The 55,175-nt window shown below is 64.6% G+C and carries 60 protein-coding genes, 2 tRNA genes and 3 pseudogenes (1 of these 65 running past the window's edge); 24 read left to right on the plus strand and 41 right to left on the minus strand.

All coding sequences use genetic code 11. The annotated features are described in order from the left end of the window. Window positions 1-407 precede the first annotated feature (407 nt). Window positions 408-1,346 carry a DnaJ C-terminal domain-containing protein gene (locus G020_RS0109405; RefSeq protein WP_024329422.1) on the plus strand — a complete coding sequence of 313 codons (939 nt, stop codon included), beginning with the start codon at window positions 408-410 and terminating at the stop codon, window positions 1,344-1,346. Between the two features lie 26 nt (window positions 1,347-1,372). Here G020_RS0109405 and G020_RS0109410 read toward each other — a convergent pair whose 3' ends face one another. After that, window positions 1,373-1,807, minus strand: a complete 435-nt coding sequence (locus tag G020_RS0109410) for a molybdenum cofactor biosynthesis protein MoaE (protein WP_024329423.1) — start codon at window positions 1,805-1,807, stop codon at window positions 1,373-1,375. A gap of 2 nt (window positions 1,808-1,809) precedes the next feature. Further along, entirely contained in the window at window positions 1,810-2,043 is a 234-nt protein-coding gene (moaD, locus tag G020_RS0109415) for a molybdopterin converting factor subunit 1 (protein ID WP_024329424.1), read from the minus strand. A gap of 44 nt (window positions 2,044-2,087) precedes the next feature. On the opposite strand from moaD, the gene moaC reads away from it, so the two are divergent. The 5 genes from moaC (at window position 2,088) to G020_RS0109440 (ending at window position 6,440) form a co-directional block, all read left to right on the plus strand. Continuing rightward, entirely contained in the window at window positions 2,088-2,582 is a 495-nt protein-coding gene (gene moaC / locus G020_RS0109420; RefSeq protein WP_018947156.1) for a cyclic pyranopterin monophosphate synthase MoaC, read from the plus strand. Beyond that, window positions 2,579-4,858, plus strand: coding sequence for an AsmA family protein (locus G020_RS0109425; protein ID WP_024329425.1), 2,280 nt, complete (start codon window positions 2,579-2,581; stop codon window positions 4,856-4,858). Before moaC ends, G020_RS0109425 begins: the two co-directional genes overlap by 4 nt. 98 nt (window positions 4,859-4,956) lie before the next feature. Beyond that, the gene (mutY, locus tag G020_RS0109430) at window positions 4,957-6,012 is read left to right on the plus strand and encodes an A/G-specific adenine glycosylase (RefSeq protein WP_024329426.1); all 1,056 of its coding nucleotides are present in this window, start codon (window positions 4,957-4,959) and stop codon (window positions 6,010-6,012) included. Then, window positions 5,996-6,271, plus strand: coding sequence for an oxidative damage protection protein (locus G020_RS0109435; RefSeq protein ID WP_018947159.1), 276 nt, complete (start codon window positions 5,996-5,998; stop codon window positions 6,269-6,271). The genes mutY and G020_RS0109435 overlap by 17 nt, the downstream gene beginning before the upstream one ends. Window positions 6,272-6,364: 93 nt before the next feature. Continuing rightward, window positions 6,365-6,440, plus strand: a tRNA-Phe gene (locus G020_RS0109440). A gap of 74 nt (window positions 6,441-6,514) precedes the next feature. Here the strand turns inward: G020_RS0109440 and G020_RS0109445 are convergent. From G020_RS0109445 to G020_RS0109470, 6 genes are all read right to left on the minus strand, one after another. Further along, window positions 6,515-6,778, minus strand: coding sequence for a Txe/YoeB family addiction module toxin (locus G020_RS0109445; protein WP_018947160.1), 264 nt, complete (start codon window positions 6,776-6,778; stop codon window positions 6,515-6,517). Then, entirely contained in the window at window positions 6,771-7,031 is a 261-nt protein-coding gene (locus G020_RS0109450; protein ID WP_018868998.1) for a type II toxin-antitoxin system Phd/YefM family antitoxin, read from the minus strand. Before G020_RS0109450 ends, G020_RS0109445 begins: the two co-directional genes overlap by 8 nt. A gap of 217 nt (window positions 7,032-7,248) precedes the next feature. Beyond that, a complete protein-coding gene (locus G020_RS0109455; protein WP_024329427.1) occupies window positions 7,249-8,724 on the minus strand; it encodes an ATP-binding protein in 1,476 nt (491 codons plus the stop codon). Next, window positions 8,721-10,040 carry a KGGVGR-motif variant AAA ATPase gene (locus G020_RS14795; RefSeq protein WP_024329428.1) on the minus strand — a complete coding sequence of 440 codons (1,320 nt, stop codon included), beginning with the start codon at window positions 10,038-10,040 and terminating at the stop codon, window positions 8,721-8,723. Before G020_RS14795 ends, G020_RS0109455 begins: the two co-directional genes overlap by 4 nt. A 3-nt stretch (window positions 10,041-10,043) precedes the next feature. Then, window positions 10,044-10,427, minus strand: a complete 384-nt coding sequence (locus tag G020_RS14800; RefSeq protein ID WP_024329429.1) for a hypothetical protein — start codon at window positions 10,425-10,427, stop codon at window positions 10,044-10,046. A 131-nt stretch (window positions 10,428-10,558) separates the two neighbouring features. Continuing rightward, window positions 10,559-11,191, minus strand: a complete 633-nt coding sequence (locus tag G020_RS0109470; protein WP_024329430.1) for a DUF429 domain-containing protein — start codon at window positions 11,189-11,191, stop codon at window positions 10,559-10,561. Window positions 11,192-11,263: 72 nt separating this feature from the next. On the opposite strand from G020_RS0109470, the gene def reads away from it, so the two are divergent. Continuing rightward, window positions 11,264-11,800, plus strand: a complete 537-nt coding sequence (def, locus tag G020_RS0109475; RefSeq protein ID WP_029681275.1) for a peptide deformylase — start codon at window positions 11,264-11,266, stop codon at window positions 11,798-11,800. Between the two features lie 60 nt (window positions 11,801-11,860). On the opposite strand, the gene G020_RS0109480 is transcribed toward def, so the two are convergent. Continuing rightward, the gene (locus G020_RS0109480; RefSeq protein WP_019570592.1) at window positions 11,861-12,058 is read right to left on the minus strand and encodes a DUF2283 domain-containing protein; all 198 of its coding nucleotides are present in this window, start codon (window positions 12,056-12,058) and stop codon (window positions 11,861-11,863) included. Continuing rightward, complete coding sequence (locus tag G020_RS0109485; protein ID WP_019570591.1) at window positions 12,055-12,291, minus strand: hypothetical protein; 237 nt, start codon at window positions 12,289-12,291, stop codon at window positions 12,055-12,057. The genes G020_RS0109480 and G020_RS0109485 overlap by 4 nt, the downstream gene beginning before the upstream one ends. An 84-nt stretch (window positions 12,292-12,375) precedes the next feature. Here G020_RS0109485 and G020_RS15280 point away from each other — a divergent pair. Continuing rightward, window positions 12,376-12,465: pseudogene (locus G020_RS15280) on the plus strand (peptide deformylase); the annotation flags it as partial. Window positions 12,466-12,489: 24 nt separating this feature from the next. On the opposite strand, the gene G020_RS0109490 reads toward G020_RS15280, so the two are convergent. From G020_RS0109490 to G020_RS15300, 13 genes and pseudogenes are all read right to left on the minus strand, one after another. Continuing rightward, complete coding sequence (locus G020_RS0109490) at window positions 12,490-12,810, minus strand: hypothetical protein (protein WP_024329432.1); 321 nt, start codon at window positions 12,808-12,810, stop codon at window positions 12,490-12,492. Between the two features lie 174 nt (window positions 12,811-12,984). Next, entirely contained in the window at window positions 12,985-14,790 is a 1,806-nt protein-coding gene (locus tag G020_RS0109495; RefSeq protein ID WP_024329433.1) for a DEAD/DEAH box helicase, read from the minus strand. 52 nt (window positions 14,791-14,842) lie between these two features. Further along, window positions 14,843-15,376 carry an HNH endonuclease gene (locus G020_RS14990; RefSeq protein WP_369774079.1) on the minus strand — a complete coding sequence of 178 codons (534 nt, stop codon included), beginning with the start codon at window positions 15,374-15,376 and terminating at the stop codon, window positions 14,843-14,845. A 3-nt stretch (window positions 15,377-15,379) separates the two neighbouring features. After that, window positions 15,380-15,522, minus strand: a pseudogene (locus tag G020_RS15520) (IS5/IS1182 family transposase); the annotation flags it as partial. A gap of 166 nt (window positions 15,523-15,688) precedes the next feature. Then, on the minus strand, window positions 15,689-15,976 hold the full coding sequence (locus G020_RS15285) for a hypothetical protein (protein ID WP_156002738.1): 288 nt from the start codon (window positions 15,974-15,976) through the stop codon (window positions 15,689-15,691). Window positions 15,977-16,388: 412 nt separating this feature from the next. After that, window positions 16,389-16,769 (minus strand): Ltp family lipoprotein, encoded by a 381-nt coding sequence (locus G020_RS15000; RefSeq protein ID WP_081647411.1) that lies wholly within the window; start codon window positions 16,767-16,769, stop codon window positions 16,389-16,391. 111 nt (window positions 16,770-16,880) lie between these two features. Continuing rightward, entirely contained in the window at window positions 16,881-17,462 is a 582-nt protein-coding gene (locus G020_RS0109505; RefSeq protein WP_029681276.1) for a hypothetical protein, read from the minus strand. 45 nt (window positions 17,463-17,507) lie between these two features. Continuing rightward, window positions 17,508-18,065: a hypothetical protein gene (locus G020_RS15290; RefSeq protein ID WP_156002741.1), complete on the minus strand. Its 558-nt coding sequence runs from the start codon at window positions 18,063-18,065 to the stop codon at window positions 17,508-17,510. A gap of 86 nt (window positions 18,066-18,151) precedes the next feature. Then, window positions 18,152-18,739: an SLATT domain-containing protein gene (locus G020_RS15295; protein WP_196800312.1), complete on the minus strand. Its 588-nt coding sequence runs from the start codon at window positions 18,737-18,739 to the stop codon at window positions 18,152-18,154. 95 nt (window positions 18,740-18,834) lie between these two features. Beyond that, entirely contained in the window at window positions 18,835-19,635 is an 801-nt protein-coding gene (locus G020_RS14805) for an arsenite methyltransferase (RefSeq protein ID WP_051130338.1), read from the minus strand. An 81-nt stretch (window positions 19,636-19,716) separates the two neighbouring features. Continuing rightward, window positions 19,717-20,262 (minus strand): RNA polymerase sigma factor SigZ, encoded by a 546-nt coding sequence (sigZ, locus tag G020_RS14810; RefSeq protein WP_051130339.1) that lies wholly within the window; start codon window positions 20,260-20,262, stop codon window positions 19,717-19,719. Between the two features lie 79 nt (window positions 20,263-20,341). Then, on the minus strand, window positions 20,342-21,067 hold the full coding sequence (locus G020_RS14815) for an abortive infection family protein (protein ID WP_196800313.1): 726 nt from the start codon (window positions 21,065-21,067) through the stop codon (window positions 20,342-20,344). Between the two features lie 214 nt (window positions 21,068-21,281). Continuing rightward, window positions 21,282-22,025: a DUF4238 domain-containing protein gene (locus G020_RS15300; RefSeq protein WP_156002747.1), complete on the minus strand. Its 744-nt coding sequence runs from the start codon at window positions 22,023-22,025 to the stop codon at window positions 21,282-21,284. 477 nt (window positions 22,026-22,502) lie between these two features. Between G020_RS15300 and G020_RS0109520 the strand changes: the two genes are divergently transcribed. From G020_RS0109520 to G020_RS0109550, 7 genes and pseudogenes are all read left to right on the plus strand, one after another. After that, window positions 22,503-22,916: a (deoxy)nucleoside triphosphate pyrophosphohydrolase gene (locus G020_RS0109520; protein WP_024329436.1), complete on the plus strand. Its 414-nt coding sequence runs from the start codon at window positions 22,503-22,505 to the stop codon at window positions 22,914-22,916. Further along, window positions 22,913-23,297 (plus strand): annotated as a pseudogene (locus G020_RS0109525) (DUF3427 domain-containing protein); the annotation flags it as partial. The gene G020_RS0109520 and the pseudogene G020_RS0109525, both read left to right, overlap by 4 nt. Window positions 23,298-23,344: 47 nt before the next feature. Continuing rightward, window positions 23,345-25,969 carry a Z1 domain-containing protein gene (locus G020_RS0109530; RefSeq protein WP_024329438.1) on the plus strand — a complete coding sequence of 875 codons (2,625 nt, stop codon included), beginning with the start codon at window positions 23,345-23,347 and terminating at the stop codon, window positions 25,967-25,969. Continuing rightward, entirely contained in the window at window positions 25,959-26,978 is a 1,020-nt protein-coding gene (locus G020_RS0109535) for a PD-(D/E)XK motif protein (RefSeq protein WP_024329439.1), read from the plus strand. Before G020_RS0109530 ends, G020_RS0109535 begins: the two co-directional genes overlap by 11 nt. Continuing rightward, window positions 26,968-28,830 carry a hypothetical protein gene (locus tag G020_RS0109540; protein WP_024329440.1) on the plus strand — a complete coding sequence of 621 codons (1,863 nt, stop codon included), beginning with the start codon at window positions 26,968-26,970 and terminating at the stop codon, window positions 28,828-28,830. The genes G020_RS0109535 and G020_RS0109540 overlap by 11 nt, the downstream gene beginning before the upstream one ends. 91 nt (window positions 28,831-28,921) lie before the next feature. Then, the gene (locus G020_RS0109545) at window positions 28,922-29,722 is read left to right on the plus strand and encodes a hypothetical protein (protein ID WP_231363058.1); all 801 of its coding nucleotides are present in this window, start codon (window positions 28,922-28,924) and stop codon (window positions 29,720-29,722) included. Beyond that, on the plus strand, window positions 29,712-30,476 hold the full coding sequence (locus G020_RS0109550) for a hypothetical protein (RefSeq protein WP_024329442.1): 765 nt from the start codon (window positions 29,712-29,714) through the stop codon (window positions 30,474-30,476). The genes G020_RS0109545 and G020_RS0109550 overlap by 11 nt, the downstream gene beginning before the upstream one ends. On the opposite strand, the gene G020_RS0109555 is transcribed toward G020_RS0109550, so the two are convergent. Continuing rightward, the gene (locus G020_RS0109555) at window positions 30,473-32,059 is read right to left on the minus strand and encodes a DNA cytosine methyltransferase (protein WP_024329443.1); all 1,587 of its coding nucleotides are present in this window, start codon (window positions 32,057-32,059) and stop codon (window positions 30,473-30,475) included. The two genes, G020_RS0109550 and G020_RS0109555, sit on opposite strands and share 4 nt — an antisense overlap. A 62-nt stretch (window positions 32,060-32,121) precedes the next feature. On the opposite strand from G020_RS0109555, the gene G020_RS0109560 reads away from it, so the two are divergent. Then, window positions 32,122-32,583 (plus strand): very short patch repair endonuclease, encoded by a 462-nt coding sequence (locus G020_RS0109560; RefSeq protein WP_024329444.1) that lies wholly within the window; start codon window positions 32,122-32,124, stop codon window positions 32,581-32,583. 152 nt (window positions 32,584-32,735) lie between these two features. Here the strand turns inward: G020_RS0109560 and G020_RS0109565 are convergent, their stop codons facing one another. From G020_RS0109565 to G020_RS0109625, 13 genes are all read right to left on the minus strand, one after another. Beyond that, on the minus strand, window positions 32,736-33,080 hold the full coding sequence (locus G020_RS0109565; protein WP_024329445.1) for a nucleotidyltransferase family protein: 345 nt from the start codon (window positions 33,078-33,080) through the stop codon (window positions 32,736-32,738). A gap of 215 nt (window positions 33,081-33,295) precedes the next feature. Further along, window positions 33,296-34,195, minus strand: coding sequence for a nucleotidyl transferase AbiEii/AbiGii toxin family protein (locus tag G020_RS0109570; protein WP_024329446.1), 900 nt, complete (start codon window positions 34,193-34,195; stop codon window positions 33,296-33,298). After that, on the minus strand, window positions 34,158-35,171 hold the full coding sequence (locus G020_RS0109575; RefSeq protein WP_018947171.1) for a type IV toxin-antitoxin system AbiEi family antitoxin: 1,014 nt from the start codon (window positions 35,169-35,171) through the stop codon (window positions 34,158-34,160). Before G020_RS0109575 ends, G020_RS0109570 begins: the two co-directional genes overlap by 38 nt. A gap of 80 nt (window positions 35,172-35,251) precedes the next feature. After that, the gene (purU, locus tag G020_RS0109580; RefSeq protein ID WP_024329447.1) at window positions 35,252-36,118 is read right to left on the minus strand and encodes a formyltetrahydrofolate deformylase; all 867 of its coding nucleotides are present in this window, start codon (window positions 36,116-36,118) and stop codon (window positions 35,252-35,254) included. A 77-nt stretch (window positions 36,119-36,195) separates the two neighbouring features. Continuing rightward, window positions 36,196-36,618: a DUF86 domain-containing protein gene (locus G020_RS0109585; RefSeq protein WP_024329448.1), complete on the minus strand. Its 423-nt coding sequence runs from the start codon at window positions 36,616-36,618 to the stop codon at window positions 36,196-36,198. Beyond that, on the minus strand, window positions 36,608-36,994 hold the full coding sequence (locus G020_RS0109590; protein WP_024329449.1) for a nucleotidyltransferase family protein: 387 nt from the start codon (window positions 36,992-36,994) through the stop codon (window positions 36,608-36,610). Before G020_RS0109590 ends, G020_RS0109585 begins: the two co-directional genes overlap by 11 nt. A 150-nt stretch (window positions 36,995-37,144) precedes the next feature. Beyond that, window positions 37,145-38,092 (minus strand): 4-hydroxy-3-methylbut-2-enyl diphosphate reductase, encoded by a 948-nt coding sequence (gene ispH / locus G020_RS0109595; RefSeq protein ID WP_024329450.1) that lies wholly within the window; start codon window positions 38,090-38,092, stop codon window positions 37,145-37,147. A gap of 19 nt (window positions 38,093-38,111) precedes the next feature. After that, a complete protein-coding gene (locus G020_RS0109600; RefSeq protein ID WP_018868985.1) occupies window positions 38,112-38,549 on the minus strand; it encodes a peptidylprolyl isomerase in 438 nt (145 codons plus the stop codon). Window positions 38,550-38,583: 34 nt separating this feature from the next. Further along, the gene (gene lspA / locus G020_RS0109605; RefSeq protein WP_018947177.1) at window positions 38,584-39,081 is read right to left on the minus strand and encodes a signal peptidase II; all 498 of its coding nucleotides are present in this window, start codon (window positions 39,079-39,081) and stop codon (window positions 38,584-38,586) included. Further along, the gene (gene ileS, locus G020_RS0109610; RefSeq protein WP_018947178.1) at window positions 39,078-41,921 is read right to left on the minus strand and encodes an isoleucine--tRNA ligase; all 2,844 of its coding nucleotides are present in this window, start codon (window positions 41,919-41,921) and stop codon (window positions 39,078-39,080) included. The genes lspA and ileS overlap by 4 nt, the downstream gene beginning before the upstream one ends. A 69-nt stretch (window positions 41,922-41,990) precedes the next feature. Beyond that, window positions 41,991-42,980 (minus strand): bifunctional riboflavin kinase/FAD synthetase, encoded by a 990-nt coding sequence (ribF, locus tag G020_RS0109615; RefSeq protein ID WP_018947179.1) that lies wholly within the window; start codon window positions 42,978-42,980, stop codon window positions 41,991-41,993. Window positions 42,981-43,031: 51 nt separating this feature from the next. After that, window positions 43,032-44,591, minus strand: a complete 1,560-nt coding sequence (murJ, locus tag G020_RS0109620) for a murein biosynthesis integral membrane protein MurJ (RefSeq protein ID WP_024329451.1) — start codon at window positions 44,589-44,591, stop codon at window positions 43,032-43,034. A gap of 118 nt (window positions 44,592-44,709) precedes the next feature. Then, window positions 44,710-45,240 (minus strand): DsrE family protein, encoded by a 531-nt coding sequence (locus G020_RS0109625; RefSeq protein WP_024329452.1) that lies wholly within the window; start codon window positions 45,238-45,240, stop codon window positions 44,710-44,712. Window positions 45,241-45,434: 194 nt separating this feature from the next. On the opposite strand from G020_RS0109625, the gene rpsT reads away from it, so the two are divergent. Continuing rightward, entirely contained in the window at window positions 45,435-45,701 is a 267-nt protein-coding gene (rpsT, locus tag G020_RS0109630) for a 30S ribosomal protein S20 (protein WP_024329453.1), read from the plus strand. A 103-nt stretch (window positions 45,702-45,804) separates the two neighbouring features. Here the strand turns inward: rpsT and proB are convergent, their stop codons facing one another. From proB to rplU, 4 genes are all read right to left on the minus strand, one after another. Beyond that, a complete protein-coding gene (proB, locus tag G020_RS0109635; protein WP_024329454.1) occupies window positions 45,805-46,923 on the minus strand; it encodes a glutamate 5-kinase in 1,119 nt (372 codons plus the stop codon). Then, a complete protein-coding gene (gene cgtA, locus G020_RS0109640) occupies window positions 46,920-47,969 on the minus strand; it encodes an Obg family GTPase CgtA (RefSeq protein ID WP_024329455.1) in 1,050 nt (349 codons plus the stop codon). Before cgtA ends, proB begins: the two co-directional genes overlap by 4 nt. 80 nt (window positions 47,970-48,049) lie before the next feature. Beyond that, window positions 48,050-48,310 (minus strand): 50S ribosomal protein L27, encoded by a 261-nt coding sequence (gene rpmA, locus G020_RS0109645; RefSeq protein ID WP_018947184.1) that lies wholly within the window; start codon window positions 48,308-48,310, stop codon window positions 48,050-48,052. 34 nt (window positions 48,311-48,344) lie between these two features. Then, window positions 48,345-48,656, minus strand: coding sequence for a 50S ribosomal protein L21 (rplU, locus tag G020_RS0109650; protein WP_018936343.1), 312 nt, complete (start codon window positions 48,654-48,656; stop codon window positions 48,345-48,347). Between the two features lie 232 nt (window positions 48,657-48,888). Here rplU and ispB point away from each other — a divergent pair, with 232 nt between their 5' ends. The 7 genes from ispB to recG all read left to right on the plus strand — a co-directional run. Further along, window positions 48,889-49,857, plus strand: a complete 969-nt coding sequence (gene ispB / locus G020_RS0109655; protein ID WP_024329456.1) for an octaprenyl diphosphate synthase — start codon at window positions 48,889-48,891, stop codon at window positions 49,855-49,857. Between the two features lie 367 nt (window positions 49,858-50,224). Then, window positions 50,225-50,301, plus strand: a tRNA-Pro gene (locus G020_RS0109660). Between the two features lie 67 nt (window positions 50,302-50,368). Next, on the plus strand, window positions 50,369-51,019 hold the full coding sequence (gene gmk / locus G020_RS0109665) for a guanylate kinase (protein ID WP_018947186.1): 651 nt from the start codon (window positions 50,369-50,371) through the stop codon (window positions 51,017-51,019). Between the two features lie 34 nt (window positions 51,020-51,053). After that, window positions 51,054-51,329, plus strand: coding sequence for a DNA-directed RNA polymerase subunit omega (gene rpoZ, locus G020_RS0109670; protein ID WP_018947187.1), 276 nt, complete (start codon window positions 51,054-51,056; stop codon window positions 51,327-51,329). A 9-nt stretch (window positions 51,330-51,338) separates the two neighbouring features. After that, entirely contained in the window at window positions 51,339-53,522 is a 2,184-nt protein-coding gene (gene spoT / locus G020_RS0109675) for a bifunctional GTP diphosphokinase/guanosine-3',5'-bis pyrophosphate 3'-pyrophosphohydrolase (protein ID WP_024329457.1), read from the plus strand. 39 nt (window positions 53,523-53,561) lie between these two features. Next, window positions 53,562-53,951: a RidA family protein gene (locus G020_RS0109680; RefSeq protein WP_024329458.1), complete on the plus strand. Its 390-nt coding sequence runs from the start codon at window positions 53,562-53,564 to the stop codon at window positions 53,949-53,951. Between the two features lie 25 nt (window positions 53,952-53,976). Further along, a protein-coding gene (gene recG / locus G020_RS0109685) for an ATP-dependent DNA helicase RecG (protein WP_024329459.1) crosses the window boundary here: on the plus strand, window positions 53,977-55,175 show its 5' portion. The gene runs 865 nt beyond the window's last position; 1,199 of the gene's 2,064 nt are visible here — the first part of the coding sequence; its start codon is at window positions 53,977-53,979; its stop codon lies off the right edge, out of view.

Here is a 55,175-nt window from a genome sequence, read left to right on the forward strand (position 1 = left end):
AGGGAAACACTGATCAATGTACACGCTCGCGCTCGAGTCGCTTTTGCGTGCGAACAAGGCGCGGCGACCGCCGTGCAGTCATTCTGCACAAGGGAGCCGCAACGCCGTGCGCGCACAAAAGCGGCCGAGCCCCTACGGGGTTGGGCCCCGGGTTCCCCGATCCGGCGTTGCGCCGCTTGCGGGTAGAACCACTACCCGCAAGCGGCGCGCCTTGTCTCGGAAAACCCGGGGCACCAACGCGAGCGTGTACATTGATCAGTGTTTCCCTGGCAGAACCCGCGCGAACGCGGGTCCGTACAACGGTGGCACCCGAATCCCGGGTATGATGGCCCGGGATTCGGGTGGTACCCGAACGCATACACACCGGCTTCGCCGGCAGCCGAAAGGGTTCCGACTCGAGGCAGGAGATGGAATACAAGGACTACTACAAGATCCTGGGCGTGGACCGTAACGCCAGCCAGGACGACATCAAGAAGGCCTATCGCAAGCTGGCGCGCAAGTACCACCCCGACGTCAGTGACGACCCGGAGGCCGAGACGCGCATCAAGGAGGTCAACGAGGCCTACGAGGCCCTCGGGGACCCGGAAAAGCGCAAGGCCTACGACCAGCTGGGCGCCAACTGGCGCCAGGGGCAGGACTTCCGTCCGCCGCCGGGCTGGGACGGCTGGACCGGTGCGGGTGCCGGCGCGGGTGCCGGCGGCCGCGCACGGGGCGCCGGACCGGGTGCCGGCGGGGCCGATTTCGGCGGCTTCTCCGACTTCTTCGAGTCGATCTTTGGCGGCGGCGGCATGGGTGGCGGCGGTCGCCGGCGCGGCTTCGACGTGCGTGGTGCCGACCGCGAAGGCGCGGTGGAAGTGACCCTCGAACAGGCCATGCACGGCGCCGAGCTGTCGGTGACCGACCCGCGCGGACGCCCGCAGCGCGTGCGCATCCCCGCCGGCGCCAAAGACGGCTCGCGGGTCCGGGTACGCGGCCAGGGCGACCCGGGCGTGGGCAACGGCGCCCCGGGCGACCTGCTGCTGGAGATCCGCATCAAGCCGGACCCCAACTACCGGGTGGAAGGGCGCGACCTGTACCGCGATATCCCGATCACCCCGTGGGAGGCCGCGCTGGGCGCCACGATCGAGGCACCCACCCCGCACGGGGCGGTCAACCTGAAAGTGCCGAAGGGCTCGCAGTCGGGCAAGCAGGTGCGGCTCAAGGGCAAGGGACTGCCCGGCAAGACCCCTGGCGATCTGTACCTGCGGCTGATGATCCACGTGCCCCCGGAGGACGAAGCCGGCGACTGGTACGAAAAGATGGCGGAGTCATCCAGCTTCAACCCGCGCGAGCTGCTGGCCGGCTGATCCCGCTCGCGCGCGACGCGCGGGATTCAGCCGGGCGTGTTGCGCTCCACCCAGCGGCTGCTGCCGTCGGCCAGGCGCTCGCGTTTCCAGAACGGGGCCTCGTGCTTGAGCCGCTCCAGGATGTCGCTGCAGGCATCGCGGGCGGCCGCACGATGGGCCGACCAGGTCGCCACCAGCACCAGCGCATCGCCCGGCCGCACCTCGCCCACGCGGTGCGCAACATGCACGCCCAGCAGGGGCCAGCGCTGCTGCGCGGCCTCCACGATGCGCTCCAGCTCCTGCTCGGTCATGCCCGGATAATGCTCCAGGAACAGCCCGGTCACGGCATCGTCCTCGTTGAAATCGCGCATGCGGCCGACGAACACGCTGGCCGCCCCGCGGGCCTCGGCGGGGATGTCCTGCTCCGCCGCGCGCAGCGCGTCCCAGGGGTCGAAGTCCTCGTGATGGATCATCACCGTCATGCTCAGCCTCCGGTGACCGGCGGAAAGAAGGCCACCTCGTCGCCGTCGCGCACCGGGGTGTCCGGGCCCGCCCGGGACTGGTTGACCGCCGTCATCAGGCGCTGCGGCGGGGGTTCACCGTGCAGGTTTTCCCACAGACCGGCCACCGTGCACCCTTCGGCGGGCAGCTCGGCCTGCTCGCCATCGCGGCCCAGTTCCTCGCGCAGCCGCGCGAAATACAGCACTTTTACCGTCATACGGCCCCTACACGTGTGTCGCTCAAACAAGCATTATAGCCAGCATGAACAATTTCACTCATTTTGACTCTCAGGGCCACGCGCACATGGTGGATGTCGGCGACAAGGCCGTCTCCCACCGCGTGGCCATCGCCGAGGGCCGCATCCGCATGCAGCCGGAAACCCTGCAAAAGGTCCGCGAAGGCAATCATTCCAAAGGGGATGTTCTGGGCATTGCCCGCATCGCCGGTATCATGGGTGCCAAGAGAACGGGTGACCTGATCCCGCTGTGCCATCCCATCGGACTCAGCCGCGTGGCGGTCGAATTCGATCTGGAAGATGACGCGGTCGTGGCCCGGGCCACCTGCGAGGTGCATGCAGTCACCGGCGTGGAGATGGAGGCCCTGACCGCCGTCTCCACCGCCCTTCTGACCATCTACGATATGTGCAAGGCCGTGGACCGGGGCATGGTGCTGGAAACGGTCCGGCTTCTGGAAAAACACGGCGGTCGCAGCGGCAGCTGGAAGGCCCCCGACCCGCAAGGAGATTCCCGAACATGAAATGGATCAAGCGCCTGTTTGGCCTGATCGGCATCCTGATCCTCGTGGTGATCGTCGTCGCCGCGTATCTGCTGGTGACGTTCGACGCCAACGATTACAAGGAGCGCATCGAGGCCCAGGTGCACGAACAGACCGGGCGCGATCTGGAACTGGCCGGCGATGTCAGCCTGACGCTGTTCCCCACCCTCGGCCTGCGCCTGGAAGACGTGCGCTTCGGCAACGCCGAGGGCTTCGGCGACGAACCCTTCGCCGAGCTCGACGTGGTGGACGTGGCCGTCGCGGTCATGCCGCTGCTGCGCCGCGAGCTGGAAGTGCAACGGGTTGAAGGCGACGGCGTGCGCCTGAACCTGGCGCGCGACGAGGACGGCCGCAACAACTGGGACGACCTCGCTGCGCGCGCCGACGAAGCCCGCGACGAGGCCGTGACCGGCGACGAGGACGAAGAACGGACCGCCACCGAATCGCGCCTGGCCATGGAGCGGATCGATATCGCCGGCATCAGCCTGACCAACGCCCGCGTGGTGTGGGACGACCGCGAGACCGGGATGCGTGCCGTGCTGGACCCGTTCAGCCTGCAGGTGGGCCGCTTCCAGCCCGGCGTGGAGACCCGGCTGGAAATGTCCGCCGCGCTGGAGGCCGAGGGCGGCGCGCTGGAGCAGCCGCTCAGCACCACCATGGACCTGACCGGACTGGTCAACCTCGACCTGCTGAACAATCGCTATGCAGTGCGTCGCCTGGACCTGAACCTCGATGTGGAAGGCGGCCCGGTGCCGCAGCCGATGGCCGTCCTCTTCCGCAGCGACGTGGCGCTGGAGGTGGACGAAGACGACACCCGCCTGCGCATGGAGCGCCTGACGGTGGAGGCCTCCAGGGTAACCCTCACCGGGTTTGCCGAACTGGGCAACCTGCAGGGCGACCAGCCACAGATGCGTGGCGAACTGCGCTCCAACACCTTCAACCTGCGCTCGGTCATGGACGACCTGGGGCTGGAAGCCCCGGCCACCGCGGATCCGGATGCCCTGCAGCGGGTCGCATTCGACCTTTCCGCGGCCGGTACGCCGGGCAACCTGGAACTGTCGCCGTTCCTGTTCACCCTCGACGACACGACCCTCAGCGGTGACGCCACGCTGGACACCACCGGCGAGCGCCCGCATTTCGGTTTCGACCTGCGCGGCAACGAGCTCAACGTCGACCGCTACCTCCCGCCGGAGGTCGAAGAGGCGCGCACCGGCGAAGCCAACGGCGCCCCCGACGAGGAAGAAGCCGAGGAGCTGCGTATCGAACTGCCGATGGAAGCCCTGCGTTCCGTCGACGTGGACGGCAGCCTGGCCCTCGATGGTCGCCTGATCCTGATGGGCCTGGAGCTGCGCGACATCGCACTGGACATCCGGGCGCGCGGCGGCGACTGGGTGATCGACCCGCTGTCCGCCACCGGCTACGACGGCGAACTGACCAGCCGCATCCAGCTGGACGCCTCGGGCAGCCAGCCGCGCTACGGCCTCACCACCGACCTGACCGGCCTGGACATCGGCGCCCTGCTGGACGACCTGCAGGGTGACGACGCCATGCTGCTGGGCACCGGCAACCTCACGCTCGACATCACCACGCACGGCGAGGCGCTGTCCGACCTGCGGGCCAACCTCAACGGCGACGGCGACATGCGCTTCGAGGACGGCGCGGTGCGCGGCATCAATGTCGCCGACATCATCCGCCGCGCGGAGGCCCGCATCCGCGGCCGTGAATACGAGTCGGACGAGCCGCGGCAGACGGACTTCAGCGAGATCTCCGGCAGTTTCGACATCGAGAACGGCGTGGTCTCCAACAACGACCTGGAAGGCAACTCCCCGCTGCTGCGCGTCCGCGGCCAGGGCTCGGCCGACCTCAACGACGAGTCGCTGGACTACCGCGTGGACACGACCCTCGTCGGCACCCTGGAAGGCCAGGGCGGACGTTCGCTGGAAGACCTGCGCGGCGTCCGCCTGCCGATCCGCATCAGCGGCACGTTCGACGACCCCAGCTTCCGCCTCGACCTCGAGTCCATCCTGCGTGAACGCGCCGCCGAAGAGCTGGGCGTGGACGAGGACGAACTGCGTGACGAGGCCACCCGGCGCCTGATGGAGCGCCTCGGCCTCTCGCGCGACGAAGCGGACGAGGAAGAAGCAAACGACGAACAAGCCGAAGAAGCTGACGAAGACGAGGAAGACGAGGAAGACGAAGAGGCCGAACGCAGCCTCGAGCAGGAAGCGGAAGACCGCATGCGGGAACTCCTCGAGTAAACCGGGGAACCCGGGTCACCCGCACTCGTTCAACCCGACCGCGAACACCGACGCCCGGGCACATCGCCCCGGGCGTCGGCGCCTCCTCCCCCGCCATCATGCAACCCTTCGCCCAACGCCTGCTGGACTGGTTCGACCACCACGGCCGTCACGACCTCCCCTGGCAGCACCCGCGCACGCCCTACCGCGTATGGGTCTCCGAGATCATGCTGCAGCAGACCCGGGTCGAGACCGTCATCCCGTATTTCGAGCGTTTCACCGCGCGCTTCCCGGACGTGCAGAGCCTGGCCGCCGCCCCCGTGGACGACGTCCTCGCCCTGTGGGCCGGACTTGGCTACTACGCCCGCGCCCGCAACCTGCACCGCTGCGCCCGGACCATCGTGGAAGACCACGACGGCCACTTCCCGCGCGAACGCGTGGCGCTGGAGGTCCTGCCCGGCATCGGCCGCTCCACCGCCGCCGCCATCCTCGCTCAGGCACACGACGCCCCCGAGGCCATCCTCGACGGCAACGCCAAACGCGTGCTCGCTCGCCACGCCGCGGTGAACGGCTGGCCCGGCAGCACCACCAGCCAGAAGACCCTGTGGCGCGAGGCCGAGGCCCGCACCCCCGCCAGCCGCTGCGCCGACTACACCCAGGCGATCATGGATCTGGGCGCGCTGGTGTGCACCCGCAGCCGCCCCGACTGCGCCGCCTGTCCCGTGGCCGAAGACTGCGGCGCCCGCCTTCAGGACCGCACTGCCGAACTGCCGCACCCGCGGCCGAAGCGCCAACGCCCGACACGCACGCGCTGGGCCGCCCTGCTGCACGCCCCCGAAGGGATCTACCTGGAACAGCGCCCGCCCAGCGGCATCTGGGGCGGTCTGTACACCCTGCCCGAGGCCGAAGACCCGGAGCACCTGGAGGCCTGGGTGCGCAGCCACTGGCCACACGCCGAGGCGCTGGCAGGCGACGCACTGAGCCACGGCTTCAGCCACTACCAGCTCGACCTGCGCGTGCAGCGCTACCGGCTCCCGGCGGGTGAGTGCGGGATCATGGATGCCCCCGGGGTGATCTGGTATAAACCGGGCCAGTCGCGGCCGGCAGGCATCCCGGCCCCCATACAAGGCTTACTGCAAAGCGAAAAGGATTCCGGCCATGGCACGAACCGTTAACTGCGTAAAACTCGGCAAAGAGGCCGAAGGCCTGGACGTCCCGCCCTACCCGGGCGAGATGGGCAAGAAGATCTACCTCAACGTCTCCAAGGAAGCCTGGAACGCCTGGCTGAGCCACCAGACCATGCTCATCAACGAGTATCGCCTGACCCCGGTGGACCCCAAGGCGCGCAAGTTCCTGGAAGAGGAAATGGAGAAGTTCCTGTTCGGCGACGGCTCCGAAAAACCCGAAGGCTTCGTCGACCCCAACCAGTCCTGAAGCCGGCCCCGGGGCGCGCCCTTGACGTGAGCGCCCCGGACCGCTTTAATACTGCCCTTCGCCTCACGGCGAACCCCGCAACAAGTCAGTACTGGCCGGGTAGCTCAGTCGGTAGAGCAGGGGATTGAAAATCCCCGTGTCGGCGGTTCGATTCCGTCCCCGGCCACCATTTCCCTGTCCGCAGTCGTCCTCTCGCGTCCGCATGCCCCGTTCGGCGAGGGCCAGCGGCCCCATCAATCGCGCTCAATAGTGGTATCTGCAGGAGATGATGGTGATGGACGAACCGTCCACGGCATAGACCAGGCGATGGGTGTCATCAATACGGCGCGACCAGAAACCAGCCAGGTTCTCCTTGAGAGGTTCCGGCTTGCCAATGCCTTCCAGTGGTGACCGCTTCACATCCGCGATCAACTTGTTGATCCGCCTGAGGGTCTTCCGGTCCTGGGCTTGCCAGTAGATGTAGTCGTTCCATGCTTCGTCCGTCCAGCAAAGGAGCCGACTACTCATCCCCGTCTACCAGCTCACGCTCGGTGGCCTTTCCTGCCTTGTACTGCGCAATGGACTTGTTGAGATGCTCGGCATTCGCCGGGGAACGCAGAAGATGCACGGTCTCCATCAGGCTGTTGTAGTAATCCAGCGACATTACCACGGCGTCTTCCGAATCGCGGCGCGTAATCACCGTGGTGTCGGCATCATCGACCACGCCATCGAGTACGGCTTTGAGGCCGTTGCGAGCCTCAGTGAATGACACAATCTTCATGGAGCCCTCCTGTACAGTCACCCGTACAAGTATAGGGCGAGTAGCCCAAATGTACAATTTACGGGACAGGCCACGGCATCGACTCGCCGGGAAGCCCCGTTTGCACTGTGGCACCATCGATGCCATGAGCGTTCGTCGTATCCTGCGTATGGGGCACGCAGATTCGTCCAGGTCTTTCGATTCCGTCCCTGGCCACCATTCCTTCTCCCACGTTCCATCAGCTTCTGGGTGGTCTGACGCCTCCCTTGCGGCGAATCCCGAATCCCACTCGAAAGATGTCCGGAATGTTGATCCGGCCTTCTACGGTTCTGTAGAGCACCCCCAGTTCCTCGAGATCGTCGACCAGCAGTTCGATATCCGCCCTTCCTTCCGTTTCGGACGAAAAACGGCGCGGCGGCAGCTTCTCGCGCGAAACCTCGAGAACCCTCTGCAGGATTTCCTCCGACCATTGGCGGCGCAGATCGTCGACTTCCAGCGGCACGGTTGCACCCTGCAGGCCCGAAAGAAGCGGGGTGACCCACGGATAATCTTCTCGGCCCAGCTCCGCCACACGAGTCTTCGAGGCTTCGGCGACGCCGTGCTTGATCGCTTCATAGTGAAGCGGACAGGCGTGATCGGCATACTTTTCCCGGGTACGCAGGGCCGCCTCGCGCAGCGCCAGGAGCAGGCTTCGCGGGGCGATACGGCCGTGGGCATCCGCCAGATGCCCCGTAATCCAGGTATAGGTATAGCCTCGACGGCGGTTGGTTCCCATATACGGGCCAGCCAGATCCTCCAGCAACGGCCGTTGCAGCAACTCGCCGGCACGCACGGCTGGTGGCACCCGCCGTTCGCCCTGCGCATGTTCCCAGGACTCACCAGTGAGCTGCTGCGCCCGGGCGGCAAACACATCACCCGCCGCCCCGTTGGCAAGCAGGTGAAACAGCAACCCGTAGAGATCCACCGGGCGCCACGCAAGGTCGACCCGGTTATGCAGCAATTTGGAACTGTCGCGGAAACCGAATATGCCCCCGTCTTCTTCCATATCGGGCCGCAGAAAAAACTTCAGGCGGATGTTCGGATAGGGTCGACAAGCGAGCGCGACTTCAAGGGCGCCCCGAGTCAATGCGCGCACGGATTCCCAGCCGCCCCGGGCGATCGTATCGAGCGAGTCGAACACCAGCAGAAGGTATTGTTCTCTGCGCGTCAGTTCGCGACTGGCCGCAGCCAGCAACTCGGTGAAGGCCTCAGGGTCGGCCTGCGCCCACCGGGCCGCTTCCGTCGCACGGCCAAACGGCGCCTGCATGCCACAAACTTCGGCCAGTTGCCGTGCCAGCAACCCGCGCCATATGTGACGGGGCTCCAGCCCCTCGGCCAGAAGCTGCTCCAGGGTCTCCGCGTCGGGATGCTGACCCACGTGCGGATCCGTACTGAACCCGATCCGCACCACGGTGTTCTCCAGAGCCTTCGGCCCCCCCGACCCCACAAGACGCTGGCGGGTCGGTTGATCGAACAGGGCCGCCGTCCACACCGATTTGCCGGAACCCCGCATGCCGATCACGACCGTCGTGTCCAGACTCAGGGCACGGGTGTGGCTTTCCGGCACGTATAGCTCCCCCGGGCCGGGTGGCGTCAGGTTCTCCTGAGCGGAGACATCGGGCAATTCACACAACGCCGCCCGCAGGGCCTCCACTTCCGATTGCGTGCCGGTCACTCCTCACCCCTCCGGACACCGAGCTTCAGGCGCTCCCCGGCCACGCGGAAAAACTCGCCGTAGACCTTGTCCAGAACCTGGGCCACCGGCATCTCCGCAGGCATATTGAACGTGGCGCCTGACATCGATGTATCGGCGTACACCGGGATCGGCCAGTGCGGCATACCCTCGTCTTCCTCCTCCGGTGCAGACGGTCCGGCCTCGGCCTCTTCATCGTAGAGCCATTGCCAGGTCTCGTAGGAACGCTCCCGGATCGCGGCCTGTGCCTTCGGCGTGGACCCCGCCATGGCACCGACCGTGCTCAACCGCCAGCGCAGATCCGTATCCGGCATGTTGAACGTGATGGCGGGTGACCAGCGCAGGTGCCGGAACAGCTGTTCATAACCCGCCCATGTCGGCGGATCGTCCCGGGCGAACAGAAACGCATGTGCCCCCAGGCGGGTCACCGCCGCCGCGCCGATGTCGTGCATGCCGGCCCTCGCATCAAGCAACGCCACGTCGAACGGCTCAATGCGGTTGGCCGCAGTTTGCAAAAGCGCATGCACCGCCTCCGCGAACCCGTATTCCGCCCCGTCGACCCTGACCGACAGATACGCACGCCCCAGCTTGGCGACATAATCCCGAGTCCGGGAACCAAAGGCCGGAGCCAGCCGGATCTCCCCGGGCGTTCCGGGTGCCAGCTCGACGCTTCCCAGCATCCCTTCGAACAACTCGCGATCAGCCTGCCCCACTCGGCCCTCGACCAGCCAGTCCACCACGCCGTAATCCGGCCAGGGGGACGCAGCCTCGCGCCTCGGTCCCAGCAGGAGGTTCTGGACCCCGGGAGCCTCCAGGTCCAGGTCCACCACCAGCACCTTCATGCCCCGGCCCGCCAGATGATGAGCCCAGGCCGCCAGCGTGGTTGACCGTCCCACCCCACCCTTCAGGCTGAAGGCCACCGCCGTTGGCAGCGGGGGCTGGTCGGTGACGGGCGTTCGCAACCAGTCCTGGTTGTTCATCAGGCGGTCCACCAGACGAATTTCGAGGATGTCGTCACCGTCGAGCCCGACCCATTCCGGCGACTCGAATACTTCCTCCGGCATGAGCAGGTCGTCGCGCGTCTGCACGGCTTCGTCGGCACCGGGGGCAAACCGTCCGAGGCGCGCATTCAGGTCACCGGAGAGCTGCGCGCGCTCCGGCAGCTCTTCCGCGGACACGTTCACCGCCAGAGAGACCCGACCCAGCAAATCCCGAATGGCGTACACACACTTGAAGCGGGCCAGTCGTTCACACGCGAACGATTCCGCAATCTGGAGCGCATCGTGGAATCGAACCATCCATTACCCCCTGAACAGGCCAGTTGCCACCAACAAGCGGCGCGCCCCTTCGCAGTGCCGCTCCACGGCGGCCTTCGGCACCGCGCCGTCTGCCGCGTACCGCTGTTCGACATCCCAGTCCGCAAACCGCTCCTCGCCTGCCAGCTCTCCAGCAAGCCCCGGAAACTGGTTCCGGAATGCAGTCGCCTGAATCTTCCTCCACAGAACGTTGATGTGCTTGCAGTGCTGATCCTCACGAAAATACCCGGCCCTCTTCAGCGCCGATTTCAAGGCGCACTCGGCCGCAAGACCGTAGAGCTGGTCCGCGTTCTCCCACCGGCTCCGCTCGTCCAGCAAACGGGCATCTCCCCAGTGGCGGCGGGCTGCCTCGTCATAGTTCTCGTCCATGCATGCTCCACAAACCGGTTCCCTGAAAACCCCGACTTTGCCGCTTCCGGGACCGAACGGGAACCCCCGGCGTTCGGCTCGCCGGCACGTTGACCAGCCCACGTCCGTCCACAATGCGCTGAGCCACAAGCTCAGCAGACGAAATCGTACGGGTGTTGCGGTGGCTCGGCCGGGTGGATCCATGCGGAACGGCCCCGGCTCCACTGCCAGGCGGCCCATGCCGCGGCGCAGGCGGCAACCGAATGGTCGCTGGCATCGGCGAGATCGAGCACCCCGTTCAGACCCTGCCGATCCAGCCATGCCAGCAGTTGCCGTCGCGCGTCCGCCGCGTGCTTCATCGCCTTCAGGGTCTCGACCGAAGCCCCGCCCAGCGCCATGGCGACCGTGGGGTGCACCTCCGCCACGCGGGCATCCGGGCGCTCGGAGGCGAGCATGCGGCTGACCGCGACACCGCGCAGCGTCAGGTAGCTCATCCTCGGCGCGGAAGGCGCCATCACGGTGCCGGCCGACAGATCGCATTGCACCGCCAGGCGGCGCAGGGACTGATCGGACGTGCGACTGCCCCCGGTGGGCGAGTACGACAGCGGTGCGTCCAGCCCCACCACCGCCGCGGCCGGCACACGCTCCAGGATCGCCTGATCGTCCGCCCCCGCAAGCAGCTCCCGCAGCCGGAGCGCCCCGCCGCGCTCGGCGAAAACGGCCACGGACGTCTGCCCGGCACTCCCGGGCCCGGACAGATCCACCCCGACGATCCACTGCCCCATGCGGTCTCCTTTGGCCGGCTTCGAACGCGCCAGGCTGCGAACGTTCTTCTACGCTGTGGCACCATCGATGCCATGAGCGTTCGTCGTATCCTGCGTATGGGGCACCCCGACCTGCGTCGCGTCTGCCACCCGGTGGCCGATGGCGACTTCGACAGCGCCGGGCTGCGGGCCCTGGTGGACGACCTGGTGGACACCATGCACGCCAGCGAAGGGCTTGGCCTCGCCGCCGCCCAGATCGGTGACTCCCGGCGCGTGGCCGTGATCGAGATTCAGCCCGGCAACACGCGCTACCCCGATGCCGTACCCACCGGCCGCCTGGTGCTGGTGAACCCGGTAATCACCGTGCTGGACCCGACGCCGCAACGCTACTGGGAAGGCTGCCTGTCCGTGCCCGGCCTGCGCGGCGAAGTCGCCCGGCCGCGCCACATCGCCGTCGACTACCACGAGCCCGACGGCACGCCCCGCCACCTGGAACCCGAAGGCTTCCTCGCCACCGTGTTCCAGCACGAGATCGACCACCTCGACGGCACCCTGTTCATCGACCGGGTGACCGACACCACCCGGCTCGCCTTCCTCAAGGAATACCGCGAGTTCCACGCAGAAGCATAGGACTCACGCCCGGTGCAGCTTACGGCGCCGGGCGCTTTATGGCGTCAAAAAAAGGAGAGCTTATGCCGCAATACCCTCGACAATGAGATGGCTAACGTCGGTACGCTGGCTTGCATGTTCAAAGGTGATCGCGCAGACATTGCCGCTGGCATCCACATCCAGAATGGTGTTTTCGTCCAGGTCTTTCGATTCCGCAATGTCGCTGCTGCGGAACTCGATGTACAGAGTATCGCTGTCATCGAAATAGCTGACTTTCATGGCCGGAACCCCCGATCAAAGAATGCATTGTGAATCGTCTCGCCATCGTCCAGCAGAATCACCCGCAGGTACCGGCCTTCCATTGCCTCGATCCTGGCCCATCGCCTTATTCGGCCATCTGCCTGCACGTGCTCTCTCTCGGGATGCTGCACCACGTACTGGATCCATTCGTCCTTGATTCTCGCACGGTCCGGCCTGCCCCGAGTCGCCCGGAAGTATTTCGTGGTTTTCACAGATATTTTTCCTTTCCTGCATGAATCGCCGGCATCGTTCCCGTCAGGTAACCGAGGCGCCAGGCTGACTATCAGCCCCCCTCACTCGACGACACCCTGTTCATCGACCGGGTGACCGACACCACCCGCCTCGCCTTCCTCGACGAATACCGCGAGTTCCACGCAGAAGCATAAGGCTCACGGCCGGCACAGGCCCGGTCAGTCGTGCACGATGATGCGGGAGCCGGCGGCGTCGATGTCCACGCGGGAACTGGAGTAGTCGCAGGCCTTCGCGATGTCTTTCAGAGCCGGCATGTCATTGAGCTCCGCCAGACGATGCAGCAGGCTGCCGCCCTCGCAGTCACGCGGCATGCCGCCGTCGTCCAGCGTGCAGCCGAACTCGCCGCCATCCACCGACCAGTCCATGTCGGCCGGCATATTCAGCACCACCGGTTCCTCGTGCATCACCTGGAACTTCGCCCGCATGGCGTTCTTGCCGTTTTCCCAATCCAGGGCCGGCATGTTGTCTACGCTGCGCATGGTGTGCCTCCTTCGCGATTCCGCGAGGTCGCAACGGATTTACCGGAGCCTTTCCCTGCCCCTCTCCTTTGACGCTAGACCCGCCCCTCGCAACCGTCAAAGACGGGCCACCCATTCGGTGACGGCCGCCGCACCCTGCGCTCCCCGACCGGCGGCCCGCCCGGGCCCGCGGGTTCAGGCCTGCGCGGCCTCGCCGATGCGACGGAGGAAGGGAGACTGTGACGGGCCGGTGACGATCAGTTCGTCCATGGCCCGGGTCATGGCCACGTAGAGCAGGCGCGCCTCTTCGGCCTCGCGCTCCTCGGCGGTGTCCATCTCGCCCAGGCCGGTCAGGGCCACCACGGGGAACTCCAGGCCCTTGCTGGAGTGCATGGTCACCATCTTGACCGTGTCGGCCGGGGTGGCCGACTTCTGACGGTTGCGGTCCCCGAGGTTTTCCAGCGGGATGCCCGCACGCTCGAACACCGCGCGGATCTTGCCGGCGGCGGGCACGCGGCGGTGCAGCACGGCCATCTCGCTCCAGGGGCGGCCCTGTTCGTGCAGCCGCTTGAAGTGCCCGGCGATGTACTCGATCTCCTGCGGCTGGCCGGGCAGGGGGATGATCGCGGGCTCCGGGCCTTCGCGGCCCGCGCTCTCCGGCGGCACCAGCGGGATGCCGTCCTCCTCGGCCTCCTGCGGATCCAGCAGTTCGCGGGCGAAACGGGTGGCCAGGTCCAGCACCTGGCGGGTGTTGCGGTAATTCACGCGCAGGATGGTGGTGCGCCCGCGGGCCTCCACGCCCACGCTGGAGAAGCTGAACCGGCTCTGGCTGCGGCCGTAGATCGACTGGGCGTCGTCGTACAGCACGAGCACCGAGTTGGTGTCCGGATCGACCATCTGCGTGGCCAGCCGGAACCAGTGCGGTTCGAAATCGTGCCCCTCGTCGATCATCACCGCGCCGTACTGCCCGCCGGGGATCTGGCCCTGGTCGACGCCGTCGATCACCTGCTGCACCAGCTGGTCGAAGAAGGCCCGCTTGTCCGTGTTATTCGGCGGGGGCGGCACGTTGTAGGTACGCAGCTGCGCGTGGCACCAGCGGTGGAAGTTGTACACCGCCACCTGATCGCCCGCGCCCTTCTCAGCCAGGATGGCCTGCAGGCGGTCGGCCAGGGTGCGGTTGTAACACAGCACCAGGATCGGCTTGCGCAGCGCCCGCGCCAGATGCAGGCAGCGGTAGACCAGGATCAGCGTCTTGCCCGCCCCGGCCGCGCCATGGATCACCCGATGACCGGTGCCCAGGCTGCGGGCCAGCTGCTCCTGCTGCAGGTCCATCACCCGCATGAGGTCCGGGAGCACATCGGCCGGAGATTCGGTCTCGTCCGCGTCGGGCGCATCGTCGAACAGACTGCCCTGGCGGATGCGGATCTCGGGGAACAGGTGCCCGCGGATCCGGTCGATCTGCGGCAGCGACAACCGGTGCGGGAACTGCACAGTGAACATGTCCCACAGCCGCTTCTGGAAATCCTCCGGATCCTGGGACTCCGTCATCTCGTCGCGACAGATGACCCGATTGGCCGGAATCACCTCGCCCAGCTCCTGCTGCTCGAACTGCGCGCGGGTAATGTTGGCCAGCACCACCCCGTGCCCGAACGGCAGCATCAACCGCCCCTGCAGCGAAGATCCCGGCGGATGCACCAGCTGCGGATCGCGCTCCAGTGGCTTGATCACCTGATAGGCATATTGCCGCGCCTGCTCCAGCGGGTTGGGCACCACCTTCAGGCCCCGGTCCGTCAGGATGGTCGCCTCCTGGCGATCGATCTGCCGGATGGTCTCCAGCCGCCAGTCCTTCACCTCCAGGATCAGCAGACCCCGCTGCGGATGCAGCACGATGAAATCCGGATGCTCCGACCGCCCGCCCACCGGCACGTCGTACCAGCACAGGTAGTCATCCTCCAGGAAGTGCTCCAGTCGCCGCGCAAAGCGCTTCTCGCCCGACGTCATCCGCGGCAGGCAGCTGTTCAGCGAAGGTATCAGCGTGGTCATTCTCGAGACCCTACCTACAGATAACGCTGTGCTTAAGCCGCGTGGCTTTAGCCGCGTCCGGTGGAGGCCCGAAAGGCCGGAACGTACTTGAGCCTTGTTTACTTTCAGTGCTGTCACGAAAGGCGATTTCCCGAAATCCCTGCACTTGTTTCAGAATGGCGGTTGTCTTCCCTCGAATGTAGTTCCGCACTGCTGCAATGAGCTCCTCTCGACTGGCGCCAGGCTTACATCGTGGCTCCGGATTCCATCTATTCTTAAGGCTGAAGTTGCAGATTCTACATGCGAGCGCGATGTTGTCTTCCGAGTCGGAGCCCCCGGCAGACCTTGGAACGATATGATCCTTGTTCCACTCCTTATATGCTCGCACCGATCCCAGAAGATCGAGATCGCAATACTCACATTTAAAGTTTGCGCGCGCACTTATCCTCGCGTCTCTTTCTCCCCAGTCTCCGGTTGCCACAAGTTGCTCGACAATCGCGTCACGAGTCAAAACAGTTCCCCTTGAAAAGATAACGGTCGGCATGAGCCGCGGCAGCGAAGCCATAAGCTTCCCCTTCGGGTAGTGCGGCTCGATCGCCTCCACCAGCGCCGCCCAGGGCGTGATCGCGTCGATCTCGCCCAGAAACCGGTCGCGCCGCGTCTGCTTGCGCCGGGCGGCGTACCCGAGATCGGAAAACTGCGCTGCGACATGAACCATCACCTCGGGCAGGAAATCGGCGGCCATTATCCCAGAGCCGCGCACCGGGCGGGAGCGGCCGCGGACTAAATCAGCGTCTCCGTAACTGCTAGACCTCCCGGCATTTATAGTGGTCCGACCCCGTAGTGTTTCTAGTGTTTCGCAATGGATAATCCCACGTTAGTTAGTAATCTCCCAAGAAAATGATTGACCGTCATATATGACATCGACCGAGTATGTGAATTCACCATATGGCTCTTGGGTTTCGAGAACACCCTTGTATTCGTTGCCGCCCTTGTGTGTGAGTATGAGGCTCTCAATTTCAATCCGTTCTCCCTCAAATCTTTCTTCCATGTCGGATTTAACCTCTTCAGCGAGGTCCTCTGTTGAAAAGGAGCATGCTGCGAGCAAAGTTGCAAAAATGATTGCGGTTATAACTAACATCGGTTTTGGAATCGTCATTGTCATGTTTTCCTTCTTTATTAAAAACTGAATTCAGGGTTGAATTCAGGGCTGCCACCGAGAAATAACAGAAGCGAACAATGGCTTTCACTTCATCTATTGATCTCGTCAGTAAATATTTGCCTTTCAATAGCATCTTCTATTGCCGTATCTAATCGCTTGAGCAGCTCGAATAGCGACTCCCCAGGCCGTCTGACCAACATGGCCAAAGCTTGGTCCTCATCAGACGCACATGCAGCACAACGAACTGGGCCAGCCCTCCCAATGGAAACCTCTCCTGAGCCATCCATAAGGAGTTCAATATTCTCCAGTTTCATAACGGATAATCCGGCTCTCTAACTAAACATAACGTCCGGCATGAGCCGCGGCAACGATCCAGCCGTCGCGCTCTATGCCGTTCTTACACCGTCTCCATGGTCTACTCGCACGCATCCGTCTGCCGAGCCCCATAGGTTGCCTCGCTCTCGGTGTACCCATCGCCATAACTGGATGAAAGCTGGTCAATCAGACCTCGGCACGAAAAACCCTGTAATTTTAGGTACTGCTTAGCCGACCGTACCGCCTGCTCGTTCCAATCGACGTTCAGGCTATCCACTGCTACCGTCGCATCGGATCGGTTATAACTATCTCCGTACTCTGATGAGAGCTGCTGGATAAGCCCCTCTCGTGAGAATCCTTGCATGCTAAGATACTGATTCGCTGATCGAACGGCGTTCTTTTGGGGTCCAGTCAGACTTTCCGCCCATGTCGGCCCCGCAACAAGAACAACAGCAAGGAATACTACGTTGATGATTTTCATTGAACTCCCTCCATCGACAGGACATTCCGGTCTAACGCTGTAGCTCAACCGCGCCAGCTTGTCTGGCGTCGGTTGGAGCACTTCGTTAGACCCGGCTTATGACAGTTTCGGCTAAGCAGTCGAGTCTTCGGCGTCGGCATATGCCCTCTCCAGACACCCGATGTTCTTATTTAGGGGGGGCTTGGAAATCCGGAGGATCAGAGACTCAACATGCCTCGGATAATCGAGCCAGTTTGAACTACCAACATCGTACGCTGATATGTAGCGCACTATCTCAGAGCGCCGCGTCGGCTTGTTCTTGATGCCGGCAGGGAACGGAATGTGCACTTCTCGTCTAATTGCCTCATACGCCTCGGTTAGAAGGCAGGTCGCCTTCCCTATGTAAAGAAGACTGCCCATTGAGTCGTAGAAGGCGTATATGCCCGCGCGCTCTTCATGGCCTGCAAGTAGCTCCTTCAGCTGTGTTAGCACAGCCTTATGGGGATCAAAATCCGCAAACTCGATTACCACCCTAAACTGCGGCGTAAATAGTGTATGGACAAAGTACTCGACCGTGCTTCTGTTAGGCTTCACATCGCCAGCTAACCACTGTTCTATTTGACTGCTTGTGTAACCGGTATCGGCTGCAGCGTCTACAACGCTGCCGTTGTAGTACTCATCAATCAGATACCGGATCATGTTGTTGCGTGTCATGCTCCCCCCCCCCCGAACGGCTGACATCAAAAGTCTAACGCTGAACTAAGCTGCTCGAGCTTGCGAGCGTCGCCTTGAGTGACTGGTTATACGCCTCCAACACCGACGAATCCGCCACCACAACTCCCCCATTTTCACCCGGTCCCATTCTTCTTTCAGAATATCTTGGAATGCTTTCGTTAGCTCATCACGTCTGCGCTCATACTCGTTAAGCTTCAAATCCTTCCGTGCTGTATCAGTGAGATAAGACTCAAGGGATTTGGCCTCTTTCAGCAGATCCAAGTGCCCTTGCTCTCCTGGGTTGGTATATAGCCGAAGATAATTGCGCGCCCTACGGACCGGCCGAGTATCCTCTAAAACTGTTGAGCGTGCGCCAAAGGAGTGGCCGGACTCTGAGTTTGCAGAGGCTAAGTCAGATAACTTTTCGAGTTCATCCATGTACTCCGAAAATGCTTTCCGAATATCTTGAATCCACTTCTGTCGATATCCCGAAACAGTAGATGCGCGGCTAATTTTTTGTTGCAACCATCCGGAGAAAAGAACGATGAGTGCAGCAATAACGGAGCCTGCAAAAATCCAAGCTGAATCAGGCAACCCCTCCATCAAACCTCCTATGTCCTCGGACTCTGGGCGTATAACGTTTTGGTTAACCAGCGCGGGCGAAGAACGCGTCTGAGTTAAACCAATTGTTAAGTTGGCGTTACCAGCATGTATATCCATATCCCTTCGAATGCAATAAGAATTGCGTATGGGGAAAACTGAAGCCAGTACAAGGCTTCATAGTAAGCGGATTGATACCATTTAACTTTGTAGTAATTCGTCATATGACGTTTCGTGAAAAGGTAGTCAATCCGCGAGTGGTTTTCATAGGCCTGAAGGATATTATTGTACTCATTAACAAGCGCCTCATATTCTTCCTCGCTGCACCCTCCGTCTAATTTTCCATGGACCTTCCTAGCTAGCGCATTGAGAACCATTCCGCATTTATGTATTCGATCTGCACGAACCGCAAAGTTGCTCATGTTAAGCATTATGGAAATAGTAAGAATGACGATCGCGAGAAGAACCTGAATGAAGCCTATATAATTCTCCGAAAACCGTGCTTGCAGGCCAAAAGTTTGAATTAGCGGAATAACAATTAGCCCAACTGAGAAAAACGCTATCGTCCACAGCGATGCGGCATGATGCTTCTTCAATCGGTCGTGTGCGAAAAACCGACTACATGCCGTTTTCTGTACTCGATCGTACAGCTCTTCAACATGATCTTCCTTTTGCACACTCACTCCTTCAGCACTTAACGAATGCATAACCGGCTGCTCAAAGCTGCAAAGCGAAGCGGCGCAGCTTTGAGCAGTCCGAGTTAACGCGGTTGTTAAGTTCCTGGCTTCAATGCCTCAATTTCTGCAGACACGACATAGTTGGAAATATCAGCCCCCGGAGCCCACCCGCTGATGAATGACTTGCTTTTATCTTTCGGAACAACACGAGCGTTGATGAACCCCGCTTCTGTCAGCATATCCTCCACCGCAGATACCATCGACGCTCCGGCCATGCAACCTGTGTACAGCGCCATATCTTTCCGAACCTCTTCTGGCATTTCGGCAAAAGCAACCACATCCGAAATAGCCAACCTTCCACCGGGCCTTAGAGCGCGGTAAGCCTCAGAAAACACACGGGGCTTATCTGGCGACAAGTTGATAACACAGTTGGATATGATCACATCTACACTGGCATCTGCCACTGGCAAATGCTCGATCTCTCCAAGGCGGAACTCTACATTGCTGTAGCCGCCTTTTTTCGCATTTTCTCTCGCCTTGGTGATCATTTCAGGCGTCATGTCCACACCAATGACATGCCCCCTATCACCCACCTGACGAGCCGCAAGAAAACAGTCGAATCCACCACCGCTACCCAAATCAAGAATAATTTCGCCTTCCTTGAGTACGGCAATAGCCTGCGGGTTGCCACAGCCAAGCCCCATGTTTGCTCCTTGGGGAATGGACATAACGTCTTCAACGCTGTAGCCAAGACCTTGTGAAATGCCCTCAGCACTTGGCAGAGAGGCATCACAGCAGGTTGTACCACAACCGCAACCCGCGCTCTCGCTAGTGGCTACCTGTCCATATTGGCGGCGAACGGCTTGGCGAATCTCATCATGCTTCACATCACTCATCAGTCTCTCCTGTCGTTTGGGTTCCGACGCTTGTTGCGTCATACCCATATAGACGGAGACTTGGCGAAAAAGACGCAAAACCTATGAACATTCTTCATTGCAGCGCTTGTCGCGCGGCTCGTAGCTAACGATGCCGTGTTGGCCGGTTTCGATCACGCAGCAGTCATGCAAGCGCTGCCGCAACTGCTCACGACCACGCTGGACCCTTGATTTTGCACCTGAGTAGGAGATCCCCAGATGCACTGCCACCTCTTTTTGCGACAGGCCATTGAGTTCGGACAGCGTAAGGGCCTCCCTGTATGTCTCTGGAAGATCGTCAATGAGGGGCTGGAGGCAAGTCGCAAGTTCTGCTACGGGGTCGCGTTTATGCTCCGGCGCAGCCAATCCTTCGGGTAACTCCGACCAAGATTTCTGCGAGCGATAGTGGTCGGCGATAACATTCGCTGCGATCCGGTACAACCATGACGCAACGCTACCGCGTACCTTCAGAGAATGAAGGTTCTCATACGCCTTGAGAAACACCTCCTGAAGGATATCGTCTACCACGTCCGGTTCGCGAACCCGCCTAGCCACATACCCGCGTAACCGCGACTTATGCTCGTTCCATATGTGAGATATCGAAGTCATGGTTTAGTAACTTAACGTTTAGCGTAACCGGCCGGCTTTGGAGTGCCAGCGGAAAAGACGGTCCGCGTTGACGCTTTTGTTAGCGATTTAATTTATCAAGCATATATCCCGCAACTGTGCCAGCGATTTCAACAGCCGCCGCCGCCTCCATACCACTGATGCCTGACACCCATGGTCGACCATGCCCCGTACCTTCCTTATTTCGGAGTCGGTTTACACCCACCGCTGCTTGATACATACCCCTTTCCATAGCGCGCTCGGGGGCGTCGGACGATGATGGTTGATCTTCCGGTGTGGCCAATCCAAGGGCCACAAAAGCCTGGCCTAAAAGTGCCGGGAAGTTCGCTTGCTGAGGATAGGAACCATACTTCACAGTAATTACGTGTGCGGCCGTTGCCTCCAGCAGGTCCTTGCTTGTGCCTGAAATCAGAGCCGCATCCTCAGCTCCCTTCTGGGCTCGCCGCGCATAACTTCGAAGAGCTTCTGTGAGCTCTTTACCTGATAATGAGTCTAGGTTCTTTGGACGCAGTGCTCCATCTAGGGCCAGCGTATACCCTTCGGAGTCAAATGCATCTACGGCTTGCTGTATTGGACTCACCCCTATGTAGTTTTCGGAAGATTCCCGAAATCCACCAGATGCTCGGATCTTTGCGATTAGGGCCTCAACAAGTTTGCCTCCAGCTGCTGGGTCGCTATCAATCGCCCAGGAAAGCACAGCTCGAACCCGTTTAGCCTTCCCCACTGTTTGGCCTTGCGATTTTGGGTCAGCATGGGTTAAGCCTGCTCTGCCGATATAGAACTCCAAATCTTAGTGACTTGGCTCCCTGTAGCCGTCCGCCTGTGAATCATCAACCATCTTGCTGACAGCTGCGACAATTAGATCTGTTATCGGAACGGTCATTCGTGAACTTCCTTACGTGTCGCTAACGCCTTGCTTCACTCGACCGCGCGGAGTGGAGCCGAAGGCGCAACGGAGTGCGGGTCGAGTGCAAGCAATTGTTATATCTCAGTTTCATAGATTAGGGGAGATTCTTTCCAAAGTAGTAGGCGCTTGCCCCGCTTATAACTTCTTGGTTAATTTCTTCCAGTTCTGAACCAGTGATTTTTTCGTCGAGGCTTTGGGAGAAAAAACAGATACTTGGGGTAACTGGAACATACCTAAGAGTAGATGCTGTGTCGGGCACCAAGAACTCCCCATCATCACAGGTTAAAATTCCCCAGCGGGCATCCGATAGTTGCTCCATAACCAAATCAATATTTCTTTGGATACTGGTTCCTGTGAAGTGTCTCCCAGAAATAGTTAGATCTGGTCGGATAATAGCAACACCAGCCTTTTCTAGTTGTTCTTGTTCATCTTTTGAATACTCAACAGCTACACCAATTGCACCCTTTATTTCTTGGTCTTCAACTGGGGTATTTGCCCAGTGCCAACGAGTGTTCCACAAAGCAAACATTTTGCTTACAACTACTTGTTGCGTTTCATCCAGGGTTGATGTGTAACCTGCTACGACTTTATCCGCAAGCGCTTGGTATTCATCCTCAATTGCCTTCATAAAGCCTGACTCTGCTCGTTGATCCCATGCTCGCCGAGCGCAAAATACTTTTTCAGTCGGAGTGGCTTTGAAGTTCTTGTCCTTGTTCAAAAGACATACTTCTACACGCTGGCTTGAGTCAGCAAAGCGCTCTATTGATCGAGCAGGAAAGCAGTGTTGGTTAACCGTTAGCTGATATGGGTTTCCTTTTTGCGTCTTTTCGTATTTCATAGGGTTACGACGGACTCTCCTGAGATATAACAGTAGATTAGACAGAATCTGTCATATCGGTGATATACAGATTCTGCATATCATCCTGGCGTTCTCCTCTCGGTGGCACACCAACACGGTAAACCATGCTTTTATCATGGTAGTGGACGTCGCGTCGAGTGGCAGGGCGCCCCGCGCGCTGGGACGAACGATTTTCGTCTCTTGGTCAAAGTCTTACAGCGGCCCTATCGGTCAACGTAGGGGAGACGCAGGGGCCCACGTTAAAGGCTTGCGGGTGGGCTGATTCGGGGCGAGACATGGGGAGCGGGGGCTCGAGCGTGACAGAGCGGGGTGCTATGCAGAATCGGTATATCACTGTTATTGCAGCGTAGCGTGGCGAGCGGAGGCACCACGCGTGGCCCGAGAATCGGGCTTCCGACGGGAGCTGTGGCGGCGTTCCCTGGTACGATCCGGCCAGATGCGAATCGGGAGCCGGTGTTGGAAACGCTCATAGAAGCGAATCAGGCGGTGGTGGTCTGCGGCATTCTGGAGGATGCACAGGGGCGGATCTTTCTGGCGCGTCGCGGGGCCGATCAGGCGCTGGCGGGGTATTGGGAATTCCCCGGGGGCAAGGCGGAGCCGGGCGAGAGCCTGGAGGCCGCGTTGTGCCGCGAATTTCGCGAGGAGCTGGCGCTGGAGCTTCGAGTCGGGGAAGAGATCGGTCGTACGCCGATTCCGGGTAACGGAAGCCTTGAGCTGGTTGCGCTGGGGGCGTGGACGGATGACGAGAGCCCGGTGCTGACGGTGCACGATCGCTGGTGCTGGGTGTCGCCGGCGGAGGCGCCCGGGCTCGACCTCGCGCCCGCGGACATCCCGTTGCTCGAAGCCTTTATTGCAGGACGTTCCGCATGAGCCGGGATAGCGCCGCCAAGTCCCTGCCCGGGGGCGAATGGGTCGGCCTGCATGAACGGCTGGATACGCCGCGGGTTCGGCAGGCGCTGGAAGCATTGGGGCTGGAGGACCACGCCCGCTGGAGCCAGGGGCTGGAGGGCGACGACCTGGCGATGACCCTGGCCGCCGAGCTGGCCCAACGGCTTGCGGAGCGGGCCGGGGAGCTGCGCGAAAAGGGACACGAGGACTGGCCCCGGGCCGTGCGGGGGCTGGCGAATGCGCTGGCGCCGGGGCATCCGCTTTCGGGAATCAAGGAAGACCTTCCGCAGTGCGCATTCCGGGGAGACGAGAACCCACAGCTCCACTACTGATAGCATCCGGCAGAGGGGGAACAGCCGGCCGCCACGCACCAGGGCCTGGTGGAACGGACACAGCGAAAAGGAGGCCACGTGGTCGAGCAGGTAGTGAACGAGCGGCAGGCGAAACGCATGAAGGAGAATTTTCGCCGCGAGCTGCACTCCGGGGGCACGCATGAGGAAGCCCGAATCAGGGTCATGGAAGACATTCAGGACATGGCGGGCCTAGACGAGCAGGAGGCCCGGACTGCGACGGAGCAGATCGAGGAAGAGATCCTTCAGGAGCTGGGGCACGTCGGCAAGCTGGATGTTCCGGCCATCGACGCTCGGGCGCAAAAGCGCTGGTACACCGGTCCGAGCAAGGACGACACCTTCTGGCCCGCCCTGGAGTCGCATCTGCTTGATACCAAAGGCTGGACTCCAAGCTCCGTGCAGTCCATCGACGACCTGTCGACCTCGGTAGTTGCACGGCTTGCGCCGCCACGCTCAAAGGACGACTTCTCGGTCCGGGGACTGGTGGTCGGTTACGTGCAGTCGGGCAAGACCGCCAATATGACGGCCGTGATCGCCAAGGCGATGGACACCGGGTACCGGATGGTGATCGTTCTAGCGGGGCTGACCGACGCCCTGCGCAACCAGACGCAGGAACGCATGGAAGCGGATCTGGTGGAAAACCATCCCGAACTGTGGGAACGGCTCACCACGCTGGAGAACGATTTCGATGCCGGTACGCGCCAGGGCCTGACCAGACCGGATCGCGGGGCGATTCTGGCGGTGGTCAAGAAAAATACCCACGTGCTCGCCCGGCTCCGGGACTTCCTCGAACAGACCTCGAAGAACACCTGCAGGCAGCTCCCCGCGCTGGTCATTGACGACGAAACGGACCAGGCAAGCCCGGATGTCAGCAGGCAGAACGAGGAAGAGGATCCGAGTACCATCAACCTCCGGATCCGCGAGATCCTAGCACGCCTGCCAAAAGCCTCCTATGTGGGTTACACGGCTACGCCGTTCGCCAATGTGCTGATCAATCCGGCGGCCGAAGGAAACGAGCAGTATCATCAGGATCTCTATCCGCGGGACTTCATCATTTCCCTGCCGGCGCCCCCCGAATACTTCGGGGCCGAAACGCTGTTCGGCCGTGACATGCTTTCGGCCGATGACACCGATGCCAACCGCCAAGGGCTTGATGTCGTCCGCACGATCTCGGAAGACGAGGTCGAGCGACTGAAGGCGATCGGCAATGGCGAAGCCGGGCCAGAAACGGCTCTCCCGCCCTCCCTCGACAACGCCATCCTCTGGTTCATCCTGGCTTCGGCGGTTCGGCGTTTTCGGCAGGGTGGGCACACCACGATGCTGATCCACACGAGCCGGCTGACCGATGCGCATTCGTCCTTCGAATTGGCGGTCAAGGCCCGTCGGCAGGAACTGCTCCACCTCGACCCGAGTGAGCGTCGTGACCTCCTGCGAAAGGTCTGGCGGCAGGAATCGACGGCGCTACCCCCGGACAGGTTCGGGCACGCGTTTCCGGACGAAGAAGACGTTCTCGACGACGCAGATGAACTCCTGAACAAGGTCGTCATCTTTCAGGACAACTACATGAGCGGGCAGCGCCCGGCGCTGACATCCGAAGATGACGCGACGGCGGCGATCATTATTGGCGGTGATCGACTCGCTCGGGGCGTGACCCTGCCCGGGCTCATCGTCAGCTTTTTCGGCCGGAACGCCCGCCAGTACGACACCCTGATGCAGATGGGCCGGTGGTTCGGCTATCGCCACGGTTACGAGGATCTGCCACGCATCTGGATGACCTCCTCTACCGGGTCGAATTTCCGGGAGCTGGCAACCATCGAGGCCGAGATTCGCGAGGACATTGCCGCCTACAGTGACGGCGAAAGCCAGCCGATCGACTGGGGCGTGCGCATTCGCCAGGTTCCGGGGATGCTGGTTACCCGCGCGCCTGCAATGCAGCATGCCACGCAGACGCACCTCTCCTATTCGGGCGAACACCTCCAGACCATCCGGTTCCTGCACCGGGATCCCGACTGGCTTTCGCGCAACTGGGATGCCGGGGCACGCCTCCTGCAACGAGCTCAGCAGGACCCCAGCACCTCCGAAACGGAAAACGCGCAGGGGACAGTCATACATAACGTTCCGGTGGACGCGATTCTGGAGTTCCTTTCCCAGTACCAGACAACCCACCAGGTTCGGACCGACACGAAGGCCCTGGCGAGGTACGTGGAAAAATACGCCGATCAGGAGCTGGGCCGCTGGAATGTAGCGGTCGTCATGCCTGCATCGGGTCCGGCGTCCGACAAGGCGCTTGGTCCGCTCGAGGCTCCACGCCTGGTCAACCGCTCCGCCATGTCGGACGCTCCGGATGAGTGCACTGACATCAAGGCGCTCATGTCCCGCGGAGACATCCTGATCGACGTAGACCAGCCACCGCCGGCGGGCATCGAGAGCAACTGGCGCAAGCTGAAGGAATACCGGGCCGGCCTGCAGGGCGGCCGAGGCTTCCCTCTCCTGCTGCTTTATCCGATCAATCCCGATTCCCGGCCCTCCCGCGGTTCGAACCGGCAACCGCTGAATGCCGTGGATCACGTACTCGGAATGGGACTGGTCTTCCCCGAGTCTCCGGGCGGGTTCTCGGGCCACTACATCACCGTCGATCCCGACAAGCTGACCGGGGGCCAGGAGGCCGAATCCGATGACGAGTGAGGACAGCGGACAGCTCCCCGCCCGGGAGCTGCTCTGGATCTGGGAGCGTCTGACCCGCCGGGTAGGCGAGGACGACAGGCCGGTCTTCGAGCCTGCTGACGACCACGAACACGATCCGTTGCTGCTGGGTCTGGGGCAAGCGGGGGCGCCGCGGGCGATGGTACCCGTCGAGCCGGACTACAAGCGTGCCTCCAACCTGTCGGCGAAGAACGTGGTGGTGGATCTGGCGACCATTTCATACGGCGGCCGAAAGCTCCGGGTACTCCGGCTGACCTGCACGGAGCCGAGGCTTCATCCCGTGTTTGCGGAGCTGGTCTCGGACATCCACCGGCGGCTCCTTCAGGGACGTTCCGGGGCCGGCGCGGTGCGCAATGCGGTCGGGGATTTCAGAAAGCTGCTCGAAGCCGCGCCGGCCGGAGATGTCACGCGGGAAAAAGCTGCCGGGCTCGCCGGGGAGTTGATGGTCCTAATAGACCTGATGCGCATTTCCCCGGACGCATGGAATGCATGGGAAGGACCGCTGGGAGGAGAGCACGATTTCCACCGAAACGAGCGTTCCCTCGAGGTCAAGAGCTCCACCCGCCGCGAACCGTCCTCCGTGGAAATCCACGGCATCCGCCAGCTCGAAGCCCCTTCCCGCGGCCTGTATCTGGTCCACCAGATACTCGTGCCCGATCCGCAGGGAGAAATCTCCGTCCCGGATCTCGTGGATAGCCTTCACGCGCTCGCTCCTGCTGCCCCCGGGCTGAGCGAACGACTTGCCGCCTACGGATATTCCGAAACCATCCGGCAAGCCTGGGAGGCCCATCGTTTCAATCCGGGGAAACGAACGATGTTCACGGTGGGTCAGGACTTCCCCCGCATCACCCCCGACCGGCTCAAGTCAGGTGAGACGGACCCGGGAATCGATTCCGTGCAATTCTCGCTGCGCCTGGATGCACTGGGCAAGTGGGCCGTTCCTGATGAAGCAAGGGCCTCGATTCTGGAGGAGTTCCTGCATGGACAGTGAACCGAAAGTCAGCCGGTCCAGCCAACCCTACAGTGATTACGGTGACCTCTCAGGGACCGGGGCAAGACGTCTGCTCGGCACGCCGACCACCGAGCCACTGGAAACGGCGATTCGGGAAAGCGGCCAGAACAGCTGGGACGCCCGCCTGCCCGGCGAGGTGCCGGAATACCTGGTGCGGCTCAGAACGCTGACGGAAGAGCAGACCCGCTATCTCCGGGAGGTCGTGTTCAGGGACCTGTCACCCGATCCCAGGGCCCCGCTCCATGAGCTGTTCCGCAAGCCGCGCATCGCAGTCGCGGAAATCTGCGATTTCCGGACCCACGGGCTTACCGGAACACCCAGACCCTCGGAGCTGACGGAGTCGCGGGATTCCCGGTTTGTACGGTTCCTGCGCAACATCGGGAGCCCCCGCCGGGACGGCAGCGAATCCGGAGGCACCTACGGTTACGGCAAATCTTCCCTCTTCGCCCTCAGCTCCTGCCAGACGGTCGTGGTCGACAGCCTCACCAGCGACGAGGACGGACCAAGCGAACGCCGTTTCATGGCGAGCCGCATGGGCGAAGAGTTCCACGATCCGGAGACCGGACAGGGCTTTACCGGCCGCCACTGGTGGGGCGCCGAGACGGACGATGGATCGGTTGTGGACCCCGTGCGCGGCGAGGATGCCCGCCGGCTCGCCGATTCACTGGGTCTCCCCGAACGCGATGCGGCAAACGGGACCGGCACGTCCGTGCTGATCCTGGATCCGGTTGTCGGCATCGATTTGGATGATCATCCCGCACTGGCATCCTATATCCACCGGGCCCTGCTGTGGCTTTTCTGGCCCAAGATGGTGCCGATGGAAGGAACGGACCACCCGCCGATGCGATTCCGGGTCGAACTGGACGGCCGCGATTTTCCGGTTCCTGACGTGGAGCAGAGTCCCCCTTTCCATCTTTTCGCGCAGGCGCTGCACGAGGCCCGCTCGGGCTCTTCCGAACGTGCCGAACCCATCCGCTGTGGCAGACCGAAGAAACTGCTCGGACACATGGGCCACGAGTTAGGTCCTGTGGAAGATCGGCCTCCCCACCTCAAGGGCGAGGACGGCCTGGCCATGCCGGAGGTCTCTCACCACGTTGCCCTGCTGAGACCGGCCGAACTGGTCGTCAAATACCTTGAGGGGCCGATTCATCCGAACGAGCGCCTGGAATGGGCCGGGGTGTTCATCTCCAGCCGCGAGCAGGAGGTAGAAGAAGCCTTTGCCGCCGCCGAACCACCGACGCATGACGACTGGAACTTTCAGTCGCTCCCCAAGGGATCCCACGAGAAGACCTTCGTCCGGGTGGCCCTCAGGGAAATCAGAGAGAAGATGAAGGGGATCGTCCCCGACCCGCGTTCACCGACCGGCGACGGTTCGGAGGGGCTCGCCGGGATCGCGGACCGCCTCGGCAGCTATCTGCTTTCGGGCGACGGCGATCGGGCCGTGCGTCAGAAACAAACGGGCAAATCGGGTGGCGGGGCCCGCGGCCCCGTGCGGCTGACGGGGGTCCGGTCAGGCGAACTGGAAACCGAGGGACGTCGCACGATCGCCACGTTCCATTTCACGGTCATGGGATCTGCGGGCAAGGCCGTCGAGCTCACCGCCCGGCCCGCCATCGCCGCGGAGGGAAGCGAGAACATCGATGTCAGCCCGGATGGCGACCGACCGGAACTCCGGGAGTGGGAACTCGACGGCGAGGAGGCCGGCGCGGACGAGTCCGTCGTCACCGAGATGTCGGCCGGCCGCATGGAAGGCTCCGTTCGCGTAACGATACCGCCGGGCGTGGCCGTAAAACCGCGTATCAGTGTGCGGGAGGTATCCACCGATGAGTGAACCCGTTGCCTTCCCGTTTCTTCGGCCCGATCCGGAGGTCGTCAGCGCCGAGCCCTGGTCCCGGGAGTCGGAGGAAGAACTGCGGGAGCCCTTGCCCGACATCCTTCCTCACTGGGACTATTCGGTCGACCTCAATATCGGCCGCAGCCTGCGGATCGATCTCTCCGCCCTCCGCCAGCAAACCGAGCTGGAACCCGACAGTACCTTTCTTCTCAACGTCTTCCTGCAGACCGGAGACATGCCGGTCCGGCGCAATATCTTTTCGCGGCTGGTCGACGCCGGCAAGGCGGATCACGAAGAGATCGACATCGGCCCGGTGATGATCCATGGGCACGAGCTCCAGGGACGCATCGAGCTGTCCACGAGCCTGGCCTTCAACCAGGGCGGACGTCGGTCGCCGCTCTCCCCGCTGGCCCCCGGCAGTCGGCTGTGGGATGACCGGCTCGTGACGCAGATCGAAGGTGGCGGTTCCAGGATGCCCATGGAATCGCGGGACTTCAGCAGTTTTTCACGTCATCTCGCTCACGCGCCCTGGTTCATCGACCTGAGTGCGAACCGTCCGGACGAGCGTTTCGAGTCCGTTTTCCGCGTGATCCTGAATACGGCGCGAACGGATATCCATGGTCCACTGATCCGGGGCGAGCAGCCGCTCACCTCGCTCTTCACGGCCGAGATCGTGCGGCATGTCCTCATGCGGGTTCTGCTCTCGGAAGAGCTCGAGCTGGATGCGGGAGACTTCCCGGACGGCAGTCTCGGCGCGGTCGCGCTGTCGTGGATGGCAACCGCCTTTCCGGAGGAGGACGTCGGCCAAATTCGGCAGAAGGCGATGGACGATCCGGCCCGCTTTGAATCCATGATCAGCTCGGTATTCGGCAAGCCTGATGACGATTGAACTGTTTCCCCGCCTGGACACCTTCTCCGCTCGCGAGATCTGGGAGGAATACCATTCCGACCCCGATCGCACGCCGGAATGGGCCACTCAGCACCCCGCGATGACCTACACGCAGACCGGGGGCTCAAAGGTCGAGGACAAGCGACTGAAGGGCATTCGCTCCCGGCTGGTGGAAATTGCCACGGAATGCGGCTTCCCGGAGGTGGCCCCGCGGGACGCGACGACGCGATTCGATCTGCTGGCTGCACGCTACCTGAGCGAGGAAGCCGCTATTCCGGTGTGCGAGGCCATGCGCCAGGACATGTGGGCATTTTTCTCGCTGGTTCTGGCTCCGGACATCACGGACTGGCGCTTCGAAGGCCGGCCTCGCGAACGCTGGACCGCCGGCATCCGCAACACCTTCGGGATCCTCTGGCGTCGCGGCTATCTGATTGGAGCCGACCACCAGGACGGCCGGGGGAGCGGATGGGAGACACTCCGGGCCCTGACCCAGGATGCGCTCGTCCAGATCATGGAAAGGACATCCCTCACTTCCCATCCCCGAACGGCGCGGATCATTGCCGAAACCTGGCTCCATACCAACGGGCAGCGATCACCAGCGGCTCCCATGGAAGCCGTCATGCGCTCTGCCAGCCGCAACCTGCGAGCCTATCGCGTGACCCAGGAGCTCGATGCCCTGCCTGACAAGACCCTGCGGGACCGGGTGTCTGCCGCATTCCGTGCTGCGCTGAAGGAAAACACCCGGGCACCCTAACCGACCGCGCGGACCTCCCGTGACGGCTCACACGCCTGCTCGTCGCGCCAGTCCCGGAGGATCTTGCGAACAATCTCCGCGATCTGGCGGGCCAGGAACGGGGGCACGGCATTCCCCACCTGATGATACTGCTCGGTCCGGTTGCCCTCGAAGAAGTAGTCGTCGGGGAAGGTCTGAATCCGGGCGGCTTCACGCACGGTCAGGGCGCGACACTGGCCCGGATCGGGGTGAATGTAATAGTGCCCGTCCTTCGCGATATGGCTGGTGACCGTCCTGCCGGGTTCGTCTTCAATCTGCACCCGGAATCGATCCGCGAATTTTCCGGTCGTCCAGTTGGCATGGCTGGGCGCGAGACCCGGCAGGGCAAAATCGTCGGCCCCCCTGGGTGAACGCCCGCATGCGCGAGCAAAGCTCGCCGCGTAAAGATAACGGGCAAGATCCGCGGGCATGTGCGAGCGGGTTTCGTGATTGAGCACCACATCCAGACGCGGGTCATGCCACCAGTCCGCGAGACCACCGACGTTCCTGGTTTCAGGTGCCGAAACCAGAGGCTGAGACCGGGCACCAACCGACCATTGCCGGATTTCCCGAATGCGCCTGACGGCACTGTCCAGCTCCTCGGCCAGGGCGTCCTGACCGCGCCTCGCTGCCTCCCGCACAAGGGCCTCGCCTCGCTCCGAAACCTCCTGCCGCCAGGCCTGTTCGCTGTCCCCTCTGGACAGCCGACTGCGCAACGCCGGCAGGTCGCCGACCGCATCGGCGACGGTCGTGGCCCGGCGCTTGTGCAGGCACCCGGGGACTACACCCAGGTCCTCCCGCACCCCCAGGAGAAAGACGCGATGGCGGGCCTGCGGGACGCCGTGTTCCTCGGCTTTCACCGTAAAGGCATGGGAAGGAATCGCGGCCGGATCCTCTCCGGCCGAAAACACGACGCCGGGATCGACCAGTGAATGGATCCTGTATCCCGGTCCGTTCGGAGCACGCGCGAGAGCCTCATCCGGGTCGACGAGATCTCGGAGAATGTCGTGAAAGATCCTCCGTCCGCCAACCCTCGAGCTGACAATGCCCTTCACGTTCTCCATCACGAAAACGGCCGGGCGAAAATGCTGGATCAGCTTCAGATATTCGCGATACAGATAGTGGCGACCGTCGTCTTCGGGAACATATCCCTCGATACCCCGGTTACGGGCTCGGCCGACCAGCGAATACGCCTGACACGGCGGGCCCCCGACAAGAACACCGTCGACAAAATCCCGCTGCGCCAGGGCCTGCGAGAAGCGCTGGTCATCATCGGCGTTCCCCAGCGTCACGCACAGTGCCTCCCGCTCCGCCTCCTCCCAGAGTTCGCGGGTCGCATCGGTCCACGGGGCAGATCGCCGGCCCTTCACGTAGTCATAATAGGGGGCCGTGCTTTCACCCGAAGCCTCGAGGGCGCGCTTGAACGCCCGCAGCCGCAGCGTACGGTGGGCCGAGGACGAACATTCCGCAGACAGTTCGATACGAAAGGCATCCGTGAGCGAGGCGAAGCCCTCACCCAGGCCGCCGGGGCCGGCAAACAGGTCTGCTACGGGTACAGGCGTCATTGAATGAGCCCTTTCTGGAGAGAAGGTTTCACGGCCGCGAGGCCGCTCGGGAGCAACACTCGATGGACGTAGTTGATGCGAAAACGCGCTCGCGGATGATGTCCGGGATCCGCTCGACCAACACCCGACCCGAGATGCGGGTGCGTCGTTTTCTCCATTCGCGAGGTTTCCGCTACAGGCTTCATCAGGCAAGGCTCCCGGGCAGCCCCGATCTCGTTCTCAGGAAACATTCCCTGGCCATCTTCATCCATGGCTGTTTCTGGCATCGCCACCGTGGTTGCCGCCTGACCACCACTCCCTCCACCAACCCGGAAAAATGGCAGAAGAAATTCAGCCAGAACGTTGCCCGTGACCAGCGCAACCAGGAGCAGCTTCTGACCGCCGGCTGGCGCGTACTGATCCTCTGGGAATGCGGCCTCCGTGGCAGCGACATGGAAGCAATGCTCGACCAGTGGCTGCCCGGGTGGATCACTGGTGACGAACCTTTTCTGGAATGGCCCGAAAAGGAAACTCCCGCCACCTGAGTGGGAAACCCGCAATTCCTGCTCAGATGATACCAGGTCACCCCCCCCGGCTGCCTGGTGGCAAATGGCACGCTCTCGACAATTACCGTCAGGTGCCGAGCGCTTCCTTCAGGTGGTGGAAAGCCGGGAGCAGTGCTGTTCGGCCGCTTTACTCAGAGGGCCTCTCCGTGGTCTTCGACGTCGCGGCGCAGTTCGTCGCTGGCCTCGGTCAGGTCGACCAGATCGAAGGTGTAGAGCGTCCGCAGGTCCTCGATGCGGCCGCGCAGCCGGCCCCAGTCGCTGATGGCAACGTCCCGGGCCGGCACGATCGCCAGGTCGATGTCGGAGTTCCAGCGCGCCGTGCCACGCGGCCAGGAGCCGAACCAGATTACCCGGGCATCGTCGCCGAATTCCTCGCGCACGATGGCGGCGGCGTCATGCTCCAGCCCGGTCACCCGCTCGCGCGGCGACTGCGCCCCTTCGGCATTCGGGATGTTGGCGTAACCCGCGGTTTCCATGCTCTGGCCGTCCCCTGAGTACAGGAGAACTATAGCATCCGGTGTTGCTGACAAGCCTCGGGTCCGAGCGTCAACTTCAATGTAAAGCGCACCCCCGCATGAGGAGCCACCCCATGAGTCGCCCGTCAGTCAGCATGCCGTTGCGCCATGCCCTGGCAAAGGCGGCCTCCGTGCGAGCACGCTCTCCGATGACCAGGTCGCCGCTACCATCGATTTCACTCGGTGTTGGGCGTCCCGATCTCGGAAGCCCGGATGCCGACAAGCACCTTTTCGAGCAGTCTGAGAATGCTGGCGGTGCCCGCAGGATCATGCGGCAGGTTGGCGACCATGTCGCCGACAAGCTGAAGCCGCCCGTCCGGTGCTGTCTCCTGTTCCAGGATTTTGATGACACTGGCCCGGGTTGCCTGCGCCATGATCGAAGCCAGATCCCCACCGAGAATGTACGCTCCGGCTTCCAGATAGTCGAAGTCTTCGTGGTCAAGCAGGCCGACATATTCACGGAACAACCGATCACGATTGCCGGCATCCAGATACGTCTCGACAAGATACCGGAGGTCTTCCGCGTCGCGCCGTCGACGGCCATCCTGCCGGCCGTCATCCCAGGCGATGAGTTTGAGCAGGGCCAGACCCGCTGGAGAGATGCATTGCGTGTCAGTTGGTGGGTCGCTCCTGACCCGCACTAGGCGGGCGGTCCTGGAAGCATCGGCGAACCCCTGCACATTCAGATGGAACACGTGGTCGGGTGGCCAGCTGATGGTATGAGCCGGCCTTTCGAGCCCGCCAAACGGGATAAGATCGACCCGCACAGGTTGTTGCGCAGCAATGTACAGCAGGCGCTGCGCGGCACGATCCGTGCGGAAACGACCAGTGGCCAGGAGACCTTTTTCGAGACCCTGGAATGTATCCCAGTGTGCGATCTCCAGCGCGAGATCGATGTCCCGAGTGGCCCGCCGGACCTCGAGGCCAAAGCCATGATGGAGAACCATGTCCCGCGCGGTGGCCCCGACCACTACAAATGGGATACCCAGCTCGGCGGCCAGGCGACCCACCTCACCCAGCACTTCGGCTAGTAATGGGTCAATCCGGTTCGAGACGTCCAGCCAGACCGTGCTCATACAGCATCCTTGCAGTTTCAATGTTGCGTTCGTCACCGCTCGCCATGAGTTCGGCATGGACGAGCAGTCGCGGCGCGAGTTCCGGGCCCTCGGTGTGACATTCCGGCGGCCAGAAGGTCTGATGGAGTTCGATGTCTCCATCCGGATCCTTGCGCAGGCCGAAGGCGGCCATCAGCCGGTTGGGGGTCATGCGAGTGTGGATGGAAACCCGCTCCGGGATCAGGTATCCGGTCAGCCTTGCGGCCGCGACCTCCCCTCCCCAGACGGCACCGTACGGTTCCAGGTCGGCGTGCTCCCACCACCCGGGCCCGGGGGCGCGGTAACGCCCGAGTAACGTCCTGGGCCGCAGTTGTTCCGGGTATGCGAGGGTCCACCGTTGAATGAGGGCATGATGGTTGTGCAGACGGCGGGTTCGCGATCCCGTTTCGAGGAGAAAGCCCTGGTCGCGCAGTGCCTGAAGACTGCGGCTGGCACTGCCGAGCGAGACGCCGGCGGCATCGGCAATCTCGCGGTAGGTCGCGTGGAGAAGACGGGGAGCGCACAGCAGGGCGAAGACGACGCGCAGGCCGGCGCTCTGGAAGGCAGCGCGGCCTGCCGGGTCGCGGTCCACCGATTCCGCGGCCACCGGCTTGTTGCCCCGGACGTAGACGTACACCGGCGGGGCATTGATGTAGGCGTTTCCGGCCAGGTCCAGATAGCCGATATCCATGCTCTTCAGGCGTTCGGCCAGGCGCGGGTTCACATACTCGCTGACGATCAGTACGGGGTATTCGGGCTCGAGACGGGCGGCGATCCAGCTCACGCTGGCCGGGGTGAGACGGGGCACGGTGTGGACCTCGAAGCACCGCTGGGTGCGTTCCGGGGCAACCCGCAGGTAAAGGGATGATGCACGTTCGATCTGCGGGTGCAGCCCGGTCGCGCCTTCCAGGCATTCGCATGCCTGTTCCAGAAGCTGTTGTTCCTGTAAACCATCCATGACCGGGCGCCTGTTCAAAGATTAAGCTTGTTCAATATTATTGAACAAAACAAACTCATGAACAACGCGAGGATGGGCGCTCAGTCGAAGACGACGGTCTTGTTGCCGTGGGTGAGCACCCGGCCTTCGAGGTGGTAGCGCAGGCCGCGGGCGAGGACCCAGCGTTCCACGTCGCGGCCCTTGCGGATCATGTCCTGAACGCTGTCGTCGTGGCGTACGCGGGTGACGTCCTGTTCGATGATGGGGCCGGCGTCCAGTTCTTCGGTCACGTAGTGGCTGGTGGCGCCGATCAGCTTGACCCCGCGGGTGTGCGCCTGGTGGTAGGGGCGCGCGCCGGAGAACGAGGGCAGGAAGCTGTGGTGGATGTTGATGATGCGCTGCGGGTAGCGCTCGCACATCCACGGCGGGAGGATCTGCATGTAGCGGGCGAGGACCACGGTGTCGGGCTGCAGTTCGTCGAGGCGTTCCTGCAGCCGGGCGAAGGCGCTCGCGCGGTCGTTGCGCGGGACGGGGATGTGCTCGAACGGGATGCCGTAGCAGCGCGCCAGGGGCTCGTGGTCGGTGTGGTTGGAGAGGATGGCGGGGATGTCCATGGGCAGCTCGCCGGCGTTCCAGCGGGCGAGCAGGTCGCTGAGGCAGTGTCCTTCGCGGCTGACCATGAGCACTACGCGCTGGCGGCTGCGCGAGTCGGCCAGCACCCAGTCCATGCGCATGTCTTCGCCCAGATGCAGCAGGCGGTCGCGCAGTTCGCCCTCGCGCGCGGGGTCGAGGGCGAAGACCCAGCGCATGAAGAACCAGCCGGCCTCGGCGTCGGTGTGCTGGGCGGCTTCGGTGATCCAGCCGTCGGTGCCGGCAATGGCCTCGGCCACCCGGGCCACGATCCCGTGCTGGTCGGGGCAGACGATGCTGAGGCGGAAGTCGTGGCGCGCGGGGGCGGTTTCCGTCATGGTCGAGATGTTCCGGGGAGATTGAAGCCGTCAGGGTACACCGGGGCGCCCGGGAGACCGATACCCGGCAAGAATGACTACGGGCTCGACCGGACGCGCTCCCCGGCCCAGCTGGCAAAGGCGGAATACACCTCCAGGGCGTCGGGGACGGCGCCGATCACGCGATCCAGATCGATCGTGTCATAAAGATGCGTCAGTACGTTGCGCATCGCGCAGGCGTCCACCAGCTGGTCGGCCAGCCCGGCATCCAGGCCATGGCGGTCGCGCAGAGCGATGAAAACTTCGCGATAGGCCGAGGCCAGCCGGTCGCCATCCCTGCGCAGGAGTTGCAGCCCGATATCGGCCGCCGATTCACACAAAAGCTGGAGCAGTCGTTCAATCGCATAGTGCTCCTGCCTCTGCACGGACACGTCCAGAGCTGCGTAATACTCCATGTCCGTCAGGAAACGATGGAGCATGTCGAGCTTGCGCCCGACCACCTCGGCGGTATCAGGGGGCATCCGTGCCCTCCATCCGGTGTTGCTGGAAGAGTACGGAGTCGGCGTGCAGGAAGAAGGCCCGGTCCTGCTCGGCGTGGAAGCGCCCGGCCTGTGCTTCGTACAGGCAGACGCCATCCCGGAAGACCTCGAACCGGGTCAGCGGGGAAGTGCCCTCGCTCAGAACCAGCAGATCAACCGGGCAGGGTTCCAGGATCTCTTCCAGTTGCCGTTGCCAGCGGCCCTGGGTCATCAGGCCTGGCATCTCCGCCGGCTGAACGGCAAGGTCGATGTCCCGGCCGGTGCCGTCCCGCGCCGTGGAGCCGAACAGGACCAGCAGCTCCCAGCCATGCTCTCTGGCGAGGTGCTCGAGCTGCGAAGTTTGTTCGGGAGAAAGCATGGGGCACCGCGGCAGCGAATCCGAAAGGGTCCAGATTAGGACAACTCCAGTTCGCGGCCAAGGCCGTTCCTACGGGGCGGGGGCTGCAGGAGCGAGCTTGCTCGCGAATGGTGAGCAGCCTGTTCGCGGCCGAGGCCGCTCCTACCGGGGTCAGGCGGTGTCGCGCAGGCCGGGGGGGATGGAGAAGGTGATGGTCTCTTCCTGGCCGGCGACTTCGCTGACCTCGTTCACGCCGCGCTCGCGCAGGTAGTCGATGACTTCCTGCACCAGCAGTTCGGGGGCGGAGGCGCCGGCGGTCACGGCGATTCGGTCGCGGCCTTCGAGCCACGCCGGGTCGATGTCGGTGGCTCCATCCACCAGATACGACGGCACGCCGGCGCGCGCGCCGATCTCGGCGAGGCGGTTGGAGTTGGAGCTGTTCTTCGAGCCGACCACCAGCAGCAGGTCGCAGTCGTCGGCGAGGGTCTTCACCGCGTCCTGGCGGTTCTGCGTGGCGTAGCAGATGTCCATCTTGCGCGGCCCCTCGATGTTGGGGAAGCGCGCGGTGAGGGCGTCGATGATGTGGGCGGTGTCGTCCATCGACAGCGTGGTCTGGGAAACGAACGCCAGGCGGTCGGGCTCGCTCACCTCCAGGCGTTCCACGTCTTCCACGGTTTCCACCAGCATCATGCGCCCGCCCTTCGAGGTGTCGAACTGGCCCAGGGTGCCCTCCACCTCGGGGTGCCCGGCATGGCCGATGAGGACCACTTCGCGCCCCTCGCGGGCGTGCTTCGACACCTCGAGGTGGACCTTGGTCACCAGCGGGCAGGTGGCGTCGAACACGGTCAGGCCGCGGCGCTCGGCCTCTTCCTCCACGCGGCGCGGTACGCCGTGCGCGGAGAAGATGACCACGTTGCCGTCCGGCACTTCGTCCAGCTCTTCCACGAACACCACGCCGGCGTCTTCCAGGCGCCCGACCACGTGGCGGTTGTGCACCACTTCGTGGCGTACGTACAGCGGGGCGCCGTGGATCTCCAGGGCGCGTTCCACGATCTCGATGGCGCGTTCGACGCCGGCGCAGAAGCCGCGGGGGTTGGCGAGCCGGACCTGCATGTTCATGCCCTGTTCTCCTCGCGGATCACTCGTCCGCCGGGTGCACTTCCAGGATCTCCACCTCGAAGGTGAAGTTCTTGCCCGCCAGCGGGTGGTTGAAGTCCACGGTCACGGTCTCCTCGCTCAATTCGCTGATGCGGCCGGGCACGGCCTCGGCCGAAGGGCTGGTGAACTCGTAGATCTGACCCTCTGCCAGCTCCGCCTCGGGCGGGAACTGGTTGCGGGGCACCGACTGGAAAGCCTCTTTCTCGGGCCAAGGGAACATGGTCCCGGCCTCGATCGCAAATTCCCGCTGATCGCCCGGCTGCAGGCCGATCAGCAGGTCTTCCAGCCCGGGCAGGATCTCGCCGGCGCCGACCTCCAGCTCGGTCGGTTCCTCGCCGGTGGAATCCACCACCAGGCCGTTTTCCAGCACCAGCCGGTAGTGCATGCGTACGCGCTTTTCTTTTACTACGGTCGTCATCTTTGCTCCAGTTCGCTTGCAGACGCGGGGCGGGTCAGTCGCGGCGGGTGGCTTCGCCTTCGGTAAAGGCGGCAACGATCAGCAGCACCGCGCCCACGGTGATCGCCATGTCGGCGACGTTGAATGCGGGCCAGTGATAACCGGCCCAGTGGAAATCGAGAAAATCCACCACCTTGCCGATGCGCAGGCGGTCCACCAGGTTGCCGATGGCACCGCCCACGATCAGCCCCAGCGAGGCGATGGTCAGCCAGGCATTGCGCGGCAGACGCGCCAGCCAGACGGTGATCAGCACCCCGGCGGCGATCGCGATCCCGGACAGCAGCCAGCGGCCCCAGCCGCCGGCATCGGCCAGCAGGCTGAACGCGGCCCCCGGGTTGTACAGCAGGGTGAAGTTGAAGAACGGGGCCACTTCCACCGAGGCGAACTGGGTGAGCGCGCGCTCGGCCCAGAACTTGGTGATCTGGTCCAGGACCAGCACCACCGCGGCCAGGGCGAGCCCCGGCGCCAGTCCGGAATGCCCCGGCAGCCTCACGCGAACCGCCGGGTCTCGCCCGGCCCCTCCACGTTGGTGACGCAGCGCCCGCACAGTTCCGGATGCGCCGGGTTCTCGCCCACATCGGGACGCAGGTGCCAGCAACGCACGCACTTGGCGTGTTCACTGCGGTGCACCACCACGCCGATCGCGGTGCCGTCCTCCAGGGTCGCGACATGCGCATCGGCCGGGGCGGGCTCGGTGCTCAGGCGCACCTCCGAGGTGATGAACACGAACCGCACCTCGTCACCCAGGCGTTCCAGCGGGGCGCGCACCGGGGCATCGGCAGGCACGTGCAGGTCGATCTCGGCGGTCAGCGAGGCGCCGATGCGCTGCTCGTTGCGGGCGGTTTCCAGCGCGCGGGCGGCGTGGGTGCGCATCTCCAGGATACGGTCCCAGTCGGCATTGCTGAACGTCGCGTCCTCCGGCAGCGGGGCCAGGCCCTCGTACCAGGTAGCGAACAGCACGGAGTCCGCGCGTTCGCCCGGCAGCAGCTCCCAGATCTCCTCGGCGGTGAAGGTCAGGATCGGCGCGATCCACCGGGTCAGGGCCTCGGCCACGTGGTACAGCGCGGTCTGCGCGGAACGCCGCGCGTGCGAGTCCGCCGGCGTGGTGTACTGGCGGTCCTTGATCACGTCGAGGTAGAAGCTGCCCAGCTCCACCGAGCAGAAGTTGTGCACCCGCTGGTAGATCGGGTGGAACAGGAACTCGTCGTACGAGCGGGTGACCTGTTCCTGCACCTGCAGCGCGCGGGCCACGATCCAGCGGTCCAGCGGCAGCAGTTCGTCCAGCGGCACCGCGTGCTCCTGCGGATCGAACCCGCTGAGGTTGCCGAGCAAAAAGCGCATGGTGTTGCGGATGCGGCGATAGGCATCGGCGGTACGGTCGAGGATGTTGTCGGAGATCGCCATCTCGCCGGAGAAGTCGGTCGCCGCGACCCACAGGCGCAGGATGTCCGCGCCCAGGGTGGAGACAACCTCCTGCGGCGCGACGACATTGCCGCGCGACTTCGACATCTTCTCGCCGTTCTCGTCCACGGTGAAGCCGTGGGTCAGCACCCCGCGGTAGGGCGCCTCACCGCGCATGGCCACGCTGGTCAGCAGGCTGGACTGGAACCAGCCGCGGTGCTGGTCGGAACCCTCGAGGAACAGATCCGCCGGCAGGCCGCCCAGCTCGGGGCGCTTCTCCACCACCGTGCTGTGCAGCACGCCGGAGTCGAACCACACGTCCAGGGTGTCGGTGAGCTTGACGTACTCGGCGGCCTCCTCGCCCAGCAGTTCTTCCGGCTCCAGGCGGAACCAGGCCTCGATACCCTCCTCTTCGATGCGCCGAGCCACCTGCTCGGTGAGTTCGGGGGTCATCGGGTGCACGCGGCCGGTCTTGCGATGCAGGAAGAACGGGATTGGCACGCCCCAGTGGCGCTGACGCGAGATGCACCAGTCGGGCCGGTTGGCCACCATGCCGTGGATGCGCGCCTGTCCCCAGTCGGGCATCCAGCGGGTCTCGCCGATCGCGCGCAGGGCGTCGGCACGCAGTTCCTCGCGGTCCATGCTGATGAACCACTGCGGCGTGGCGCGGAAGATGATGGGGGTCTTGTGCCGCCAGCAGTGCGGGTAGCTGTGGTGGAGTTTGCGCGCCACGATCAGCGCGGCCTTCTCGTGCAGCACGTCGATCACGTGGCCGTTGGCCTGGTGCACGTTCTGCCCGGCGAAATACGGCGTGCCCTCCACGAACACCCCGTCGGGGCCCACCGGGTTGTCCACCGGCAGGTTGTACTGCAGGCCCACGGCGTAGTCGTCCTGACCGTGGCCGGGGGCGGTATGCACGCAGCCGGTACCAGCCTCGGTGGTCACGTGGTCGCCGAGAATCAGCGGCACCTCGCGCTCCAGGAACGGGTGCTGCAGCACCAGGCCTTCCAGCGCGGCACCCTTCACGCGTGCCAGCACGCGGCCTTCGCCCAGGTCGTAGCGGGCCAGGCAGTCCTCCAGCAGCCCCTCCGCCAGCAGAAGGCGCTCGTGTTCCAGTTCCACCAGCGCGTAATCCAGCTCCGGGTGCACGGCCACCGCCTGGTTGGCCGGCAGGGTCCACGGCGTGGTGGTCCAGATCACCACGCTCACCGGACCGTCGGCATCCGCCCCGGAGAAACGCCGCACCAGGTCCACGTCGTCCACCACGCGGAAGCGCACGTCGATCGCCTGCGAGATCTTGTCCTCGTACTCCACCTCGGCCTCGGCCAGTGCGGAACCGCAGTCCACACACCAGTGCACGGGCTTCTCGCCCATCTGCACATGGCCGCGTTCGTAGATACGGGCGAGGGCGCGCACGGTGTCCGCCTCGACCTGGTAGTCCATGGTCAGGTACGGGTTCTCCCAGTCCCCCAGCACGCCCAGGCGCTGGAAGTCGGCCGACTGCCCCGCTACCTGCTCGGCGGCATACGCCCGGCAGGCCTCGCGGAAGGAGGCCGCGTCCACTTCGTGTCCCGGCTTGCCGATGTTGTGCTCCACCTGCAGCTCGATCGGCAGGCCGTGGCAGTCCCAGCCCGGCACGTAGGGGGCGTCGAAGCCCGCCAGCGTGCGGCTCTTGACGATAATGTCCTTGAGGATCTTGTTGACCGCGTGGCCGACGTGGATCGAGCCGTTGGCGTACGGCGGGCCGTCGGCCAGCACGAACCGCGGGCGTCCGGCGCAGTGCTCGCGCAGGCGGCGATAACGGTCCTCCGCCCGCCACTGCTCCAGCCATTCCGGCTCGCGCTTTGCCAGGTTCGCCCGCATGGGGAAGGCGGTCTGCGGCAGGTTGAGCGTATCCTTGTAGGGATTCGGCGGTGCCTGTTTCTTGGCCATGGCTCTTCCGGATGGGCCCCGCGGGGCCGGTTGCTGTGGAGTTGAAGGATTCGGCAGTTTCGACCGGTGTCAGCAGACGGTACGGGGCACACGGCCCGGTTCATCGCCCGCCAGGCATTCACGCGCCGTGTCGGCGTCCCGTGCGATCTGCGCCTTGAGGGCATCCAGCCCGTCGAAGCGCTGTTCGCCGCGAACCAGCGCGCGCGGTTCGAACGCCACGCGCGCGCCGTAGAGCTCGGGGGCGGCGTCCAGCACATGGATCTCCAGGCGCTGTTCGGTGCCCTGCACCGTGGGCCGCCAGCCGATGTTCGCCACCGCAGCCAGCGGTTCGCCGCCCGCGCCTTGCAGCCAGCCGGCATACACCCCGCGCAGCGCCAGCGGCCAGCGCCCGAGGCGCACGTTGGCCGTGGGGAAGCCGATGGTACGTCCCAGGCGGTCGCCATGCGCGACCCGCCCGTGCAGCCGGTACGGCCGTCCCAGCAGCCGCGCCACCTCGTCGAAGCCGCCCTCGCGCGCGGCGGCGCGCACCCGGGTGCTGCTGATGCGCCCGTCGGCATCGCTGACCGTGGGCGTGGACTCCACGCTGAAGCCCAGCCGCTCCCCTTCGGCACGCATCAGGGCGCTGTCGCCCTCGCGCCCGCGGCCGAAGCGGAAATCATCGCCCACCAGCACGTGGCGCGCGCCCAGCCGCCGGTACAGGACCTCCTCGAGGAAGTCGCGCGCCGGCAGCCCCGCCAGGCGGGCATCGAAACGCAGCACCCAGGCGGCGTCCAGGCCGCGGCCGTCCAGCGCCACCAGACGGTCGCGCAGGCGCTGCAGCCGCCCCGGCGGCGTGGGCGCCCCGGCGTGTTCGGCGAAATATTCGCGCGGCAGCGGCTCGAAGGTCATCAGCACCGACGGCGCCGCATGCTCGCGCGCGGCCGCCAGCAGGCGATCCACCACCGCCTGATGCCCGCAGTGCAGACCATCGAAGTTGCCGATGGTCACCACGGCGCCACGCACCGCGGTCAGCCCGGAATCCGTACCGTCGGGCCTTCCCAGCCCTCGAATCAGCCGCATTGCCCCGTATCCAGGAAAAACGGCAAGTATAACCCGGCGTGCCCCGCGAGATCAGGCCTCGCGCAACAGGAAATGCCGCGGACGCAGCCCGGCCAGCCACAGCGTCACCCCGAGACTGGCCACCCCGGCGACGATCAGCCCGGTCAGCGCGGTCCCGCGCTCGGGGATGGACCAGTCCGTCCATGCGTCCAGCGCCGGCGACAGCACCACCAGCACCGCCACCATCACCGCCAGGGCCACGGGCAACCCGTAGCGCAGGCGCCGCAGGGCCGGCCCCGGCCGGTAGATCCCTTCGCGCAGCAGGCCGCGGTACAGCAGCCCGGCGTTGATATAGGCCGAGGCCGAGGTCGCCAGCGCCAGCCCGGCATGCGCACCCGGCACCCCGGACAGATACCACGGCAGCACGAACAGGCCGTTGAGCAGCATGTTCCACAGCATGGCGATGATTGCGATGCGCACCGGGGTTTTCGTGTCCTGGCGGGCGAAGAACCCCGGCGCGAGCACCTTGATCAGGATGAAACCCGGGAGCCCCAGCGAATAGGCGGCCAGCGCCAGTGCGGTCATGTGGGTGTCGTGCGGGGTGAACTCCTGGTACTGGATCAGCGTCGCGAGGATCGGCACCGCCAGCACCACCAGCCCGGCCATCGCCGGCAGGGCCACCAGCATCGCCGTGCGCAGCGCCCAGTCCAGGGTGCGGCCGAAGGCCTCGGGCCGCTCCTCGTTGAACTGTTTCGCCAGGCGCGGAAGGATTACCGTGCCGATGGCGATGCCGAACAGCGCCAGCGGCAGCTCGACGAAGCGATCGCCGAAATACAGCCAGGAGATCGAACCCGCCACCAGGAACGAGGCGATCAGGGTGTCCACCAGCAGGTTAATCTGCACCACCGAGGTCCCGAGGATCGCGGGCAGCATCAGCTTGACGATCCGGCGCACGCCCTCGTGCGCCCGGCGGAAACGCGGCCGTGGCAGCAGCCCGGCCCGCCACAGAAACGGGATCTGGAAAGCCAGCTGCAGCCCCCCGGCGATGAACACGCCCCAGGCCAGCGCGACCACCGGTTCGGCGAACATCGGCGCCAGCCACAGTGCCGCGCCGATCAGCGCCAGGTTGAGAAACACCGGAGTGAACGCCGGCACCGCGAAGCGCCCGATGCTGTTGAGGATGCCCGCCGCCATCGCGGTCAGGGAGATGAACAGCAGGTACGGGAAGGTGATGCGCAGCATGTCCGCCGCCAGGTCCTGGCGGCCTTCCGCCTGCGCCAGCCCGGGCGCGAAGACCCAGATCAGGGCCGGGGCCGCGAGGATGCCCAGCAGCGTGATCACCGAGACTGCCGCCATCAGCGCCCCGGCGGTATGGTCCAGCAAATCGCGCAGGGCCTCGCGCCCGCGCTTCTCGCGGAATTCGGCAAACACCGGCACGAAGGCCTGGTTGAAGGCCCCCTCGGCGAACAGCCGGCGCAGAAAATTGGGGATGCGGAAGGCGACGAAGAAGGCGTCGGTGGCCGCGCTGGCCCCGAAGGTCACCGCCAGCACCATGTCGCGCAGATAGCCCATGATCCGCGAGATCATGGTCATGCCGCTGACCACAGCGGTGGATCGGAACAGTCGGTTCATGCGGAAGCCGGCACCACACAGACAATGAGCGGACCGGAGTGTAACCGACTCGCCCGTCGCCAGGCCCGGCGACGGCTGCCCCGGAGAACCGCGGGCAGCCGTCAGGAGGAAGGGAGGATTACTCGATCTTCAGGTAGGCGAAGCCTTCGTCGTTCTGCAGCTCGGTCAGGCGCACCACGCCGGAGGGCACCAGCTCGATGTCCACGCCATCCATCAGATCCTCTTCCGGAAGGCCGATGTCACCGCGGGTGATGTCGCACAGCTCCAGCGTCACACCATAGGTGTTGGCCAGGGTGCGCAGGCGGCTCTGCAGCCGTTCGCGCTCCTCCAGCAATTCCTCGTCGGCCTCGAACGGGGTGTCTTCGAGGTCGTCATCGGCGATGAAACGGATGCCGTGGGACACGAACACGATCCGCACGTCCGCCTCGATGAACTCGCGCTCGTAATGGGTGACCATGTTGTTGATGCTGGTGAGCATTGCCGAGAAGCGCCGCGGATCGGCGAAATCGGCGTGGTAGGCGACCTTGGCCTCCGGCTCGAAGGCGCGCGCCTGCTGCGGGACCAGGACCAGGCTGGCGGCGAACAGGGCCAGCAGCACCAGCACGAAGCCGGGGACCACGGCGTTGTTGCGGGCGGCGGGGTATTTCATCTCCATGCTCCTTTTTGTGTTGTGATGCCTGCAATGTAGACGCACAGGCTCCGGGATTCCATTCCGGGGGCGACCGGGGCCCGGTTCGCGTAGGAGCCTGCTTGCAGGCGAAGACGAGCTTGACCCTGACCGGCGCCCCGAGTATGCTTTGTCGCCTTTCAGAGAACCCGGCGAATCACGCGAGGGATAGAGTTTTGGCGAATATTGCTTCTGCCCGTAAAAGGGCCCGTCAGTCCATGAAGAACCGCGCCCACAACATGGCGCTGCGGTCGCGTTTCCGTACGTACATGAAGGCGGTCCTCAAGCCGCTGCGTCAGGGAGACGTCGAGGCTGCCCGCGAGGCGTATAGCCAGGCGGTCCCGATCATCGACAAGACCGCGAACAAGGGTCTGATCCACAAGAACAAGGCGGCCCGGCACAAGAGCCGCCTGAACCAGCGGATCCGCGCCCTGCAGGCATAAGACCGTCGGGCCTGCGGGCCCGGCCGGCAGCCCGAGGACAGAACAAGCCCGCCCCTCTGCGAAGGGGCGGGCTTGTTTGCGTGCGCATTTCGCCCGCGCGCCGCTACAGCAGGACCATGTTGTCGCGGTGCACGAGCTCCGGCTCGAACTGATAACCCAGCTCCGCCTCGATCTGATCGGCGCGCAGACCGCGGATGCGCTCCACCTCGGCCGCCGAGTAGTTGACCAGTCCACGCGCAACACCGGAGCCATCCGGGGCCACGCAGGTCACCACCTCGCCGCGGCGGAATTCCCCCTCGACCCGCGCCACGCCCACCGCCAGCAGGCTGCGACCGGATTCGCGCAGCACCCGCGCGGCACCCTCGTCGAGATGCAGCACACCGCGCGAATGCAGCTGGTCGGCGATCCAGCGCTTGCGCGCGGCCAGCGGCTCGCGGTCCGGCTGCAGCCAGGTCCCCACGTCTTCGCCCGCCAGGACCCGCGCCATCACGCGTTCCTCGCGCCCCGAGGCGATCACGGTATGGGTGCCGGAGCGCGCGGCACGCTCCGCGGCGTACAGCTTGGTGGCCATGCCGCCGCGTCCCAGCCGCCCGAACTCCGGAGCCACGAACTGCTGCAGCGTCACGTCGGAGGCGCGGCCTTCGGCGATCCGCCGGGCCTGCGGGTCACGCCGCGGATCGGCGTCGAACAGGCCCTCCTGATCGGTCAGGATCAGCAACAGATCGGCCACCACCAGGTTGGCGACCAGCGCCGCCAGGGTGTCGTTGTCGCCCAGCCGGATCTCCTCGTAGGCCACGGTGTCGTTCTCGTTGACCACCGGGATGGTGCCGAGGGTCAGCAGGGCCTGCATGGTCGAACGCGCATTCAGGTAGCGCTCGCGGTCGGCCAGGTCGTCATGCGTCAGCAGGACCTGGGCGGCGTGCAGCCCGTGCGCCGCGAATTCCTGCTCGTAGGCCTGCACCAACCCCATCTGACCGACCGCGGCCGAGGCCTGCAGCTGATGCAGCTGGTGCGGCCGCTCGGTCATGCCCAGGCGATACATGCCTTCGGCCACCGCCCCGCTGGACACCAGGATCACCTCCAGCCCCTGCTCCCGCAGTTCGGCCATCTGCCGGGCCCAGGCCTGCAGGGCCGGGCGGTCGAGGCCGGTGCCCTCGGCGGTGATCAGCGCGCTGCCGATCTTGACCACCACGCGCCGCGCCTGCGGCAGGGCGCGGCTCATGCTTCGCCCTCCGGCTCGCCCTCCGCCGGGTCGAGACGCCGGCGCTCGACTTCACGCATCACGGCCTGCAGCAGACCGTCCACGCCGTCGCCGGTGGCGGCGGAGATACGGTACTGCGGTACGTCCCCGCCCGGCACCGCCTGCATGCGCTCGCCCAGCGCGTCCAGCGCCTCGGCGTCCAGCAGCTCGCACTTGTTGAGCACCAGCCAGCGCGGACGCGCCGCCAGTTCTTCGCTGTGCCGCTGCAGCTCGGTGAGCGCGGTCTGCATGTCGACCACCGGATCGACCTCAGGGTCCGGCGGGGCCACGTCCACCAGGTGCAGCAGCAGCTCGGTGCGCCCCAGGTGCTTGAGGAAGCGGGTGCCCAGCCCGGCACCCTCGGCCGCGCCCTCGATCAGCCCGGGTATATCGGCCATCACGAAGCTCTGCTCGGGCCCCACGCTGACCACGCCCAGTTGCGGATAAAGCGTGGTGAACGGGTAGTCGGCCACCCGCGGACGCGCGGCCGACGCGCGCGACAGCAGGGTCGATTTGCCGGCATTCGGCAGCCCCAGCAGCCCCACGTCGGCCAGCACCCGCAGCTCCAGCTGCAGGCGCCGCTGCTCGCCCGGCGTGCCCGGCTTGCTCTGGCGCGGGGCCTGGTTGGTGGAGCTCTTGTAGCGGGTGTTGCCGAGGCCGTGATAGCCGCCCTGGGCGACCAGCAGACGCTGGCCGTCCGCGGTGATGTCGCCCAGCAGCTCGTCGGTCTCCGCATCGCGCACCACGGTTCCCACCGGCACCGCGATCTCGAGGTCTTCGCCGGACGCGCCGGTGCGGTTCTGGCCCATGCCGTTTTTCCCGCGCGGGGCGTCGAAACGCTTCTGGTAGCGGAAGTCGGCCAGGGTGTTCAGGCGCTCGGTCCCGACCAGCCACACCGAACCCCCGTCCCCGCCGTCGCCGCCATCCGGCCCACCGAAGGGGATGTACTTCTCGCGGCGGAAGCTCACGCAGCCATTACCGCCATCGCCGGCCCTGACCACGATGTTCGCCTCGTCGATGAACTGCATCCTTCGCCTCCGGAGGGGATAGAAACAAAAAAAGCCCCGCAGAACGGGGCTTTACGCAATCCGGACTGCGGTCAGCCGGATTACTGCTGCGGCTGGACCGTCACGAAACGGCGGTTGAAACGACCGCCCTTCTTGAACACGACCTCGCCATCCACCTTGGCGAACAGCGTGTGGTCCTTGCCGCAACCCACGTTCTCGCCGGGATGATACTGCGTACCGCGCTGACGCACGAGGATGTTGCCGGCGCTCACGATCTGGCCGCCAAACCGCTTGACGCCAAGGCGTTTACTCTCGGAATCGCGCCCGTTCTTGGAACTGCCGCCTGCCTTCTTGTGTGCCATGTTCTCGTTCTCCCGAGTACTGTCGTGCCGCAGCTCAGCCGGCGATGCCGGTGATGCGCACGGTGGTGTAGTGCTGCCGGTGGCCCGCCTGCTTCATGCTGTGCTTGCGGCGCCGGAATTTGATGATGCGGACCTTGTCGCCGCGGCCGTGGTCCTCGACTTTGGCGGTGACCTTGCCGCCATCGACCACCGGGGCCCCGACGCGGACATCGTCACCCGCACCCACCATCAGCACCTGGTCGAAATCGACCTCGGAACCGACTTCGGCGTCGAGCTTTTCGATGCGGATCACGTCACCTTCGGCGACGCGGTACTGTTTACCACCTGTTGCGATGATCGCGTACATTTCCCTGGGACTCCGTTGCGATGACCTGTATGGACCAGGTGCTGATGACTGGTCTCGCGAAAGGGCGGCAATGCTAGCAGCACCCCCGCCGGGGGTCAACGTTTCGACCACCCGTATTGCTTGACACCCCGCCACCCCCTTTCTAGCATGCCGGGCTCTTCATTTGCTGGAGGCGGCGCGCGCGTGCGGGCCTGCCGAAACCGACCCCACCCTCACCGGCCTGCCGAACCGCATGTCCATAGACGCCATCCGAGAGCTCGCTGCCGACGACATGCAGGCAGTCGACGCCTGCATCCGCGACCGGCTCAGCTCCCCCGTGGTGCTGATCAACCAGCTCGGACACTACATCATCCACAGTGGCGGCAAGCGACTGCGGCCGTTGCTGGCGACCCTGTCGGCCCGGGCCTGCGGTTACGAGGGCGACAAGCACGTCACCCTGGCGGCGCTGGTGGAGTTCATCCACACCGCGACCCTGCTGCACGACGACGTGGTGGATGCCTCGGAGATGCGCCGCGGCAACGAGACCGCGAACCACATCTTCGGCAACGAGGCCGCGGTGCTGGTGGGCGACTTCCTCTACACCCGCGCCTTCGAGATGATGGTCGAGATCGACTCGATGCGGGTGATGGAGATCCTGTCGCGCGCGACCAACGTGATCGCCGAAGGCGAAGTGATGCAGCTGATGAACTGCCACGACGCGGATGTCGACGAGGCGCGCTACATGGACGTGATCCAGTCGAAGACCGCCAAGCTGTTCGAGGCGGCCTGCCAGATCGGCGGCATCCTGGCGCAACGCGACGCCGCCGACGAGGCCGCGCTGGCGCGCTACGGCATGCACCTGGGCACCGCGTTCCAGCTGATCGACGACGTGCTCGACTACTCGGCCGACCCCGAGGTGACCGGCAAGCAGCTGGGCGACGACCTCGCCGAGGGCAAGCCGACCCTGCCGCTGATCCACGTGCTGCGCGAGGGCAGCGACGCCGAAAAGGCCGTGGTGCGCCGGGCGATCGAACAGGGCGGGCGCGAGGAAACCGACGCGGTGATCGCGGCCATGCACTCCACCGGCGCGCTGGAGTACGCCCGGGCGCGGGCGGAGGCCGAAACCGACGCGGCGATCGACGCCATCGCCGATCTGCCGGACACCCCCCACCGCCGCGCCCTGGCGGACATCGCCCGCTTCGCCGTGGGCCGCGATCACTGACACCGCGTTTACCGCCCACACCACCGTTCGCCCCCCCCATCATCATTCGCGCCCCGTCATTGCGAGGAACCCCTCCCCGTCATTGCGAGGAGCCGAAGCTCCTCCCCCTGTCATTGCGAGGAGCCGAAGGCGACGCGGCAATCGACCCAAGCCGGCTGCACGCAGGATCAGGTGGCTGCGGATGGAGATCGCCACGTCGCTGCGCGACTCGCGATGACAGGGAATGGCTTCGCGACTCGCGATGACGGAGGAGAGGCTTCGCGACTCGCGATGACGAGGGGGAAAGCCTCGCGACTCGCGATGACGGACCGGGCGCCCGGGGCATGGACAACTCCGGATCAACACGGCACAATACTCAGCTCAGCGTCGGAGTGTAGCTCAGCTTGGTAGAGCACTGCCTTCGGGAGGCAGGGGTCGAAGGTTCGAATCCTTTCACTCCGACCATTTCCCGATTTCTCCGGTCGGGCGGTGCATCCGGCACCGCCCGGTCCTTCCTTCGGCGGATGCCTGCATGAGCGTTTCTTCCCGGCCCGCACGTGGCACGCTGTACATCGTTTCCGCACCTTCGGGTGCCGGCAAGACCAGTCTGGTCGGCGCATTGCTGGACAGCGTCGAGGACGTCGAGGTCTCGGTCTCGCACACCACGCGTCAGCCGCGCCCGGGCGAGGTCGACGGCATCGACTACCATTTCGTTTCGGCGGAGACCTTCCTCGGCATGATCGAGGACGGCAAGCTGCTGGAACACGCCAAGGTGTTCGACAACTTCTACGGCACCGCACTGGCCAGCGTGAACGAACGCCTGGACGCCGGTTTCGACGTGATCCTGGAGATCGACTGGCAGGGTGCCCGGCAGGTCCGCGCCGCGGTGCCGGACTGCCGCTCGGTCTTCATCCTGCCGCCTTCGCGCACCGAACTGGAACGTCGGCTGCGCGGCCGTGGTCAGGATAGTGAGGAGGTGATCGAACGCCGCCTGCGTGATGCCGAGTCGGACTGCACGCATTACCGCGAATACGACTACACCGTGGTCAACGCGGAGTTTGATCAGGCTCTGCGGGATCTCGCCAGCATCTTCCGCTCCAACCGGCTGCGCACGGTGGAGCAGGAGATCCGCTCTGCGGACACCCTGAACAACCTGCTGGCCGGTGCCCGGGCATCGGCCTGACATACGCAACAGACGCAACAGCCGGAGCAAGACCATGGCCCGCATAACCGTCGAGGACTGCCTCGAAAAAGTCGACAACCGCTTCGAGCTGGTGATGATGGCCGCCCGTCGCGCGCGTCACATCGCCCACGGCAAGGAACCCCGAGTGCCCGAGAACAACGACAAGCCAACGGTCATCGCCCTGCGCGAGATCGCAGCGGGCGTGGTCGGGGCCGAGGTGTTCGACGAGCACGACGAGCGTCCGCAGAACCAGATGCTGGATTTCTCCACGATCCGGCACCTGGAACAGCTCGAAGCCGACGAACGGTAGGTGGAGCCCTTGGCCGCTGGGCTTTCAGCGCCCGGGGCCGTCTCCTCGGCTTCCTCGGGCTCCGCGCGTTTCCTGATCAGCGACCTGTGCGCTGAGCTGGAGGCGTACCTGGAGCCCGAGCAGGTCGAGGAGATCTATCGCGCGTATCTGTTCGGCGCCGAGGCCCACGAGGGCCAGACGCGCAAGACCGGCGAGCCGTACATCTACCACCCCTTGGCCGTGGCCCGCACCATGGCCGAGATGCGCATGGACCACCGCGCGATCTGCGCGGCCATCCTCCATGACGTGATGGAGGACACCCCCACCAGCAAGGACCGCATCCACGCCGAGTTCGGCGAGGAAGTCGCAGAGCTGGTCGACGGGGTCTCCAAGCTGACCCACCTGCAGTTCCAGTCCAAGGCCGAGGCGCAGGCGGAGAACTTCCGCAAGATGATGCTGGCGATCACCCGCGACATTCGGGTGATCCTGGTCAAGCTGGCCGACCGCCTGCACAACATGCGCACCCTGGGCGTGATGCGCCCGGACAAGAAGCGCCGCATCGCCAACGAGACCCTGGAGATCTACGCCCCCATCGCCCAGCGCCTGGGCATGAACGCGATGCGCCGCGAGCTGGAACACCTCGGCTTTGTCGCCAGGCATCCCTGGCGGTCCGCGGTCCTGGAACGCGCGATGCAGGACGCCCGCGGCAACCGCCGCGAGCCGATGCGCAACATCGAGCAGGCGATCTGCTCGCGCATGGAGGCCGCGGGCATCGAGGGCCGGATCTCCGGACGCGAGAAATCGCTGTACAGCATCTACCGCAAGATGCGCTCGAAGCGGCACACCTTCGAAGATGTGTTCGACGTGTTCGCGATCCGCATCGTGGTCGACGACATGGACACCTGCTACCGCTCGCTGGGGGTGGTCCACAACCTGTACAAGCCGGTGCCGGGGCGCTTCAAGGACTACATCGCGATCCCCAAGTCCAACGGCTACCAGTCACTGCACACCGTGCTGTTCGGCCCGCAGGGCATCCCGATCGAGGTGCAGATCCGCACCACCGAGATGGATCGTGTCGCGGAAAGCGGCATCGCCGCCCACTGGCAGTACAAGTCGGGGGGCGAGCTGGCGCAGACGGCGCAGAGCCGCGCACGCGAATGGCTCAAGGATGTCCTCGAGATCCAGAACAGCGTGGGCAATTCGATCGAGTTCCTGGAAAACGTGAAGGTCGACCTGTTCCCCGACGAGGTCTACACCTTCACCCCGGGTGGCGACATCCTGGTCCTGCCGCGCAACGCCACGCCCATCGACTTCGCCTATGCCGTGCACTCGGACGTCGGCAACCGCTGCGTGGCCGCCAAGATCGACCGCCAGCTGGCGCCGCTCTCCAGCCGGCTGCAAAGCGGCCAGACGGTGGAGATCGTCACCGCGCAGGGTGCCCGGCCCAACCCCGCCTGGCTGTCGTTCGTGGTCACCGGCAAGGCCCGCACCGGCATCCGCCACTGCCTGAAATCCATGCAGAAGGACGAGGCGCGGGCCCTTGGCCGCCGCCTGCTGGAAAAATCCCTGGCGGCACTGGATTCCAGCCTCGCGCGGATCTCCCCGGCACAGCTGGACCAGCTCCTGGACAACATGAAACTCACCGAGCTGGATGATCTGCTGGCCGAGATCGGTCTGGGGAATCGCATGGCCTCGCTGGTGGCACGCCAGCTGGTGGGCCTGGACGGCGAGGCGGCCGAGGTCGAGGGCGAGACCGACGGCCACGAGACCGCATCCCTGGCGATCCGCGGGACCGAGGGCATGGTCCTGAACTATGGCCGCTGCTGCTATCCCATCCCGGGTGATCCAATCATCGGTCAGCTGAGCGCCGGGCGCGGCCTGGTGGTCCATCGCGAGAACTGCCGCAACCTGCACGAGGGCCGCGAACGCCCGGATCGCAGGATCGACCTCGAGTGGTCGCACGAACCGGGCCTGCAGTTCACCGCTGCGGTGCGCACGCGTACTGCCAACCGCCGCGGCGCGCTGGCCGAGATGGCTGCCTGCATCGCCGACCAGGGCTCCAACATCGAGCACATCTCGTTCAACGAGCAGGACGGCCACTCCACCGCCATGACCTTCCAGCTGACAGTGCGCGACCGCCAGCACCTGGCGCAGATCATGCGCGGCCTGCGGCGCCTGCCGGACGTGCTGCGGATCTCGCGCCCGCGCGGCTGACGCGGTATGGTTCCCGGCGCTGAATAACCAGGAGGTTCCATGTCCCGCGAAGTAATCCAGACCGACGCCGCCCCGGCCGCCATCGGCCCCTACTCCCAGGCGGTGCGCACCGGCGACACCCTGTACCTCTCCGGCCAGATCCCGCTGGACCCGGCCACCATGGACCTGGTGGACGGCGGCATCGAGGCGCAGATCCGCCGGGTGTTCGACAACCTGGCGGCGGTGCTGGATGCCGCCGGCGCGCGCCTGGGCGATATCGCCAAGCTCAACATCTACCTCACTGATCTGACCCATTTCCCGCTGGTCAACGAGCTGATGAGCGAATACTTCAGCGAGCCTTATCCGGCGCGCGCGGCGATCGGCGTGGCCGCCCTGCCCAAGGGGGCACAGGTGGAGATGGACGCCATCGCCTGGTGTCCGCGGGGCTGAGGCCCCGCGCCCCGGAGCACTGCAGATGGACCTGCAGGCCCCGCTGACCGAACTCACCGGCGTGGGTCCGCGCCAGGCCGAACGCCTGGCGCGGCTGGGCCTGCACGTCTGCGGGGATCTGCTGTTCCATCTGCCGCTGCGCTTCGAGGACCGCACCCGCATCACCCCGCTGGACCGTCTGCGCCCGGGCCGCGCCGCCCTGTTCGAGGGGGTGGTGGAACGCAGCGAGGTGCTGATCCGCCGCCGGCGCATGCTGGTGGTGACCCTGGGCGACGGCCACGGGGTGATCACCCTGCGCTTCTTTCACTTCGGCAACGCCCAGCAGAAGCGCCTGGCGACCGGGACCCGGGTGCGCGGCTTCGGCGAACCGCGCGGCATGGCCGGGGCGCTGGAGTGCGTGCATCCGGAGACCGAGATCGTCGATCCGGACGCCCCGCCGGCGCTGGAACAGCGCCTGACCCCGGTCTACCCGGTCACCGAGGGTGTGTCCCAGCCGCTGCTGCGCAAGCTGGTGCGCCAGGCCCTGCCCGGCATCCGGCAGCTGCCCGACCTGTTGCCGGAACTGGAGCGTGAAGGCCTGCCGCCGCTGCAGCAGGCCGTGCAGGACCTCCACCAGCCGCCACCCAACGCGCAGGCCCCGGCGCTCGAACCCGGCATCGACGGGCGCTCCGCCGCGCAGACCCGCCTCGCGCTGGAAGAGCTGGTCGCGCACCAGCTTGCGCGCCTGCAGCATGCCCGTGCCGAACCCGACGAACACGCCCCGGCGCTGGACCCGCCCGGCGACCTGTGGGAACACCTGCATGCCGGACTGCCGTTCCCGCTGACCGGCGCCCAGCAGCGCGTGATCGGCGAGATCCGCGCGGATCTCGCCCGCGAACGCCCGATGAACCGCCTGCTACAGGGCGACGTCGGTTCGGGCAAGACCCTGGTCGCGGTGGCCGCCGCCCTGGCCGCGGCGGAGGCGGGCTACCAGGTCGCGTTCATGGCCCCCACCGAACTGCTGGCACGCCAGCACGCCCGCAACCTGGCGGCCTGGCTGGAGCCCATGGGCATCCCCATCGCCTGGCTGGGCGGGCGCCAGGCACGCGGGGAGCGCGGCCAGCTGCTGAACGAACTGGCCAGCGGCGACCGCCCGGTCGCGGTGGGCACCCACGCCCTGTTCCAGGAAGACGTGCGCTTCCACCGCCTGGGCCTGGCGGTGGTGGACGAGCAGCACCGCTTCGG

The sequence above is a fragment of the Thioalkalivibrio sp. ALR17-21 genome, assembly GCF_000420185.1.
Lineage (GTDB): Bacteria > Pseudomonadota > Gammaproteobacteria > Ectothiorhodospirales > Ectothiorhodospiraceae > Thioalkalivibrio > Thioalkalivibrio halophilus.

Bases quoted from the DNA above. Each gene is read 5' to 3' on its own strand.
- G020_RS0109435 (WP_018947159.1), top strand. From the start codon at position 5,996: ATGGCACGAACCGTTAACTGCGTAAAACTCGGCAAAGAGGCCGAAGGC.
- G020_RS0109480 (WP_019570592.1), bottom strand. From the start codon at position 12,058: ATGAAAGTCAGCTATTTCGATGACAGCGATACTCTGTACATCGAGTTC.
- cgtA (WP_024329455.1), bottom strand. From the start codon at position 47,969: ATGCAGTTCATCGACGAGGCGAACATCGTGGTCAGGGCCGGCGATGGC.
- ribF (WP_018947179.1), bottom strand. From the start codon at position 42,980: ATGCGGCTGATTCGAGGGCTGGGAAGGCCCGACGGTACGGATTCCGGG.
- G020_RS0109560 (WP_024329444.1), top strand. From the start codon at position 32,122: ATGGACGTAGTTGATGCGAAAACGCGCTCGCGGATGATGTCCGGGATC.
- G020_RS15300 (WP_156002747.1), bottom strand. From the start codon at position 22,025: ATGAAATACGAAAAGACGCAAAAAGGAAACCCATATCAGCTAACGGTT.
- rplU (WP_018936343.1), bottom strand. From the start codon at position 48,656: ATGTACGCGATCATCGCAACAGGTGGTAAACAGTACCGCGTCGCCGAA.
- G020_RS15285 (WP_156002738.1), bottom strand. From the start codon at position 15,976: ATGACAATGACGATTCCAAAACCGATGTTAGTTATAACCGCAATCATT.
- rpoZ (WP_018947187.1), top strand. From the start codon at position 51,054: ATGGCCCGCATAACCGTCGAGGACTGCCTCGAAAAAGTCGACAACCGC.
- G020_RS0109410 (WP_024329423.1), bottom strand. From the start codon at position 1,807: ATGACGGTGATGATCCATCACGAGGACTTCGACCCCTGGGACGCGCTG.
- G020_RS0109565 (WP_024329445.1), bottom strand. From the start codon at position 33,080: ATGGAAACCGCGGGTTACGCCAACATCCCGAATGCCGAAGGGGCGCAG.
- G020_RS0109600 (WP_018868985.1), bottom strand. From the start codon at position 38,549: ATGACGACCGTAGTAAAAGAAAAGCGCGTACGCATGCACTACCGGCTG.
- G020_RS0109505 (WP_029681276.1), bottom strand. From the start codon at position 17,462: ATGACACGCAACAACATGATCCGGTATCTGATTGATGAGTACTACAAC.
- moaD (WP_024329424.1), bottom strand. From the start codon at position 2,043: ATGACGGTAAAAGTGCTGTATTTCGCGCGGCTGCGCGAGGAACTGGGC.
- G020_RS0109540 (WP_024329440.1), top strand. From the start codon at position 26,968: ATGGACAGTGAACCGAAAGTCAGCCGGTCCAGCCAACCCTACAGTGAT.
- rpmA (WP_018947184.1), bottom strand. From the start codon at position 48,310: ATGGCACACAAGAAGGCAGGCGGCAGTTCCAAGAACGGGCGCGATTCC.
- G020_RS0109470 (WP_024329430.1), bottom strand. From the start codon at position 11,191: ATGGGGCAGTGGATCGTCGGGGTGGATCTGTCCGGGCCCGGGAGTGCC.
- G020_RS0109625 (WP_024329452.1), bottom strand. From the start codon at position 45,240: ATGAAATACCCCGCCGCCCGCAACAACGCCGTGGTCCCCGGCTTCGTG.
- G020_RS14990 (WP_369774079.1), bottom strand. From the start codon at position 15,376: ATGGCTTCGCTGCCGCGGCTCATGCCGACCGTTATCTTTTCAAGGGGA.
- G020_RS0109495 (WP_024329433.1), bottom strand. From the start codon at position 14,790: ATGACGTCGGGCGAGAAGCGCTTTGCGCGGCGACTGGAGCACTTCCTG.
- G020_RS0109680 (WP_024329458.1), top strand. From the start codon at position 53,562: ATGTCCCGCGAAGTAATCCAGACCGACGCCGCCCCGGCCGCCATCGGC.
- G020_RS0109405 (WP_024329422.1), top strand. From the start codon at position 408: ATGGAATACAAGGACTACTACAAGATCCTGGGCGTGGACCGTAACGCC.
- G020_RS0109490 (WP_024329432.1), bottom strand. From the start codon at position 12,810: ATGCGCAGCGTAGACAACATGCCGGCCCTGGATTGGGAAAACGGCAAG.
- mutY (WP_024329426.1), top strand. From the start codon at position 4,957: ATGCAACCCTTCGCCCAACGCCTGCTGGACTGGTTCGACCACCACGGC.
- G020_RS14800 (WP_024329429.1), bottom strand. From the start codon at position 10,427: ATGGACGAGAACTATGACGAGGCAGCCCGCCGCCACTGGGGAGATGCC.
- G020_RS0109450 (WP_018868998.1), bottom strand. From the start codon at position 7,031: ATGAAGATTGTGTCATTCACTGAGGCTCGCAACGGCCTCAAAGCCGTA.
- G020_RS0109555 (WP_024329443.1), bottom strand. From the start codon at position 32,059: ATGACGCCTGTACCCGTAGCAGACCTGTTTGCCGGCCCCGGCGGCCTG.
- G020_RS0109585 (WP_024329448.1), bottom strand. From the start codon at position 36,618: ATGCCCCCTGATACCGCCGAGGTGGTCGGGCGCAAGCTCGACATGCTC.
- proB (WP_024329454.1), bottom strand. From the start codon at position 46,923: ATGAGCCGCGCCCTGCCGCAGGCGCGGCGCGTGGTGGTCAAGATCGGC.
- ileS (WP_018947178.1), bottom strand. From the start codon at position 41,921: ATGGCCAAGAAACAGGCACCGCCGAATCCCTACAAGGATACGCTCAAC.
- G020_RS0109425 (WP_024329425.1), top strand. From the start codon at position 2,579: ATGAAATGGATCAAGCGCCTGTTTGGCCTGATCGGCATCCTGATCCTC.
- sigZ (WP_051130339.1), bottom strand. From the start codon at position 20,262: ATGACTTCGATATCTCACATATGGAACGAGCATAAGTCGCGGTTACGC.
- gmk (WP_018947186.1), top strand. From the start codon at position 50,369: ATGAGCGTTTCTTCCCGGCCCGCACGTGGCACGCTGTACATCGTTTCC.
- murJ (WP_024329451.1), bottom strand. From the start codon at position 44,591: ATGAACCGACTGTTCCGATCCACCGCTGTGGTCAGCGGCATGACCATG.
- G020_RS14805 (WP_051130338.1), bottom strand. From the start codon at position 19,635: ATGAGTGATGTGAAGCATGATGAGATTCGCCAAGCCGTTCGCCGCCAA.
- moaC (WP_018947156.1), top strand. From the start codon at position 2,088: ATGAACAATTTCACTCATTTTGACTCTCAGGGCCACGCGCACATGGTG.
- G020_RS0109570 (WP_024329446.1), bottom strand. From the start codon at position 34,195: ATGAGCACGGTCTGGCTGGACGTCTCGAACCGGATTGACCCATTACTA.
- G020_RS0109445 (WP_018947160.1), bottom strand. From the start codon at position 6,778: ATGAGTAGTCGGCTCCTTTGCTGGACGGACGAAGCATGGAACGACTAC.
- G020_RS15290 (WP_156002741.1), bottom strand. From the start codon at position 18,065: ATGGAGGGGTTGCCTGATTCAGCTTGGATTTTTGCAGGCTCCGTTATT.
- G020_RS0109535 (WP_024329439.1), top strand. From the start codon at position 25,959: ATGACGAGTGAGGACAGCGGACAGCTCCCCGCCCGGGAGCTGCTCTGG.
- ispB (WP_024329456.1), top strand. From the start codon at position 48,889: ATGTCCATAGACGCCATCCGAGAGCTCGCTGCCGACGACATGCAGGCA.
- G020_RS0109550 (WP_024329442.1), top strand. From the start codon at position 29,712: ATGACGATTGAACTGTTTCCCCGCCTGGACACCTTCTCCGCTCGCGAG.
- G020_RS15000 (WP_081647411.1), bottom strand. From the start codon at position 16,769: ATGAAAATCATCAACGTAGTATTCCTTGCTGTTGTTCTTGTTGCGGGG.
- ispH (WP_024329450.1), bottom strand. From the start codon at position 38,092: ATGAACATGCAGGTCCGGCTCGCCAACCCCCGCGGCTTCTGCGCCGGC.
- G020_RS0109575 (WP_018947171.1), bottom strand. From the start codon at position 35,171: ATGGATGGTTTACAGGAACAACAGCTTCTGGAACAGGCATGCGAATGC.
- G020_RS14795 (WP_024329428.1), bottom strand. From the start codon at position 10,040: ATGGTTCGATTCCACGATGCGCTCCAGATTGCGGAATCGTTCGCGTGT.
- G020_RS0109590 (WP_024329449.1), bottom strand. From the start codon at position 36,994: ATGCTTTCTCCCGAACAAACTTCGCAGCTCGAGCACCTCGCCAGAGAG.
- purU (WP_024329447.1), bottom strand. From the start codon at position 36,118: ATGACGGAAACCGCCCCCGCGCGCCACGACTTCCGCCTCAGCATCGTC.
- def (WP_029681275.1), top strand. From the start codon at position 11,264: ATGAGCGTTCGTCGTATCCTGCGTATGGGGCACCCCGACCTGCGTCGC.